At 76.4% G+C, this 43,943-nt stretch carries 43 protein-coding genes and 4 tRNA genes; 22 read left to right on the top strand and 25 right to left on the bottom strand.

Annotation, left to right across the window (positions count from 1 at the left end):
- Nucleotides 1-132 (top strand): integrase core domain-containing protein (locus ACI8AC_RS19410; protein ID WP_456899472.1); only part of this gene is annotated, 132 nt, incomplete at its 5' end.
- A 91-nt stretch (nt 133-223) separates the two neighbouring features.
- Here ACI8AC_RS19410 and ACI8AC_RS19405 read toward each other — a convergent pair.
- Nucleotides 224-931, bottom strand: a complete 708-nt coding sequence (locus tag ACI8AC_RS19405) for a hemerythrin domain-containing protein (RefSeq protein ID WP_456899471.1) — start codon at nt 929-931, stop codon at nt 224-226.
- Between the two features lie 67 nt (nt 932-998).
- Nucleotides 999-1,901 (bottom strand): ABC transporter substrate-binding protein, encoded by a 903-nt coding sequence (locus ACI8AC_RS19400; RefSeq protein ID WP_456899470.1) that lies wholly within the window; start codon nt 1,899-1,901, stop codon nt 999-1,001.
- Nucleotides 1,902-1,998: 97 nt separating this feature from the next.
- On the opposite strand from ACI8AC_RS19400, the gene ACI8AC_RS19395 reads away from it, so the two are divergent.
- The 5 genes from ACI8AC_RS19395 to phaZ all read left to right on the top strand — a co-directional run bounded on the left by ACI8AC_RS19395 (nt 1,999) and on the right by phaZ (nt 8,077).
- Entirely contained in the window at nt 1,999-3,711 is a 1,713-nt protein-coding gene (locus ACI8AC_RS19395; RefSeq protein WP_456899469.1) for a phosphatase PAP2 family protein, read from the top strand.
- On the top strand, nt 3,708-4,310 hold the full coding sequence (locus ACI8AC_RS19390) for a hypothetical protein (protein WP_456899468.1): 603 nt from the start codon (nt 3,708-3,710) through the stop codon (nt 4,308-4,310). The genes ACI8AC_RS19395 and ACI8AC_RS19390 overlap by 4 nt, the downstream gene beginning before the upstream one ends.
- Complete coding sequence (locus ACI8AC_RS19385) at nt 4,307-5,404, top strand: lysylphosphatidylglycerol synthase domain-containing protein (RefSeq protein ID WP_456899467.1); 1,098 nt, start codon at nt 4,307-4,309, stop codon at nt 5,402-5,404. The genes ACI8AC_RS19390 and ACI8AC_RS19385 overlap by 4 nt, the downstream gene beginning before the upstream one ends.
- A 74-nt stretch (nt 5,405-5,478) precedes the next feature.
- Nucleotides 5,479-7,209, top strand: a complete 1,731-nt coding sequence (locus ACI8AC_RS19380; protein WP_456899466.1) for a PHA/PHB synthase family protein — start codon at nt 5,479-5,481, stop codon at nt 7,207-7,209.
- 16 nt (nt 7,210-7,225) lie between these two features.
- Nucleotides 7,226-8,077: a poly(3-hydroxyalkanoate) depolymerase gene (gene phaZ / locus ACI8AC_RS19375; RefSeq protein WP_456899465.1), complete on the top strand. Its 852-nt coding sequence runs from the start codon at nt 7,226-7,228 to the stop codon at nt 8,075-8,077.
- A gap of 36 nt (nt 8,078-8,113) precedes the next feature.
- Here phaZ and ACI8AC_RS19370 read toward each other — a convergent pair whose 3' ends face one another.
- From ACI8AC_RS19370 to map, 3 genes are all read right to left on the bottom strand, one after another.
- The gene (locus ACI8AC_RS19370; protein ID WP_456899464.1) at nt 8,114-9,010 is read right to left on the bottom strand and encodes a hypothetical protein; all 897 of its coding nucleotides are present in this window, start codon (nt 9,008-9,010) and stop codon (nt 8,114-8,116) included.
- Complete coding sequence (locus tag ACI8AC_RS19365; protein ID WP_456899463.1) at nt 9,000-9,263, bottom strand: hypothetical protein; 264 nt, start codon at nt 9,261-9,263, stop codon at nt 9,000-9,002. Before ACI8AC_RS19365 ends, ACI8AC_RS19370 begins: the two co-directional genes overlap by 11 nt.
- A gap of 385 nt (nt 9,264-9,648) precedes the next feature.
- A complete protein-coding gene (gene map / locus ACI8AC_RS19360; RefSeq protein WP_456899462.1) occupies nt 9,649-10,425 on the bottom strand; it encodes a type I methionyl aminopeptidase in 777 nt (258 codons plus the stop codon).
- Between the two features lie 66 nt (nt 10,426-10,491).
- Here map and ACI8AC_RS19355 point away from each other — a divergent pair, with 66 nt between their 5' ends.
- A complete protein-coding gene (locus ACI8AC_RS19355) occupies nt 10,492-10,782 on the top strand; it encodes a helix-turn-helix transcriptional regulator (RefSeq protein WP_456899461.1) in 291 nt (96 codons plus the stop codon).
- 118 nt (nt 10,783-10,900) lie between these two features.
- Here the strand turns inward: ACI8AC_RS19355 and ACI8AC_RS19350 are convergent.
- A tRNA-Lys gene (locus ACI8AC_RS19350) sits at nt 10,901-10,973 on the bottom strand.
- Nucleotides 10,974-11,132: 159 nt separating this feature from the next.
- Complete coding sequence (locus tag ACI8AC_RS19345) at nt 11,133-11,765, bottom strand: LysE/ArgO family amino acid transporter (RefSeq protein ID WP_456899460.1); 633 nt, start codon at nt 11,763-11,765, stop codon at nt 11,133-11,135.
- A 70-nt stretch (nt 11,766-11,835) separates the two neighbouring features.
- Here ACI8AC_RS19345 and ACI8AC_RS19340 point away from each other — a divergent pair, with 70 nt between their 5' ends.
- Nucleotides 11,836-12,726 carry a LysR family transcriptional regulator ArgP gene (locus ACI8AC_RS19340; RefSeq protein ID WP_456899459.1) on the top strand — a complete coding sequence of 297 codons (891 nt, stop codon included), beginning with the start codon at nt 11,836-11,838 and terminating at the stop codon, nt 12,724-12,726.
- Nucleotides 12,727-13,066: 340 nt separating this feature from the next.
- On the opposite strand, the gene ACI8AC_RS19335 is transcribed toward ACI8AC_RS19340, so the two are convergent.
- The 3 genes from ACI8AC_RS19335 to ACI8AC_RS19325 are packed head-to-tail and all read right to left on the bottom strand — an operon-like array spanning nt 13,067 to nt 15,316.
- Nucleotides 13,067-13,930 carry a hypothetical protein gene (locus ACI8AC_RS19335; protein ID WP_456899458.1) on the bottom strand — a complete coding sequence of 288 codons (864 nt, stop codon included), beginning with the start codon at nt 13,928-13,930 and terminating at the stop codon, nt 13,067-13,069.
- A 33-nt stretch (nt 13,931-13,963) separates the two neighbouring features.
- Nucleotides 13,964-14,842 (bottom strand): Rieske (2Fe-2S) protein, encoded by an 879-nt coding sequence (locus ACI8AC_RS19330; protein WP_456899457.1) that lies wholly within the window; start codon nt 14,840-14,842, stop codon nt 13,964-13,966.
- Nucleotides 14,843-14,851: 9 nt separating this feature from the next.
- Nucleotides 14,852-15,316 carry a VanZ family protein gene (locus ACI8AC_RS19325; RefSeq protein WP_456899456.1) on the bottom strand — a complete coding sequence of 155 codons (465 nt, stop codon included), beginning with the start codon at nt 15,314-15,316 and terminating at the stop codon, nt 14,852-14,854.
- A gap of 158 nt (nt 15,317-15,474) precedes the next feature.
- On the opposite strand from ACI8AC_RS19325, the gene ACI8AC_RS19320 reads away from it, so the two are divergent.
- The 4 genes from ACI8AC_RS19320 to ACI8AC_RS19305 all read left to right on the top strand — a co-directional run bounded on the left by ACI8AC_RS19320 (nt 15,475) and on the right by ACI8AC_RS19305 (nt 18,693).
- A complete protein-coding gene (locus tag ACI8AC_RS19320; protein ID WP_456899455.1) occupies nt 15,475-16,005 on the top strand; it encodes a GtrA family protein in 531 nt (176 codons plus the stop codon).
- Nucleotides 16,006-16,101: 96 nt separating this feature from the next.
- Nucleotides 16,102-16,704 carry an NAD(P)H:quinone oxidoreductase gene (wrbA, locus tag ACI8AC_RS19315; protein ID WP_456899454.1) on the top strand — a complete coding sequence of 201 codons (603 nt, stop codon included), beginning with the start codon at nt 16,102-16,104 and terminating at the stop codon, nt 16,702-16,704.
- Between the two features lie 102 nt (nt 16,705-16,806).
- Nucleotides 16,807-18,333, top strand: coding sequence for a metallophosphoesterase family protein (locus ACI8AC_RS19310; RefSeq protein WP_456899453.1), 1,527 nt, complete (start codon nt 16,807-16,809; stop codon nt 18,331-18,333).
- 24 nt (nt 18,334-18,357) lie between these two features.
- Complete coding sequence (locus tag ACI8AC_RS19305; RefSeq protein ID WP_456899452.1) at nt 18,358-18,693, top strand: hypothetical protein; 336 nt, start codon at nt 18,358-18,360, stop codon at nt 18,691-18,693.
- A 12-nt stretch (nt 18,694-18,705) separates the two neighbouring features.
- Here the strand turns inward: ACI8AC_RS19305 and ACI8AC_RS19300 are convergent, their stop codons facing one another.
- On the bottom strand, nt 18,706-19,341 hold the full coding sequence (locus ACI8AC_RS19300; RefSeq protein WP_456899451.1) for an AMIN-like domain-containing (lipo)protein: 636 nt from the start codon (nt 19,339-19,341) through the stop codon (nt 18,706-18,708).
- A gap of 197 nt (nt 19,342-19,538) precedes the next feature.
- Here ACI8AC_RS19300 and ACI8AC_RS19295 point away from each other — a divergent pair.
- The 4 genes from ACI8AC_RS19295 (at nt 19,539) to ACI8AC_RS19280 (ending at nt 20,134) form a co-directional block, all read left to right on the top strand.
- A tRNA-Glu gene (locus ACI8AC_RS19295) sits at nt 19,539-19,611 on the top strand.
- 23 nt (nt 19,612-19,634) lie between these two features.
- Nucleotides 19,635-19,708, top strand: a tRNA-Asp gene (locus ACI8AC_RS19290).
- 24 nt (nt 19,709-19,732) lie between these two features.
- A tRNA-Phe gene (locus ACI8AC_RS19285) sits at nt 19,733-19,806 on the top strand.
- Nucleotides 19,807-19,978: 172 nt separating this feature from the next.
- Nucleotides 19,979-20,134 carry a hypothetical protein gene (locus ACI8AC_RS19280; protein ID WP_456899450.1) on the top strand — a complete coding sequence of 52 codons (156 nt, stop codon included), beginning with the start codon at nt 19,979-19,981 and terminating at the stop codon, nt 20,132-20,134.
- An 89-nt stretch (nt 20,135-20,223) separates the two neighbouring features.
- Here ACI8AC_RS19280 and ACI8AC_RS19275 read toward each other — a convergent pair whose 3' ends face one another.
- The 3 genes from ACI8AC_RS19275 to ACI8AC_RS19265 all read right to left on the bottom strand — a co-directional run bounded on the left by ACI8AC_RS19275 (nt 20,224) and on the right by ACI8AC_RS19265 (nt 23,926).
- Entirely contained in the window at nt 20,224-21,219 is a 996-nt protein-coding gene (locus ACI8AC_RS19275) for a hypothetical protein (RefSeq protein WP_456899449.1), read from the bottom strand.
- 125 nt (nt 21,220-21,344) lie between these two features.
- Nucleotides 21,345-23,057: an FAD-dependent oxidoreductase gene (locus tag ACI8AC_RS19270; RefSeq protein ID WP_456899448.1), complete on the bottom strand. Its 1,713-nt coding sequence runs from the start codon at nt 23,055-23,057 to the stop codon at nt 21,345-21,347.
- Entirely contained in the window at nt 23,054-23,926 is an 873-nt protein-coding gene (locus ACI8AC_RS19265; RefSeq protein ID WP_456899447.1) for a hypothetical protein, read from the bottom strand. Before ACI8AC_RS19265 ends, ACI8AC_RS19270 begins: the two co-directional genes overlap by 4 nt.
- 192 nt (nt 23,927-24,118) lie before the next feature.
- Between ACI8AC_RS19265 and ACI8AC_RS19260 the strand changes: the two genes are divergently transcribed.
- From ACI8AC_RS19260 to ACI8AC_RS19250, 3 genes are all read left to right on the top strand, one after another.
- Nucleotides 24,119-26,698, top strand: a complete 2,580-nt coding sequence (locus ACI8AC_RS19260) for an ATP-binding protein (RefSeq protein ID WP_456899446.1) — start codon at nt 24,119-24,121, stop codon at nt 26,696-26,698.
- Between the two features lie 141 nt (nt 26,699-26,839).
- Complete coding sequence (locus tag ACI8AC_RS19255; protein WP_456899445.1) at nt 26,840-27,040, top strand: hypothetical protein; 201 nt, start codon at nt 26,840-26,842, stop codon at nt 27,038-27,040.
- A 169-nt stretch (nt 27,041-27,209) separates the two neighbouring features.
- Nucleotides 27,210-29,327: a transglycosylase domain-containing protein gene (locus tag ACI8AC_RS19250; protein WP_456899444.1), complete on the top strand. Its 2,118-nt coding sequence runs from the start codon at nt 27,210-27,212 to the stop codon at nt 29,325-29,327.
- 6 nt (nt 29,328-29,333) lie between these two features.
- Here the strand turns inward: ACI8AC_RS19250 and ACI8AC_RS19245 are convergent, their stop codons facing one another.
- The 3 genes from ACI8AC_RS19245 to ACI8AC_RS19235 are packed head-to-tail and all read right to left on the bottom strand — an operon-like array spanning nt 29,334 to nt 33,138.
- A complete protein-coding gene (locus tag ACI8AC_RS19245; protein WP_456899443.1) occupies nt 29,334-30,947 on the bottom strand; it encodes a GMC family oxidoreductase in 1,614 nt (537 codons plus the stop codon).
- An 11-nt stretch (nt 30,948-30,958) separates the two neighbouring features.
- Nucleotides 30,959-32,272, bottom strand: coding sequence for a class I adenylate-forming enzyme family protein (locus tag ACI8AC_RS19240; protein WP_456899442.1), 1,314 nt, complete (start codon nt 32,270-32,272; stop codon nt 30,959-30,961).
- Nucleotides 32,269-33,138: an MBL fold metallo-hydrolase gene (locus ACI8AC_RS19235; protein ID WP_456899441.1), complete on the bottom strand. Its 870-nt coding sequence runs from the start codon at nt 33,136-33,138 to the stop codon at nt 32,269-32,271. The genes ACI8AC_RS19240 and ACI8AC_RS19235 overlap by 4 nt, the downstream gene beginning before the upstream one ends.
- Nucleotides 33,139-33,196: 58 nt before the next feature.
- Here ACI8AC_RS19235 and ACI8AC_RS19230 point away from each other — a divergent pair, with 58 nt between their 5' ends.
- A complete protein-coding gene (locus tag ACI8AC_RS19230) occupies nt 33,197-33,721 on the top strand; it encodes a hypothetical protein (protein WP_456899440.1) in 525 nt (174 codons plus the stop codon).
- A 69-nt stretch (nt 33,722-33,790) separates the two neighbouring features.
- On the opposite strand, the gene ACI8AC_RS19225 is transcribed toward ACI8AC_RS19230, so the two are convergent.
- The 4 genes from ACI8AC_RS19225 to ACI8AC_RS19210 all read right to left on the bottom strand — a co-directional run bounded on the left by ACI8AC_RS19225 (nt 33,791) and on the right by ACI8AC_RS19210 (nt 38,106).
- Entirely contained in the window at nt 33,791-35,128 is a 1,338-nt protein-coding gene (locus ACI8AC_RS19225) for a M23 family metallopeptidase (protein ID WP_456899439.1), read from the bottom strand.
- 106 nt (nt 35,129-35,234) lie between these two features.
- Complete coding sequence (locus tag ACI8AC_RS19220) at nt 35,235-36,068, bottom strand: ATP-binding cassette domain-containing protein (RefSeq protein WP_456899438.1); 834 nt, start codon at nt 36,066-36,068, stop codon at nt 35,235-35,237.
- A complete protein-coding gene (locus ACI8AC_RS19215) occupies nt 36,065-37,006 on the bottom strand; it encodes an ABC transporter permease (protein WP_456899437.1) in 942 nt (313 codons plus the stop codon). Before ACI8AC_RS19215 ends, ACI8AC_RS19220 begins: the two co-directional genes overlap by 4 nt.
- Nucleotides 37,007-37,110: 104 nt before the next feature.
- The gene (locus ACI8AC_RS19210) at nt 37,111-38,106 is read right to left on the bottom strand and encodes a sugar ABC transporter substrate-binding protein (RefSeq protein WP_456899436.1); all 996 of its coding nucleotides are present in this window, start codon (nt 38,104-38,106) and stop codon (nt 37,111-37,113) included.
- A 127-nt stretch (nt 38,107-38,233) separates the two neighbouring features.
- Between ACI8AC_RS19210 and ACI8AC_RS19205 the strand changes: the two genes are divergently transcribed.
- Together ACI8AC_RS19205 and ACI8AC_RS19200 are read left to right on the top strand one after the other, a co-directional pair.
- Entirely contained in the window at nt 38,234-39,298 is a 1,065-nt protein-coding gene (locus ACI8AC_RS19205) for a Glu/Leu/Phe/Val family dehydrogenase (RefSeq protein ID WP_456899435.1), read from the top strand.
- Nucleotides 39,299-39,484: 186 nt separating this feature from the next.
- On the top strand, nt 39,485-39,709 hold the full coding sequence (locus ACI8AC_RS19200) for a DUF3073 domain-containing protein (RefSeq protein ID WP_456899434.1): 225 nt from the start codon (nt 39,485-39,487) through the stop codon (nt 39,707-39,709).
- Nucleotides 39,710-39,899: 190 nt separating this feature from the next.
- Here the strand turns inward: ACI8AC_RS19200 and purM are convergent, their stop codons facing one another.
- The 4 genes from purM to ACI8AC_RS19180 form a co-directional block, all read right to left on the bottom strand.
- Nucleotides 39,900-40,994: a phosphoribosylformylglycinamidine cyclo-ligase gene (gene purM / locus ACI8AC_RS19195; protein WP_456899433.1), complete on the bottom strand. Its 1,095-nt coding sequence runs from the start codon at nt 40,992-40,994 to the stop codon at nt 39,900-39,902.
- Nucleotides 40,995-41,017: 23 nt separating this feature from the next.
- Nucleotides 41,018-42,556, bottom strand: coding sequence for an amidophosphoribosyltransferase (gene purF / locus ACI8AC_RS19190; RefSeq protein WP_456899432.1), 1,539 nt, complete (start codon nt 42,554-42,556; stop codon nt 41,018-41,020).
- Nucleotides 42,557-42,674: 118 nt separating this feature from the next.
- The gene (locus ACI8AC_RS19185) at nt 42,675-43,283 is read right to left on the bottom strand and encodes an MBL fold metallo-hydrolase (RefSeq protein ID WP_456899431.1); all 609 of its coding nucleotides are present in this window, start codon (nt 43,281-43,283) and stop codon (nt 42,675-42,677) included.
- The coding region (locus ACI8AC_RS19180) for a zinc-binding dehydrogenase (RefSeq protein WP_456899430.1) at nt 43,280-43,943 on the bottom strand (664 nt) is incomplete at its 5' end. The genes ACI8AC_RS19185 and ACI8AC_RS19180, both read right to left, overlap by 4 nt.

The following is a 43,943-nucleotide window of genomic DNA, read 5'->3' as shown; positions in this document are numbered from 1 at the left end:
CTCAGCGAGTCAGCCCGCCGGAAAGCCCTGCCGGCCTGGCTGCACGAGTACAACCATCACCGGCCCCACACCGCGATCGGCAACCGCCCGCCCATCACCCGCTTGACCAACCTGTCCGAGCAGTACACCTAGGAGGACCCCCTGCCCCGTCGAGATCCCGTGATCTCGCACGTCCGAGGCCTCTCCGGCGTGCGAGATCGCGGGATCTCGGCGTTCGCGCCCGTCAGCGGGACGTCGGCGGCCGGTCACCGCGGCGGGCGGCCGGGACCCGCTCCACGAGGCCGGCCGCTCCCGCCAACCCGCGGCTGAGCAGGCCCGCCGCGGGCGCCAGAGCCGCCGGGGCCCGGCGGGCCCCCGCGTCGACGACGTCCCGGGTGCGGTCGAGCACCGACAGCGGCAGCCCCGACAGCACGTTGCCGGGGGGACGGCGGGAGACCGTGGGGTGCGGGCGCGTCGGCGACACCCGGCGGGCGAGGTCCCACCGGCGGCCCAGCCGGCGCAGGGCCGCGGGGTCGAGGCGCTCCTGCAGGCGCGGGAGGAGCACGTCCTCCTCGTCGCGGACGTCCTCGCGCAGCACGGTCACCAGCCGGGCGAGCCGCTCGGCCCGGCGGGGGCCGTCGTGCGGGAGGCCCTCCAGCTCGCTGACCAGCTCGTTGACCTCCTGGTGCTCCCGCTCGACCCGCAGCGTGAGGTCGTCCCCGTCGGGCAGCACCCGCCGGATGACCGGCCAGAGCACGGTCTCCTCGGCGAAGGCGTGGCTGAAGACCAGCCGGTCGATGCGGGTCAGCACCTCCTCCTGCTCCCGCCCGGTGGTGCCGTCGAGCCGGTGCAGGAGCCGGTCGAGCTCCTCGTGGTCGCGGCGCTGGCGGGCCAGGACGCTGCCCGGCCCCCCGAGCTCCTCGACGGTCTGGTCGGCGATGGTCCGTGGCACGGGCTGCTCCCGGGGGTCGGTGCGGACGGTTCCGTACCGGTGCCCGGTGCGGCACCCGGGCATGCGCTCAGCGGCCCTCCCACCACAGCGCCGCCGCCTCGGCGGGGGTCCGGCCGTCGAGGACCAGCCGGTTGAGCCGCACCAGGTCGGCGCTGGTCAGCCGGGCGCTCACGGCGTCCAGCGCCGCCCGCAGCTCCTCGCCGCCCCGCTCCAGCACCTCCGTGCGCACGATGGGGACCACGTTCTCGGGCGGCTGCAGCCCGCGGTCGTCGTCGAGCAGCACCAGCGGGGCGTCGGCCAGCCGCCCGTCGGTCGTCTCCAGCAGGCCCACGTCGATCTCCTCGGACAGCAGCGCCTCGACCGTGGCGGCGCGCGAGGGCATCGCCAGGACCTCGCCGAACTCCAGGCCGTAGACGTCCCGGAGGCCGGGCAGGCAGTACGGCCGCTCCGGGCACTCCGGGGGGCCGCCGAAGACCAGCCCGCCCGCGACGAGCGCGAGGTCGGACAGCCGCCGCACCCCGGTCTGCTCGGAGAACGCGGCGCGGACGGCGAAGCCGTTCTGGTCCTCGGCCGCCGCGGCCGCCAGCACGGTCGCACCGCGCTGCGCCAGGACCCGGCCGAGCTCCGCGTGCAGGTCCTCCGGCGCGCGCTGCCCGACCGGCTGCCCCGGCTCGGTGAACTCCAGGGCGGTGCCGAGGTAGTCCACGACGAGGTCCACCACGCCCTGCTCGAGCGCGGGCAGCACCACCTCGCGGGTGCCGATGCCGTGCTGCACCGCCACCGGCTGCCCGGCCCGCCGGACCGCCTCGGCGTAGACCTCGGCGAGGACCTGGTTCTCGGCGAAGTCGTACGAGGCGATCCGGACGGCCTCCGGCGCGGGCCGGCCCGGCTCCGGGGCTCCGCCCCCGCAGCCGGCGAGCAGCACGGCCAGCAGCAGGAGGACGGCGGTCACCGCCCCGGGACGCCGCATCGCAGGACTCCTCCCGGCGGGTGACGACAGACATTAGCCCCGGACGGCGCGCATTCCGATGGACCCGGCGACGGGAGGGGGTGGAGCATCGTCCGACATGGCGCCGCTGCCGCGAGCTGCCCCCGAGGCGGGTCCCGCCCGGCGGACCGAGCCGCCGGCGATCCAGCGCGTGCGCCGGCGGCGCCGGCCCTCCGGGGAGCCCCCGCCGCTGCCGCGGAGCCTCAACGCGTCGGGGCGGTGGTGGCTGGGCCTGTCCGCCGGCGTGGCGCTGGCCTGGACCGCCGTGCTGGCCACGGGCACCGTCCCGCTGGTCGACCTGGCCGACACGCGGGTGCTGCAGGCGATCGCCCGGCTGCGCTCCCCCGCCCTGACCGACGTCGCCGAGGTCGCCGGCCTGCTCGCCACCTCCCGGGCGCTGCACGTCCTGTGGCTGGTCAACCTGGTCGTCCTGGTCGCCTGGCGGCGCTGGCACCACCTGTTCGTCTGGGTCGGCGTCGGCCTGGTGGTGCCCAACGTCGGCGCGCTGATGACCACCCTGCTCCAGCGGCCCCGGCCCGTGGAGGTCGAGCTGCTCGGGGAGTGGTCCGGCTACTCGATGCCGTCCCTGCCGGTCACCGTGCTGGCCGCGTTCCTGGTGAGCACGGTGTACGCGCTGGTCCCGGCGGGCCGGCCGCGGACGGTGGCGAAGTGGGTCGTGGTGGCCCTGCTGGCGGTCACCGTCGCCTCCCGGCTGTACCTGGCACAGGACCACCCGAGCGACGTCCTGGCGGCGGTGGTCCTCGGCGTGGCGGTGCCGCTGGCCGCCTTCCGGCTCCTGACGCCCAACGACGTCCACCCGGTGCGCTACCGCCGCGGGCGGCCGGCGCACCTGGACGTGAGCGGCGCCCGCGGCGAGGCGATCGTGCGTGCCCTGCAGGACCAGCTGGGCCTGCTCGCCACCGCGTGCGCCCCCTTCAACCTGGCCGGGTCCGGCGGCTCGACCCCGCTGCGGATCACCGTCAAGGCCGATCCGGCCGGGCCGGAGGAGGAGAGCTACGTCTTCGCCAAGCTCTACGCCGCGACGCACCTGCGCTCGGACCGCTGGTTCAAGCTCGGCCGCACCCTGCTCTACGGCCGGCTCGAGGACGAGAAGCCCTTCCACAGCGTGCGCCGGCTGGTGCAGTACGAGGACTACGTGCTGCGCCTGCTGTCCGACGCCGGGCTGCCGGTCCCGCAGCCGATGGGCATCGTGGAGATCACCCCGGAGCGCGAGTACCTGCTGGTCACCGAGTTCCTCGCCGGGGCGCGGGAGATCGGCGACCCCGGCGTCGTCGTCGACGACGGGGTGATCGACCAGGGCCTGGCCGTGGTGCGGCGGATGTGGGACATCGGCGTGGCGCACCGGGACCTCAAGCCGGCCAACGTCCTGGTGCGGGACGGGACGCTGTACCTCATCGACTCGGCGTTCGCCGAGGTCCGGCCCAGCCCGTGGCGCCAGGCGGTCGACCTGGCCAACATGATGCTGACCCTCGCGCTGCGGACCGACCCCGCCCGCGTCCTCGCCCGGGCCCGGCGGGTGTTCTCCGACGAGGAGATCGCCGAGGCCTTCGCGGCCACCCGGGGTCTCACGATGCCCACCCAGCTGCGCCGCATGGTGCGCGCGCAGGGCCGGGACCTGCACGCCGAGTTCCTGCGGCTGCTGCCCTACCGCCTGCCGCCGGTGCGCATCCAGCGGTGGAGCTGGCGGCGGGTCGGGCTCTCGCTCGCCGCGCTGCTCGGCGTGGCGGCGGCGCTGCTCGTCGGCGTGGACGTCCTGGACTCCCCGCTGTGAGCGCGGCCCGGGCGGCCGGGCGGGCGGCGGCGCCCGCGGTGCTCTCCCTGCTCCTCGCCGGGTGCGTCGCCCCGGGCGTCCCCGCGGGCCAGGTCCCGGCGTGCGCGATCGGCGACCAGGGGGCCGCGGCCAGCGGGGTGGTCCTCATGGCGCAGGCGGTGCCGACGGCGTCCTGGGTGCCCTGCGTGGAGGGCCTGCCCCTGGGGTGGCACGTCGCCGGCCTGGACGTGCGCTCCGGCTCGGGCCGGTTCTGGCTGGACTCCGACCGCGACGGCGTGCACGCCATCGAGGTCCGGCTCAGCGGCCGCTGCGACACCGACGACGCCACCGAGATCCGCAGCGACCGCCCGGGCATGCGCCGCTTCGAGCAGGTAACCCAGGTCAGCCCGCAGTACCACGGCCGCCGCTACTACACCTTCGGCGGCGGCTGCATCACCGTCGTCTTCCGGCTCGCCGGGGACAGCCGGGGGGAGCCCCTCGCGCTGGCCACCCAGGCGATCGGGGCCCTGCGGCGGGCGGACCTGGCCGAGCAGGTGCGCCAGGCCAGCGGTGGCCGGCTGGAGCTCGACCCGCCCGCCGAGGCCGAGGGCACGCCGTGACGGCCGCGGACCTGCCCGCCGTCCCTCCCCGGCCGCCACGGGGACGCTGGCGGCGCGCCCTCACCCCGGTGCTGTCCCTGGCGCTGGCCGCGGCGGTGCTGTTCTGGTTCCTCCCGCAGTTCACCAGCCTCTCGGCGGTGTGGGACTCGGTGCGCGCCCTGACCTGGGCCGAGGTCGGGCTCCTCGCCGCCGTCACGGTGTGGAACCTGGTCACCTACCAGTTCGTGGTGGTCGCGACGATGCCGGGGTTGAACCTGCGGCAGGCCACCGTCTCGACCCTCACGACCACGGCAGTCTCCAACACCGTCGTCGGCGGCGCGGCGATCGCCCTGGGGCTGACCTACGGGCTGAACTCCTCCTGGGGGTTCTCCCGCGGGCGGACGTCGGTGTCCCTGCTCGTCGCCGGGCTGTGGAACAACTTCGCCAAGCTGGCGCTCCCGGTGCTGGCGCTGAGCCTGCTGGCCTTCGGGTCCGAGCCGAGCCCGGGCCGGGTGGCGGCCGGGGTGGCCGGGCTGGCCGGCCTGGTCGCCGTCGTCGTGCTGCTGGGGCTGCTGCTGCACAGCCCCGTCGCCGCGGCCCGCATCGGCCGGGGCGCCGCCCGGGCGGTCACCGCGGTGCTGCGGCCGCTGGGCCGTCCCCCCGTCCAGGGGTGGGACCGGGCCACGACCCGGTTCCGCGAGCGGACCGCGCTGCTGCTGCACGCCCGCTGGCACCTGATCACCGCCGCCACCCTGGTCAGCCACCTGTCCCTGTTCCTGGTGCTGCTGACGGCGCTGCGCGTGGTCGGCGTCGACGCCGGGCAGGTCGGTGTCGTCGAGGCGCTGGCGGTGTTCGCCTTCGCGCGGCTGCTCACCGCCGTCCCGTTCACGCCCGGCGGGCTCGGCGTGGTCGAGGTCGCCCTGATCGCCGGCCTGGCCGCCGCCGGCGGCGACCGCGCGCTCGTCGCGGCCGCCGTCCTCCTCTTCCGCGCGCTGACCTACGTGCTCCCCATCCCGCTCGGGCTGGGCACCTACCTGTTCTGGCGCACCAACCGGTCCTGGCGGCGGCCGCCGAACACCGCTCCGCGCACGCCGCTGGTCCCCGAGTCGGTCTGAGCGGGCGGCGCACCCGGCACCGTGGTTGAGTGCAGGCGGTCACCCCGCGAGGCCCGAGCACCGAGGAGGCCGGCATGACCGACACCGCCGCGGCACCCACCCGCAAGCGCCAGACGACCGACGGGCCCACCCCCGAGGCCGGCGAGGCCGTGATGGGCCTGGACATGCTGCTGGTCGACGGCGCCCGCGGGCCGCTGCGCCGGTTGGTCCCCCCGGCGGGGACCGCGCTCCGCCTCGCGCGGGCGCTGGCCGGCCGGCCCGACGAGGTGGCCCGGAAGGCCGCCGGCCTGGTGGGCGAGCTCGGCCGGATCACGCTCGGCCGCTCGGACATCGCGCCGCACCCGAAGGACCGGCGCTTCGCCGACCCGGCGTGGACGGGCAACCCGCTCATGCGCCGGGCGATGCAGGCCCACATCGCCGGTGCCCGCACCGCCGTCGGGCTGGTCGACGCCGCCGACCTCGACTGGCAGGACGACGAGCGCATCCGGTTCAGCCTGACCAACCTCGTCGACGCCCTGGCGCCGAGCAACACGCCGCTGAACCCGCTGCTGTGGAAGGCGGTCATCGACACCGGCGGGCGCAACGCCGTCACGGGCCTGCGGCGGCTGGTCTCCGACCTCGCCTCCCCGCCGCGGGTGCCCTCCATGGTGGAGCCCGACGCCTTCACCGTCGGCGAGGACCTCGCGGTGACGCCGGGGGCCGTCGTGCTGCGGACGCCGGTCTTCGAGCTGATCCAGTACCGGCCCACGACCGAGCGGGTGCGCGAGGTGCCGCTGGTGATCGTCCCGCCGACGATCAACAAGTACTACATCACCGACCTCGCGCCGGGCCGCAGCATCGTGGAGCACTACGTCGGCGCCGGGCACCAGGTCTTCATGATGTCCTGGCGCAACCCCGACGCCCGGCACGCCGACTGGGGGCTGGACACCTACGGCCAGGCCGTCCTCGACGCCATGGACGCCGCCACCGCCGTCACCGGCGGCGAGAAGGTGGCGCTCCAGGGGTTCTGCTCCGGCGGCATCATCGCCGCGATGGTGCTGGCCCACCTGGCCGCGACCGGCCGGCAGGACCGCGTCGCCGCGGCCAGCCTCGCCGTCACCGTGCTGGACTGGGAACGGGCCGGCACGATCGGCGCGCTCATGGACCCGGAGGCGGTCCAGGACGCCGTCGAGAAGTCGAGGCGCAAGGGCTACCTGGACGGCGCGATGCTCGCCGAGGTGTTCGCCTGGCTGCGCCCCAACGACCTGGTGTGGAACTACTGGGTCAACAACTACCTGCAGGGCAAGCCCCCGGCCGCCTTCGACATCCTCTACTGGAACGCCGACACCACCCGGATGTCCGCGGCGCTGCACCGCGACTTCATCGAGCTGGCGCTGGGCAACTCCCTCACCGAACCGGGGCGGGCGACGATGCTCGGCTCGCCGGTGGACCTGTCGAAGGTGGACGTCGACACCTACGTGACCGCGGGCATCGCCGACCACCTCTGCCCGTGGCAGTCCTGCTACCGCAGCACCCAGCTGCTGGGCGGGCGCAGCCGGTTCGTGCTCTCCACCAACGGGCACATCGCCTCGCTGGTCAACCCGCCCGGCAACCCGAAGTCGACCTTCCAGGTGGCGCCGGAGACGCCGGCCGACCCCGAGGCCTGGCTGGCCGCCGCGGAGAAGGTCACCGGCTCGTGGTGGCCGGACTTCACCGCCTGGCTGGCCGAGCGCTCCGGCGACGAGGTGCCCGCCCCGGAGGCGCTGGGCACCGCGGACCTCCCGCCGCTGGGCGACGCACCGGGGACCTATGTCTTCGACCGGTGAACCGCGGGGGACGGGGGTGTCCTCGACCGGCGAACCGCGGGGAACGGGTGCCACCGAGACCGTCCGCACCCTCACCGTCGGCGGCCGCATGCTGCGCGTGGCCCTGCGCCCGGGCGACGGGGCCACCCCGCCCCTGCTGCTGTGCAACGGCATCGGCGCGAGCCTGGAGGTGCTGCAGCCCTTCGTCGACGCGCTGTCCCCGGGGCGGACCGTCGTCCGCTTCGACGTCCCCGGCGTGGGCGGCTCCCCACCACCGGTTGTCCCCTACACGCTGGCGACGCTGAGCCCGGTGGTCGCCGGGCTGCTCAACCGGCTCGGCCACCCCGGGCCGGTCGACGTCCTGGGGCTCTCCTGGGGCGGCGCGCTGGCCCAGCACCTCGCCGTCCAGCACCGGCGACGGGTCCGGCGCCTGGTGCTGGCCGCGACGGGGACGGGCAGCCTCATGGTCCCGGCCTCGCCGCGGGTCCTGAGCCACATGCTCACCCCGCGGCGGCACCGCGACCCCGCCTACGCCCAGGCCGTGGCCGGGACCATCTACGGCGGCACGGTGCGCAGCGATCCCGCGCGGGCGGCCCGCGTGCTGCACTCGGCCTCCCGGGTCGGGCCGCAGCGCGGGTACTACTACCAGCTGGCCGCGAGCGCCGGCTGGAGCAGCCTGCCGTTCCTGCGGCTGCTGCGGCAGCCCACGCTGGTGCTGGCCGGGGACGACGACCCCATCATCCCGGCGGTCAACGCGCGGCTCATGGCCCGGCTGATCCCCGACGCCCGGCTGCACCTGTACGCCGGCGGGCACTTGGCCCTCGTCACCGAGGCCGACCACCTCGCGCCGGTCGTGGAGCGCTTCCTCGACGGCCCCGCCCGGCCGTAGCACCCCGCCCACCGCGGCGGCCGCCCTCCCCGTGGGTCAGGGGCGGGCGGCGGTGACGAGGGAGCACCCGGTCGGGCCGTGCGGCTGCACGGTGCAGCCCATCTGCACCAGGACCTCGGCGAGGGCGGCGTTCATCGTCCGCTGCAGCGCCGTGTCCAGGGCCTCGCCGCGGGCCCGGTGCACGCTCATCCGCTCGTGCCGGTGCCAGCTGACGAGCACTCCCCCGCGGTCGGCCCGCGGGGTCAGGCACACCCCGCCCTCGGAGCCGGCGCCGGCGCAGTCGTGCACCGGGAGGCCGGCCTCGACGAGGGCCGCGGCCACGTCGACCACCAGCGTGCCGAGCGCGTCGTCGTCGGTGACCAGGTCGTCCCACTCCTCGCCCAGCCGCACCAGGTGCTTGCCGAGCTCCTGCGTCCAGACCCGCTCGTGGGGCTGGGACCGCCGGTCCAGGCCGCCGTCCTCGCGGAGGACCCCGTGGTCGGCCCGCACCGAGTCGGCGAGCTGCCGGGACAGCGCGACCCAGTCGGCGTCGAGCTGGTCGCTGAACGGGCCCGCCACGACCTCCCCGCCGGGCAGGTCGGCGGCCTGGTCGACCAGCCACCACGCCGGTGCGGTCCGGCGACCGCGCTCGCCGGCCGGGTGCGTGGCCACCCGCACCGGGGCGGTCTGCGCCGGGCCGGCCTGCACCGGGCCGGCCTGCACCGGGCCGGCCTGCACCGGGCGACCGCCGTCCACGGCAGGCGCCGCCTGAGCGGCCGCGGCCCGGGGCGCCGCGGCCGCGGCGACCGGCGCGGCCTGCTGCCGCCGCTCCTGGGCCCGGTTGCGCTCGAACTCGTAGCGCGCCGTCGAGCTCGTGCCCAGCGCCACGACCACCGCGCCGAGCGCGAGGAAACCGAGCACCGCCACCGCCAGCCAGATCAGGTCACCATGCACGCCAGGCACCCCCCGGACCTGCTCCCCAGGCCGCGGCGCGGCGCGTCCAGCAGCGCGCCAGCAGGCGCAGCCGGGCGACCTCGCCCGGGATGCGGGACAGCACCTCGCGGAGGGACGGGTGCGGCCGGCCCGACGGGACGGCGTCGTCCTGGTCGCACAGGTCGAGCAGAGTGGCCAACCCCACCTCCTCCACGCGCAGGGCGGGGATGAGGAAGCGGCCGGGTGGGGCGGGTGGTGCGGGAAGTGCGGTCACCTAGGTACTCCTCGACGGTCCGTCGCGGCCGGGGAAGTGCCGCGGACGGGGTCGAAGTTAGGGGCCGGGCCGGTTCCGCGGACCCGCCCGGACCCCTCCCCGGCGGGCCCGTTCCCGAACCGTTGTCCGGGGGCCCGCGGCGGGCCGGTGACCCCTCCCCACCTGCGGTTCCTTGTCGACTTGCGCCCTGGGTCCGAGCGTGGGGACCGGTGACCGTCGTGCCGGTCACACCGGGGCCGGCCCGGCGACCGGCGTGTCCCGCGGCACCGCCGGCGCCGGTCGGCACGGGCTCCGAGGGCCCCGCCCTGCATCGGCACCCGGACGGCCGCGCCGCACCACCGGGGGAGCGCCGTCCCCGCCCGCGGCGGCGCCGTCGCGCTCCCGGTCAGGCCTGCTGCGGCGCGGTCAGGACCTCGGCCCCGTCGTCGGTGATGGCGATCGTGTGCTCGCTGTGCGCCGTCCGGCAGCCCGTCGCGCTCCGGAGCGTCCAGCCGTCGGCGTCGGTGACGAGGTCGGCGGTGTCCGCCATGACCCACGGCTCCAGGGCCAGCAGCAGCCCGGGGCGCAGCCGGTACCCGCGACCGGGCCGGCCCCGGTTCGGGACGTGCGGGTCCTGGTGCATCGTCGACCCGACGCCGTGACCGCCGAACTCGGTGTTGATCGGGTACCCGGCCTCGCCGAGGACCGACCCGATGGCGTGGGAGAGGTCACCGATGCGGGCCCCCGGCCCGGCCGCCGCGATCCCGGCGGCCAGCGCGCGCTCGGTCGCCTCGATCAGCGCGACGCTCCCGGGCGGGCGGGAGTCACCCACGAGGAAGCTGACGGCGGAGTCGGCGACGACCCCGTCCAGGGAGACGGCGAGGTCGAGGGTCAGCAGGTCACCGTCGGCGAGGGTGCGGTCGTGCGGCAGGCCGTGCAGCACGGCGTCGTTGACCGACGTGCAGATGTGGCGGCCGAACGGGCCGCGCCCGAAGGACGGCGCGTAGTCGACGTAGCAGGACTGCGCCCCGGCCTCGGTGATCATGGCCCGGGTCCACCTGTCGACGTCCAGGAGGTTCGTGCCCACCTCGCAGCGGCTCCGCAGCGTCTGCAGGATGCCGGCGACCAGCGCGCCCGCCGCCCTCGCGCGCGGCAGCTGGGTGCGGTCCAGGATCTCGATCACGCGGCGCCCCCGCTCGTGCGTCCGATAACTATCCCGGCCATGTTATCCCGGTATTAGTATCGGACCGTGGTCAGGCTGCCGCTCACCCCCGCAGAGGTCGAACGGGGGCAGCGCCTCGGCGCCCTGCTGCGGCGCGCCAGGGGGGAGCGGCCGCTGCTCGACACCGCGCTGGCCGCGGGCGTCTCACCGGAGACCCTCCGGAAGATCGAGTCCGGCCGCGTGGCCACCCCCGCCTTCCCCACCGTCGCGGCGGTCGCCGACGTCCTCGGCCTCTCCCTCGACGAGGTGTGGTCGGAGATCAACCGGCGGGAGGCCGGGTCCCGGCCGGCGAGCGCGGGCGGGCAGCTGGCCTCGTAGGCCCCGCGACCTCCCTGACGCCGGACGCTGTGCGCCGACGCCGGGCTTCTGCCGCGTCGAACCCGGCCTCGGCGCTCGGCGTCGCCTCGCGGACGAGCCCCTCGGGAACCCGTCGCGGTGGGCCCCGTGGGGATCGAACCCACAACCCGCGGATTAAAAGTCCGCTGCTCTGCCAGTTGAGCTAGAGGCCCGGTGGGCACCGAGGTGCCTCCGGGCGACCCACGGCACGGACCGTGGGGATCCCCGAGGGCAGCGGCAGCCCGGTGGAAGGCTACCGCCGGGGACCCGACCCGCCGCCCGGCGCGGGTCCGTCCGGAGCGGCGTGCGCGGCACCGGTGCCGTCGCCGCGCTCAGGCGCCGCCGAGCCCGCGGACGGCGAGGGAGACGGCGAGCGCGGCCATCACGACCGCGATGCCGCCGTCGAGCACCCGCCACGCCGACGGGCGGGCGAACACCGGCCGGAGCAGGCGGGCGCCGTAGCCGAGGCCTGCGAACCACAGCACGCTGCCCAGACCCGCGCCGGCGGCGAACTGCCAGCGGTGCTCGCCGTAGGTGGAGGCCATGGAGCCCAGCAGCACGACCGTGTCGAGGTACACGTGCGGGTTGAGCCAGGTCAGCGCCAGGCAGGTGCCGACGGTGGCCACGAGGCCGGCGCGGGCCCCGGCGGAGTCGGGCAGGAGCGCGCCGGGCCGCAGCGCCCGCCGCGCGGCCAGGACGCCGTAGCCGAGCAGGAAGGCCGCCCCGGCGAGGCACACCACGGGGATCAGCCACGGCAGCCGCGACAGGGCCGCGCCGGCGCCGAGCACCCCGGCCATGATCAGCGCGAGGTCGGAGAGGGCGCACACCGCCACCACCGCGGCCACGTGCTCCAGGTGCAGCCCCTGCCGCAGCACGAAGGCGTTCTGCGCGCCGATGGCGACGATCAGCCCCAGGCCCAGCGCGAGGCCCGAGGCGAGCGCCAGCAGCGCGGGGGTCGTGAGCACGGGCACGACGGTAGGAAGCCGCGGCCCGACGGTCCAGCTCAAGATCCTGCAGCATCTTTAGCATCACTTCATGGACCTGGACCTCGGCCAGCTGCGGGCGCTGGACGCCACCGTGCGCGGGGGCACGCTCGAGGCAGCCGCGCGGGCGCTGCACGTCACCCCGTCGGCGATCAGCCAGCGGCTTCGGGCGCTGGAGGTCGCGACCGGCCGGATCCTGCTGGTGCGGACCAAGCCGGTGCAGGTCACGGAGTCCGGGCAGGCGGTGCTGCGCCTGGCCCGGCAGGTCGACCTGCTCACCGCCGACGTCGTGCGCGAGCTCGGTGGCGCCTCGTCGTCCGAGGGGCTCCCCGCGCTGCCGATCGCGCTGAACGCCGACTCGATGGCCACCTGGGCGCTGCCGGCGCTCGCGCCGCTGGCCGGCGAGGTCTGCTTCGACCTGCACCGGGAGGACCAGGAGCGCACCAGCACCCTGCTCCGCGCCGGCACGGTGATGGCGGCGGTGACCGCGGAGGCCGAGCCGGTGCCCGGGTGCACCTCGACCCGGCTGGGCGGGATGCGCTACCGGCCGATGGCCGCACCGGCCTTCGCCCGCCGCTGGTTCCCCGAAGGCCCCACCGCCGAGGCGCTCGCCCGGGCCCCCGTCGTCGTCTTCGACCGCGCCGACGACCTGCAGCACCGCTGGCTGCACGCGCAGGCCGGCCCCGGGGTCGCCCCGCCGGTGCACCACGTGCCCGCCGCGGCCGACCTCGTCGCCGCCGTCACCCTGGGGCTCGGCTGGGGCATGGTGCCCGACCAGCAGGCGCGAGGGCTCGCGGCGGAGCTGGAGGTCCTCGACCCGGCCGCCGCGGTGCACGTCGTCCTGCACTGGCAGCAGTGGCGGCTGCGCTCGGCCACCCTCGACCGCGTCCGCGAGGCCCTGCTCGCGGCCGCCGCCCGCGAGCTGGACCGGCCCGGCCGCTGACGGCGCCGACCGGGCCGGGGTGGTCGGAGCACTCGGGGTCAGAGCACGTCGAGGAGGAACAGCAGGAGCAGGGTCAGCAGCGCCGAGACCAGCAGTGACCCGAGGCAGCCCAGGCGGCTGGAGAAAAGGAAGAACACCCCGGGGTGGTGCCCGGTCCGGCGGGCACCAACCCCGCTGACGCCCGGTGACGGGGCTCACCCCCGCTCACCCGGACAGGGGATCCCGGAAAGCACGCAGGACTCCGTAGCGTGATCACGTCCGGTTCGCGGCCCCCGCGACCGGCCCCGCACTCCGGTCCGGCCGTCCTGATTCCCCCCGGGACGGCCGGACCGGGTCCACCTCAGCAGACCCGCTGCACCAGCGCCCAGAAGGCGTCCTGCTGCGACCGGTCCACGGGCAGCGGCACCGGGACGGCGTCCTCCCCCTCCACCACCACGCGCAGCGGGAACAGGAACGGCTGCTTGGTCTCGGCGAGGACGTGCGGCTCGCAGGTGGCCAGGGTGAACGACACCCCGGTCGCGGCCCGCTCCTCCCCCTCGGCCAGCCGCAGCGGCAGCCCGTCGGCGGCCACGTCGAGCAGCACGCTCCGGGTCAGCCGGTCGGCGGTCACCGCCCGGTCGTCGTCCCCGGCCCGGGTCAGGACGACGCGCCCGGTCACCACCTCCCCGTCGTCCCGGAGGTCCTCCAGGGTCACCGTCGCCACCGCCAGCACGCCGGCGACGGCGCACATCTCGGCGTGCACCTCGTCGAGGTCGTCGCCGGCCAGCGGGACCCGGACCTCCTCGACGGCGCCGTCCGGCCGCACCACGGTCAGCCGGGCGGCCAGCGGCTGCGGCGCGATCGTGCAGACCGGCTCGCCGTGGGGCGTGGGCAGGCTGATCCGCTGCCCGGGCTCGAAGGCGGCGGTGACCTCCCGCGGCGGCAGCGGGGTGAAGCCGGGGGAGTCGATGGCCACGGCGGTCACCGTGAACGGCATGTCCCCGGTGTCGGTGACCTTGACCTGCACCTGCCCGCCGACCGCCTCGTCCGTGCGCAGCCGCACCACCTCACCGGCGATGCCGGGGACGGCGGGCAGCGCGGGCGCGGCGGAGGACGGCGGACCGGCGGACGCACCGGCGGACGACGCGCCAGGGGCCGACGACGCCGACCCGGAGGCGCAGGCCGCGCACAGCGCCGTCGCCAGGACCGGGGCCGCCCACCGCACGGGCGGAGCGTAGGTCCCGCGCGGCCCCGGTGGTCAGCGCTCGCGTCCGGGGAGCCGGGCCATCACCCGCCCGGCCTCCATGCGGGTCTCCAGCTTCTCCTGCGGGTTGGCCGCCGGGCCGCGGCGCGGGGAGCCGTCCTCGAGGTCGAAGGCCGACCCGTGCCAGGGGCAGACCAGGCAGGAGTGCCCGCGCACGTCCTCGACGGTGCCCTCGTAGAGCGGCCCGGACAGGTGCGAGCAGGCACCCACGAAGGCGTCCACCCGCCCGCCGCGCCGCACGGCGACCAGCGGGACGGCGACGCTCCCGCCGCGCCCGGTGCGCAGGGCGGGACGCCCCTCGGGCAGGTCGTCGAGCGGGCCGAGGTCCAGCCAGTCGCTCGACAGCGCGCGGGCGGCCGTGGCCGCGTGCGAGGCCCCGGACGACTGCGCGTAGGACATGTGCCCGCCGATCGCCGCGGAGGCCGTGGCCACCCCGAGGCCGGTGTAGGACAGCGCGCGCCCGAGCCCGCCCCGGCCCCGGCGCCGCGCGGCCAGCGACCCCACGTAGAGGCCGAGCGCCACGGTGTTGGTCAGCGCGTGCAGCGCCCCGAGCCGGCGCACCCCCGAGCCCTGCTCCGACCAGTCGGCGGCACCGGTGAGGGCCGCCGGGATCGACGCCGCCACACCCGTGCCGATGAGCAGGGTCGCCGCCGGGCGCATCGGCGGGATGGCGTCGAGCAGGCCGGCCGACACCCAGCTGCCCACGGGGACCTGGACGACCACCGGGTGCACCGGGTGGCCCAGCCACGTCCCGTGCAGCAGGTCCTTGAGGCCCTGCGGGAGCGCGGCCTGCACGGCCTTGCGCGCCGGCTCGATGGCCTTGTCGAAGGTCGGCACGTCTGCGACCCGGTCGAGGATCCCCATGAGGCTCATGGGCGGCCTCTACCCGCGGGCGCCCGCCTCGAAGCCGGTGCGCCGGTACCGCTCGGCGCACGCGGCGAGCGCGGCCACGACGAGCCCGGTGGCGACCGCCCCGGTGGCGTTGAGGGCGGCGTCCAGCGGGGAGACCACCCGGCCGAGCGGCAGCAGGAGCTGCAGCAGCTCCACGGCGGCGCCCGTGGCGACGGCGGCGGGGACGAGGAGGGCGGAGTGCCGCAGCGCCGGCCAGCGCAGGACGGCGGCCGTCGCGAGCGGGGCGAGCAGCAGCAGGTTGCCGAGCAGCTGGAGGCGGACCGCGTCGGAACCCAGGCCGCCGAGGTACCACCGGAGCTCGACGAGCGGGGCGCCCCAGGCCCAGCCCTCCCCACCGGCCGGGGTCAGGGTCAGCAGGGCCACCAGCAGCGCCGCACCGGCCACGACGAGGCCGGGGAGCCGGACGGAGGAGGCGGGGGGACCGTCACGCTGCATGACCCCAGCGTCACCGCCACGCCTGTGAGCCGGCTGGCCGTCCGCGGGGAGTTCGCCGTGTGGGTCACGACACGGAGAAATCGTCGTCCACCGGGGAATAACTGCTGGCATCCAGCCGATGCCCAGGAGGAACCTGCACAACGGACGGCGTGGCCGTCATGACCCCGAGAGACCAGGAGACCCCGGTGACCTGCCCGTCGCTGCTCTGCCGCCGCCAGGTGGTCGGTGAGCTCGTCGAGGGCCGGGCGACCGGGCCGGCCGAGTGGGTCGTGGAGCAGGTGCGCGGGGGCGGCACGCTCGGGCAGTTCCTCCGCTTCGTGCTGGTCGGCGGGTCCACCACGGTCGTGTACGCGGCGCTGTTCGTCGCGCTCGGCTGGCTGGGCTACCTGCCGGCGCACGTGTCCGCCACCGTGGTCTCGACGATCCTGGCCAACGAGCTGCACCGCAGGCTGACCTTCCGGGCCGACGAGCGGGTGCACTGGTTCACCGCGCAGTGGGAGGCCGGCGGGGTCACCGTGGTCGGCCTGATGGCCACCAGCGCCGCGCTCGGCTGGCTGGACTCGCACGCGGGCGAGGCCTCCGTGGTCACGCAGGTCACCCTGGTCGTCTGCGTGACGGCGGCCATCGGGCTCATGCGGTTCGTCGCGCTGCGCTGGCTGTTCCGGGCTCCCGCGCCCGACGCCGCCTGACCCGCTCCCCACCGGCCCGTGTTTGGCCGTTCCGGGTCGCGGGCATCGCCATGCCTGCAGTCGTTGAACGCGCAACCACATCTGCAGGGGAGCACCGTGCCGAACATCGCCGTCATCTACTACTCGTCCACCGGGAACGTCCACCAGCTCGCCGCGGCGGTCGCCGACGGGGCCCGCGAGGCGGGCGCCGAGGTCCGGCTGCGCCGGGTCCCCGAGCTCGCACCCGAGGAGGCCATCGACTCCAACCCGCTGTGGCGGGCGCACGTCGACGCGACCGCCGGCGAGGTCGAGGAGGCCGCGCCGGCCGATCTGGAGTGGGCCGACGGGTACGCCCTCGGGACGCCGACCCGCTTCGGCACCCCGGCCGCCCAGATGAAGCAGTTCGTCGACACGCTCGGCGGGCTGTGGTTCGAGGGCAAGCTCGCGAACAAGGGCGCCACCGCCTTCACCAGCGCCCAGAACGTCCACGGCGGCACCGAGTCGACGATCCTGACCCTCTTCAACGTCTTCTCCCACTTCGGCGCCGTCATCGTGCCGCCCGGCTACACCGACCCGCTGCTGTTCGAGGCCGGCGGGAACCCCTACGGCACGTCGAACGCCTCCGGCGGCAAGTCGGCCACCGCGACCGAGGCCGAGCTGGCGGCCGCCCGGTACCAGGGCCGGCGGCTGGCCGAGGTCACCGCGAAGCTCGTCGCCTGATCGGGGCGCCCGTCGCCCGATCGGGTGCCGCCGCGGAGGTGCTGCGACGCGCCTTCCGCGGCGGCACCCGGAGAGCGCGCCGGCGCTGCGTAGCCTGTGCCGGTGGACGAGCAGCCGGAGCCCGAGCGCGGGCAGCGCGCGGGTCGCGGGCTGCGGCGCCTGGGCGTCTGGGCCGGCCGGATCGGCCTCGCGGCCGGGGGCGCGCTGATCGGCATCGCCCTGCTCGGCCGGGTGGACGCGCCCATCGGCCCCTTCGACGCCACGCTCGCCTTCCGGCCCCTCGGCGGCGGCGCCGACCTCGACATCCCCCCGCTGGGGGCGCTCGAGGTGGACGCCTACGACGGGCCGCTGCGGCTGGAGATCCAGCTCAACCGGGTCGACGAGCTGCGCGCCACCGCCCTGGCCACCGACCCCAGCGAGCTCGACGACGTCGTCGACCAGGTCAGCGCCGACCTGCGGGACGCGGTGGAGCGGGTCGCCGTCCTCACCGCCCTCGCGGCGCTCACCGGCGCCACCGTGACCTCGCTGGTCGTCCTGCGGCGCCGGCGCGAGACGGTCATCGCCCTGGGCCTGTCGACCCTGCTCGTCGGCGGCACCGCCGGCCTGGCCGGGGCCACCTGGCGGCCGGAGGCGCTGTCCCAGCCGACCTACACCGGGCTGCTGGTCAACGCCACCAGCCTCATCGGCACCGCGCAGGACATCGTGGCCCGGTTCGACGCCTACCGGGCCTCGCTCGAGGACATCGTCACCAACGTCAGCACGCTCTACTCGACCCTGTCGGCGCTGCCCGCACCCGGCGCACCCGACGACGCGGTCGCCCTGCTGCACGTCTCCGACCTGCACCTCAACCCCGCCGGCTTCGACCTCATGGCGCAGGTGGCCGAGCAGTTCCGCGTCGACGGTGTCCTCGACACCGGGGACATCACCGACTGGGGCAGCCCACCGGAGAACCAGCTCGTCGCCCGGGTGGGCCTGCTCGGCGTCCCCTACGTCTACATCCGGGGCAACCACGACTCGGCGGTGACCGCCGCGCTGGTCGCGACCCAGGACAACGCGACCGTGCTCGACACCTCCGCGGTGACCGTGGCCGGCATCGAGGTCGTCGGCACCCCGGACCCCCGCTTCACCCCCGACCCGGGCAGCGCCGTCGACGGGGACAGCCTGGAGCGGACCGGTGCGGACCTCGCCGAGCTCGTCGAGGGCCTCGACCGGCCCCCGGCGATCGCGATGGTCCACGACCCGGCGCAGGCGGGGCCGCTCGACGGCGTCGTCCCCCTGGTGCTGGCCGGGCACACCCACGAGCGCGCGGTCACCGAGCTCGACGAGGGGACGCTGCTCATGGTCCAGGGCTCGACCGGCGGCGCCGGCCTGCGGGCGCTGCAGGGGGAGTACCCCGAGCCGCTGACCTGCACGGTGCTCTACCTCGACCCGGACACCGGCGCGCTGACCGCCTACGACGACATCACGCTCGGCGGCCTCGGCGAGACGGAGGTCACCATCGAGCGGACGGTGGTCCCGCCGCCCGACGCCGGCGGCGCCGCACCCGAGGACGGCGGCGTCCCGGTCGAGGAGGGCGCCGGGACCGCCGGGGAGGACGTGCCGCTGGTCGGCGGCTCCCCGGAGGGCTGACCGGGCACCCCTAGGCTCGCGTCCATGCCGCCGACCGCTGCCCGTGCCACCCGTCTCGCCGCCGGTTCCCTGCTCGGCGGCCTGGCCCTGGCCTCGCTGGGCGCCTGCACCTTCAGCTCGAGCAACTTCTCGTGCAGCGCCAGCTCCTGCACCGTGACCCTGACCGGCGACGGCTCGGACGTCGAGATCCTCGGCACGACGCTGGGCTTCGAGGGCGTCCAGGGCGACCGCGCCAGCCTCACCGTGGGGAACGCGTCCGTCTCGTGCGCGCAGGGGGAGACCGTCTCCGCGGGGCCCCTGTCGCTGGAGTGCACCTCCGTGGGGGAGGACTCGGTGGAGCTGACCGCCTCGCTCAGCTGAGCCGCGGGCCGGTCAGCTGGGGTCGGCCAGCTCCACGACGACGCGCGTCGGCCCCTCCAGGGCGTGGACCCGGAAGGGCACCTGCGCGCTCGCGCCGACGAAGGCCACCGACGTCCCCTCGAAGGTCGCGTCCCAGGCGACCTCGGTCACCACGGTCGTGCCCGAGCCCGGCAGCGGGTCGGGTCCGGCCCACTCCTCGACGCCGGTGTCGTAGGGGTAGCCGACGCCCGTGAGCGTCACCTGGAGCACGGCGTCCCCGGCGACCTCCACCGGCTCGCCGCTGCCCTGGGAGGCGGCCTGGTCGACCCAGCGGACGTCCCAGCCGGGGGTCCCGGTCCCCCCCACCTCGAGCACGACGCGGTCGTAGCCCTCCTGCCGGCCGGTCCGGATGTCCGTGACGGTCACCAGCGCGTCACCGGACGCCTCGGCCGTGTCGGGCGACGTGTCGGCCGGGAAGGACGGGACGTCGGTCGGCCCGCCGTCCCCCGCGGGCGCGGCGGCACCTCCGGTCGTCGGGCCCCCGGCGGGCGCGGAGGACGACGACGGGGACCCACCGGAGGCGGTGTCGGTGCCGCCCTCCGCGCACCCGGTGACGAGGATCGCTGCGAGCAGGAGCGAGGGGCAGACGAGCGCGAGACGACGGTCCACGGCTCCGAGGGTGGCAGCCGCGGGGACCCGCCGGGCAGCACCGGGGACGGCGTGTCGGTCACCTCGGCCACTGGTCGGCCGCCCGGCGTCACCGCCCTCGGGGCGGCCGCCGGGAGGCCGTCGGACACCGGCGCCGACCCCCCGTCCGCCCCCCTCGGCGGACCATGTATCGTTCTCGCTGCCCCCGGCGAACACGAGCCCCCATCGTCTAGCGGTCCAGGACGCCGCCCTTTCAAGGCGGTAGCACGGGTTCGAACCCCGTTGGGGGCACGCACCACCAGCAGTACCAGCAAGGCCCTGTAGCGCAGTTGGTTAGCGCGCCGCCCTGTCACGGCGGAGGTCGCGGGTTCGAGTCCCGTCAGGGTCGCTCCCCGGTGCCGAGCACCGGGAGGGGCAGGTAGCTCAGTCGGTACGAGCGCTCGCCTGAAAAGCGAGAGGTCGGCGGTTCGACCCCGCCCCTGCCCACACCACCTCCTCACGCCGGTGCGCCGGCTGGCGGCCCCCCGCATGCCCCGCGCGACGGCCGGGTAGGCGCTGGGCAACCGGATTCAGGGACGCCCCAGACGTCACGGGCCCGGCGGCCCAGCCGCCCTCCCGGACCCGTGGGCCCTGGGCCACCGCGCAGCAGGAGGACGCCATGAGCCACCCCGAACGCCGTCCCGATCCCGAGGACCGCGACTCCACCCCGAAGCAGCGGGGCAACCGGGGCCGGGCCGTCGTGGGGCTGACGCTCCTCGGCGTGATCGCCGGCATCATCATCGTGATGCTCACGATCTGGGCCATCGCCTTCTAGAAGGACCCCCGTGCCCCCCGCCCCTCGCTCCGCTCGGGGCGGGACCCTGCACGGGGGCCGCGCGGCCCCCGGGGCCGGGACGTGCCGGGTCAGGCCCCCACCCGGTCGGCGGCGAGCTGGGCGTAGACCTGCCGGTGCACGGCCCGCACCGCGGCCTGCTGCTCGGCCCGCCAGGCGCGGTCGGCCGGCCGCGGTGCCGGCCGGGTGAGCGCGGCGGCGACGGCGCCGTCGAGCGACACCGGGTCGAAGCCGCCGTCCTCGTCGTTGCCGTAGACCACCACGTCGCCCCACTGGTCGGCGAACCAGCCGCAACTGGGGGCGACGACCCGGGTGCCGACGTCCCGGCAGACCTCCAGGTCCATCGAGTGGGTGCCGCAGCGCTCGGGCAGCACCGCCACGTGCAGCTCCTGCAGCTGCGCCGCCCACCGGCCGGGCTCGCGGGGCACGTACTCCAGCGTCCCGGCGGCGGCCGGCACCGGCGGCGCCGCGTACCCGTCCTCGTCGAGGAACACCCGCAGCCGCCCGCCCCCGTTGACCGCGCCGGAGAGCGCCGCGCGCACCAGCCCCGAGGGGTCCGGGACGGCCGGCCGCGGCCCGCCGAGGGCCATCCCGACGAGGCCGCGCTCGGCCCCGAGGCCCGGCTCGGGCACCGCCACCGAGGGGTGGGCCACGACGATCGCCGTGCGCCCGAACCGGTCGGCGATCTCCTCGGCGGCCCCGGGGGTCAGCGTGAGCACCACCTCCGCCGTGTCGAGCAGCGCCATGAGGTGGGCGTCGTGCCGCCGCGGCGCGTCCTGCCGCGGGTCGCGCAGCTGGTGCACCGTCGTCACCAGCGGGACGCCGGTCCTGCGGAGCGCCTCGGTCCAGCTGACCACCTCGTCCTCGGGCAGGTGACCGTACCCGCCGTGCACGTGCAGCACGTCGACCGACGGGGCGTTGCTGGTCAGGTAGCCGGGGTCCAGCCACGGGCTGGGCGCGTGCCCCGGGCCGACCCGCACGACGTCCTCGGGCAGCACCGCGTCCACGTAGGGGTCGGTGTGCGGGATCGTCACCACGCGGACCGGGCGGTCCTCCTCGTCGCTCACGCGCTCGTGTCCTCCTGCGGCCGCGCACTGCGACGGCAGGGGCGGTTCTCCTCGGCGGTTCGGTCGGGCAGACCGTCCTACCCGGTGGCGCACGATCGAACCAGCGTCCCCCTCACCCGATCGGGTCAGCCCCCGGCGGGCTGCGCGGCCGCGGTCGCCGCCGCGGTCCGCGCCGCCAGGTGGGCGTGCACCAGCGTGACGGCCAGCGCTCCCTCCCCCACCGAGGAGGCGACCCGCTTGACCGACCCCGCGCGCACGTCACCGGCTGCGAAAACCCCCGGCACGCTGGTCTCCAGCAGGGCCGGCGGCCGCTCCAGCGGCCAGGTCGGCGCGACGCCGGGGGCCAGCAGCGCCTGCCCGGTCAGCAGGAAGCCCCACCGGTCGCGGGCCAGCGTGCCGGCCAGCCAGTCGGTGCGCGGCTCGCTGCCGATGAGCAGGAAGAGGACGCCGGTCTCGCGGGTCTCCGCACCGGTGTCGAGGTCCTGGATGACGATGTGCTCGAGGAACTCGGTGCCCGCGCCGCCGACGACCTGCGCCCGCGGCCGGATCGCCACGTTGGGCAGCGCCTCCAGCTCCCGGATCAGGTAGTCGCTCATGGTGTCGACGAGGGAGGGTCGCCGCACCAGCACGGTCACCTGCTCGGCGTACCGGGACAGGTGCACCGCCGCCTGGCCCGCGGAGTTGCCGCCGCCCACGACGAAGACGTGCCGGCCGCGCATCGCCGGGGCCTCGCTGACCGCCGCGCCGTAGAACACGCCCCGGCCGACCAGCGCCTCCAGCTCCGGGACGCCGAGCCGCCGCCAGCTCGCCCCGAGGGCGAGGATGACCGTCCGGGCGCGCACCGACGTCCCGTCGGACAGGTCGAGCACGTGCAGGCCGTCCTCCGGGCGCAGCCGCTGGGCCCACCGCATGAAGTGGAAGGTGCTGCCGAAGGCCCAGGCCTGCTGGTAGGAGCTGAACGTCAGCCGGTTCCCGCTGATCCCGGTCGGGAAGCCGGGGTAGTTGCGGATCTTCGAGCTCGTCCCCGCCTGCCCGCCGACGGCCTCGGCCTCCAGCACGAGCGTGGAGAGGCCCTCGGACGCCGCGTACACGCTGGCCCCGAGCCCCGCCGGCCCCGCCCCCACCACGACGACGTCGTACACGACGTCGGGGTCCAGGGGTGTGAACAGCCCCAGCGCCTCGGCGATCTCCACGTCGGTCGGGTCCTGCAGCACCGGGCGCTCGGGCTTGAACCCCACGACGAGGACCGGGAACCGGGGGGCGTCGAGCTCCAGCCCCTGCAGCAGGGAGCGCCCCTCCTCGGAGTCGGCCTCGTAGAAGCCCAGGGGGACGCCGTTGCGGTTGAACTGGTCGCGCAGGTACTGGGTCCGCGGGGACCACCGGTGCCCGATCATCCGGAAGGCCTCGAAGCCCCCGCCGCGCCGCGACGCCCACTCTTCGAGGTGCTCGGCGACCTGCCGGTGGAACGCCTCGTCCAGGGGCCCCTCCGGCCCGATCAGCCAGCGGTCCAGCTCGCCCAGGGTCAGCGCCTCGAAGATCGGCCGCGTGGTCTCCCAGGCGCCCCACCGCACCAGCGCGACGGCCACGGCCTCCGGGTGGGCGGCGTGCAGCCGGCGGAGCACCCCGAGCCCCTCCTGGGGGTCGTCGTCCGCCAGGCCGCCGTACAGCACGGCCACCGGCGGCCCGCCGGAGTCCTCGAGGGCGGCGGGCACCCCCTCGGCCGACGCGCAGGAGACGATCGCGTAGTCGGCGGAGTAGCGGCGCTCCAGCTCCCGCGTGGTGGTCGCCCGCAGGACGTCGTCACCGGTCACCACCACCAGCGCGGCGTGGGCGCTCACGTCCGCTCCCGCGCCGGCACGGGGGCCAGCCGCCAGCCGGCGGCCCCGGTGAGGACGACGGCGACGACCATGGCCACCAGCACCCAGGCCGAGGGCTCCTCCCACTGAACGGTGCCGGCGAAGCGGGCCAGCGAGATCGCGACCAGCACCCCGAAGACCGTGTAGGCGATCGCCGCCGTCCGCAGCCGCTCCAGGTCGCCGCCGACCGCGGCCAGCGCCGTCGCCAGGCCGAAGGCGACCAGCCAGGCCGCGACGACCCGCGCGGTGAGCGGCGTGAGCTCCCAGGGCCACCAGGCGGCCGTCGTCGCCGGCGCCACGAACAGCGCCGCGCCCACCACGACCAGCACCGCCGACTCGACGGCCAGCGCCACGCGCAGCCACCGCGGCACCGGTGCGCGGTCGGGCGGGTCGATCCCCGGCGCCCGCTCCTGCGGTAGCAGCAGGGCCAGCATCGCCACGGGGACGACGACGTAGACGGCCAGCCAGAACCAGGCGGCGGCCTCGGCCAGCGCGCCGCGGTCGGCGAACTCCTCGGCCATGTGGAAGCGGTCGAGGTGCAGCAGGGTCGCCACCAGCGTGAGGACGACGAAGGCCAGGATCGTCAGCAGCGGGACCCGCGTGCGCGCCCACACCCCGTCGCGCAGCGACAGCACCACCAGGACGCACCCGGCGCCGTAGCCGGACCCGAGGAAGGCCGCGGTGAGCGGCGGCTGGATCGTCCAGGCGAAGGTCTCGTCGGTCTGCTCGGCGAGGACGAACAGCGATCCCACCGCCAGCGCGGTGAGCACGCTGAAGGCGAGGAGCAGGACCCGCATACCGGGTAGCAGCCGCCGGGCGGGTGCGCTGGTGCGGGTGGTGGGGGAGTCCATCGGACCTCCCGGGCATCGGCCCCCGTGCACGGTCTCGGACGGTGATCCGATGCAAGCACCCCGGGCACCGCGCTGTCACGGGGTTTGCGCACCTCCGGGCGCTGCCTAGACTCCCGGCCACGCCGTGCTGTGGCGTGCCGTGCCACGTCGTGCCGGGCCGGGCCGCGCGCGGTGCCGGGGCGGGAGGTGGCCGTGGCCGATCCGCGGACCGACGGTGTCCCGCGCCCGATCGCCACGCCGGACCAGCGGCTGCGGGTCTTCGTGTCCTCCACGATCGAGGAGCTGGCCGCCGAGCGCCGGGCCGTGCGCGACGCGGTGACCCGCATGCGGCTGACGCCGGTGCTCTTCGAGCTCGGCGCCCGGCCGCACCCGCCGCGTGACCTCTACCGCGCCTACCTGGCCCAGAGCGACGTGTTCGTCGGGGTCTACGGCGAGCGCTACGGGTGGATCGCCCCGGGCATGGACGTCTCCGGCCTCGAGGACGAGTACGACCTGTCCGCCGGCATGCCGCGGCTGCTGTACGTGCGCCGCACCGCACCCGGGCGCGAGCCCCGGCTCGCCGACCTGATCACCCGGATGCAGGCCGAGAGCGGCGCGTCCACCACGCCGTACGACGACCCGGCCGAGCTGGCCGACCTGGTGGCCGACGACCTCGCCGTCCTGCTCACCGAGCGGTTCACGGCCCCGGCACCGGCCGCCCCGGGCCTGGCCGCCGGCTGGCTGCCCACGCCGGCCACCCCGCTGGTCGACCGGCGCGCCGAGCTGGAGCTGGTGACCGGCCGGCTGCGCGACCCCGCCGTCCGCCTGGTCACCATCACCGGGCCCGGCGGCACGGGGAAGACCCGGCTGGCGCTCGCGGTGGCGGAGCGGCTGGTGGCCGAGCAGGACGCCGTGTGGTGGGTCGACCTCTCCCCCGTCCGGGACCCCGGCGAGGTCCCCGGCACGGTCGCGGCGGCCCTGGGCGTGGTGCCCGAGGGCCGTCGCCCGCTGCTGGACCTGGTCGCCGAGCGGCTGGCCGGCCTGCGGGCGCTGCTCGTGGTGGACAACGCCGAGCAGGTGCTGGGCGCCGCGCCGGCCGCGGCCGCCCTGCTCGCCCGCTGCCCCGGCACGCGGCTGCTGGTCACGAGCCGTGCGGTGCTCGGCCTGCGCGGGGAGCACGACGTGCCGCTGGGCCCGCTCGCGGTGCCCGAGGAGGGCGAGACCCGGCCGGACGTGCTCGCCGCGACCCCGGCCGTGGAGCTGTTCGTGGCCCGCGCCGGCCGGGCCGACCCGGCGTTCGCCGTCACCGAGACCACCGGCCCCGCGGTCGCCGAGGTCGTGCGCCGCCTCGACGGGCTGCCGCTGGCCGTGGAGCTCGCCGCGGCGCGGGTGCGCACCCTGCCGCCGTCGGTCCTGCTGCGCCGGCTGGGCCGGGCGCTGGACCTGCGCGGTGCCGACGTCGACGCCCCCGGCCGGCAGCGCACCCTGCGCGACACCATCGCCTGGAGCCACGACCTGCTCAGCGAGGCCGAACGGGCCCTGTTCGCCCGGCTGTCGGTCTGCGTCGGGGGGTGCACCCTCGACACCGCCGAGGCGATCGGCGCGGTGGACGACGACCTCGACGTCCTCGAGGCCCTCTCCGCGCTGGTCGGGCACAGCCTGGTGACCTCCACGGACACCGGGGCCGGGGAGCCGCGCTTCCGCATGCTCACCCTCGTCCGCGCCTACGCCGCCGAGCGCCTCGACGAGCGCGGCGAGACGGAGGCCGTCCGCGAGCGGTTGGCCGAGCACCTGGCCGGGGTGAGCGCGGAGGCCGGTGCCGGGCTGTCCGGCCCCGAGCACCGCCGCTGGCAGGCCCGGCTGCGGGACGAGGTGGCCGACCTGCAGGCGGCGCTGCTGTGGTCGGTGGAGCACGACCGGGCCGAGCTCGCCGTCCGGCTGGCCGGGCCGCTGGCCCGCTGGTGGTGGGCCCGCGGGCTGCTGGGGGCCATGGCGGAGATGGCCGAGCGCACCGCGGCGCTGCCGTCGGCCGGGCGGCTCCCGCCGGAGCTCGCCGGCCAGCTGCTGTGGGCCCGGGGCGCCACCCGGGTCGCCCTCGGACGCACCGCCGAGGCCCGGCCGCTGCTGGAGCGGCTGGTCGCCCTTGCCCGGGAGCGGGACGACCCCTGGCTGCTCGGCCACGGGCTCAACGGGCTGGCCATGACCCTGCCCCCGGGGGACGCCGGGCTCGCCCCGGCGCTGGACGACGCGGTGGCCGCCCTGCGGCGCAGCGGCGACACCTGGTCGGTCGCCTTCGCCCTGCTGTTCCGGGGGGCGGTGGCCGTGCTGGCCGGCCGGCCGGACGAGGCGGCCGCCACCCACCGGGAGGCCCTGGCGCTGGCCCGGGCGCTCGGCGACGACACCCTCACCGCGACCCTCGACGACCAGCTCGCGCTGGACGCCCTGCTGACCGGGGACCTCCCCGGGGCCCGGGAGCGGCTCGCCGAGGCCGCGGCGCTGCACCGGCGGATCCGCGACCTCGAGGGGCTGGCGTACTGCCTCGACGGCCTGGCCGGCCTGGCGCTGGCCTCGGGCGACCCGGCCCGCGCCGCCCGGCTGGCCGGTGCCGCCGAGGCGGCCCGGGCGCAGCTGGACGTCGCCGTGTGGCCACCCCTGCAGCCGCTGGCCGACCGGCTCGCCGAGGGCATCCGGGCCGCCCTCGGGCCCGACGCCGAGCAGCGGGAGCGCGCCGCCGGGGCGGCCGCCGGGCCCTGGGCGGCGCTCGACGAGGCGCTGACCACCCTGACCGGGTGACCCGCGGTCCGGCGCCCGACGCGGGGTGCCCCGCGCGGCCCTGTCAACTGGCAGGACCTGCGCAAGCGGGCGGCCAGGTTCGGCCGGATCTGCCCGGACCTGCCCGGTGACACGGACTGGTCCGGTGCTTACTGTCAGTGCATGCTCACGACGCTCCTGGTGATCGGCGGTGTCCTCGTCGGGCTCGTCGTGCTGCTCGCGCTCATCGTCGCCCTGAGCGCCCGCCCGGCCCCCCCGCGCGGCTCGGGCAGCGCCGCGGGGTGGGTGGCCGCCACCGGCCGGCCGCACCCCGACGCCTGGTCGGAGCCGGTGCCGACCACGGAGCTGCCCGCCTCCCGCTGACCCCCGGTCCCGGCGTCCCGGCGGCTGCGTGCTCGCGCCGCCGGGACGACCCGTCCCGCGCCGCAGCGGCGACCGCACGCATCCGACTGTCCCGATCCCGCGTCATCCGGGATGATCGGGGCGCGCCGGGGCGCTCAGACCGGGACGCGCGGCGCAGGCGAGGTCGAACATGTCACGTTCGCACGGGGGACGCCGCTCGGACCCGCGGGTGCGCGCCGCGGGCGGCCTGGTCCTGGCCCTGTCCACGGCTGGCGCGCTCGTCGCGGGGCTGCTGGTGCCCTGGGTCGTCGTGCCGGCCCTGGTCGCCGACAGCTCCGCCGGGCTGCTCGCGCCGCTGCCGGTGGAGCTCACCGACGCCACACCACCGGGCAACACCGTGGTGCTGGCCGCCGACGGCTCGGTGATCACCTACTTCTACCGGGACAACCGGACGCCGGTGTCCGCCGAGCGGATCGCCGACGTCATGGAGGAGGCGATCGTCGCCATCGAGGACGAACGCTTCTACTCGCACAACGGCCTGGACGTCGAGGGCACCGTGCGGGCGCTGGTGCGCAACCTCGCCTCCGGCGGGGTGCGCGAGGGCGGCTCGACGCTCACCCAGCAGCTGGTGAAGCAGACCCTCCTGCAGACGGCCACCACGCCCGAGGAGCGGCAGGCCGCGACGGAGCAGAGCGTCACCCGCAAGCTCAAGGAGGCGCGGCTGGCCCTGGCGCTGGAGGACACCTACGACAAGCAGGAGATCCTCACCCGCTACCTGAACATCGTGTACTTCGGCGAGGGCGCCTACGGCGTGCAGGCCGCGGCCCGGACCTACTTCTCCGTCGACGCCGCGGACCTCACCCTGCCGCAGGCGGCGATGCTGGCCGGCCTGGTGCAGACGCCGGCCAGCGACAACCCGCTGGCGGCCCCGGACCAGGCCCGGGAACGCCGCGACCAGGTGCTCACCCGGATGCACCAGCTGGGCGTCATCACCGACCAGCAGCTCGCCGAGGCCACCGCCGGCCCGGTCGAGACCGTCCCGGAGCCGCGGCCCCCCAACGGGTGCGCGGGCGCCCTGATCGGCGGCTTCTTCTGCGACTTCCTGCAGCGCCACCTGGTCGAGACGCTGGGCATCACGCAGACCGCGCTGGAGGAGGGCGGGCTGACCATCCGGACCACGCTGCGCCCGGACCTGCAGCGCTCCGCCGACGCCGCCGTCCTGGCCAACCAGCCGATGGGCGACCCGGTGGCGGCGATGTTCACGGCGGTCGAGCCGGGCACCGGCAACGTGCTGGCCATGAGCGCCAACCGGGTGTTCGGCTACGACCGGGAGGACCCGGCGCAGTCGTCGGTCAACCTCAACGTGGCCGCCAGCAAGGGCGCCGGCTCGACGTACAAGGTCTTCGTCGCGACCGCCGCCCTCGAGCGGGGCATCCCGCCGTGGCACGTCATCACGAGCGGGAACACCTACACCTCGCGGGTGTACCGCAACGGGCTCGACCCGTACACGGTGCACAACTTCGGCACCAGCATCCCGCCGACGCTCTCGATGGCCGAGGCCCTGCAGCGGTCGTCCAACACCTACTTCGTCGCCCTGGAGGACCAGCTGGGCAGCATCGAGGGCCCGGTGCGGGCGGCGCAGCGGATGGGCCTGTTCTCCCTGGACCCGGTGGCCGACCAGGTCGTCGCCGAGAACCGCGGTTCGTTCACCCTCGGCCCGGAGGCGACCAGCCCGCTGGCGCTGGCCAGCGCCTACTCCACCCTCGCCGCCAACGGGACCCGCTGCGCCCCGGTGCCGGTCGTGGAGGTCCTCGACCGCGACGGGCAGCCGCTCACCCGCGAGGACGGCACCCCGGTCGGCACCGGCGCCTCCTGCACGCCGGAGGCGGTGTCGCCGGCGGTGGCCACCACCCTCAACCAGATCCTGGTCGGCGGCTCGTCGCTGCCCTGGGGCACCGGGGTGCGCGCCGCCATCCCCGGCCACCAGATCGCCACCAAGACCGGCACCGCGCAGGACCGCTTCTCGGTGGCCTTCGTCGGCTACACCCCGCAGTACGCGGCCAGCGTCATGCTCTTCAACCCGACGGCGAACGTGGACGTCGGCGGGTTCGGCGGCGGCCGGGGCGGTCAGATCTTCAAGGACGCGATGACGCCGATCCTCGCCGCCCAGCCGCCCGCGTTCTTCCCGCCGCCGGGCATCCCGCTGGACCCGCCGGTCCCCCAGGTCGCCCCGGCGCCGCAGCGGGAGACCGCGGGCCCCACCGACACCACGCCCTTCCGCGGCGGCGGGGGCCGGGGGCCGCGCTGACCGGCCTCACCCGCCGGTCATCAGCTCGGCGGCACGCTCGCCGATCGCCACCGCGGTGGCCGCCGGCCCTCGCGAGGTCACCCGCGGCATGACGGAGGTGTCGACCACCCGCAGGCCCTCGACGCCGCGGACCCGCAGGTCCTGGTCGACCACGGCCCCGGGGTCGCCGTCCGGGCCCATCCGCGCGCTGCCGGCCAGGTGCACGGCCGTGGCCAGGTGCTGCCGCACCCACCGGTCGAGCTCCCGGTCGTCGGCCAGGACGGCGTCGGGCAGGCCCGTGCGCCGCTCCACCAGGGGCGCGAGGGACGCCGTCCGGAGCAGCTCGGCCGCCAGCCGCACCCCCTCGCGCATCCGGCGCCGGTCGGCCGGCTCGGTGAGGTAGCGGTACTCGACCCGGGGCAGCTCCCCCGGGTCGGCGGTGGCCAGCCGCAGCAGCCCCCGGCTGTCCTCCCGCTGCAGGGCCACCCCGACGAACAGGTCGTCGCGGCGCCGGGCGGTGTCGAGCAGCCGGGCCGGCGACGTCCCCCGCAGCGCCCGCAGCGTGGCCGCCGGCCGGCGGAACGCCCCGGCCACCCCGGCGGCCGCGCGGTGGACCATCACCCGGCTGAAGGGCTTGAGCCACGGCAGCAGCTCCAGGTCACCCGGCACCGCCGAGCCCTCGGCCGTGGTGTTGAGCGCCCCCCACAGCGGCAGCAGGTCGCGCGGCATGGGCAGCCGGCGGGCCGGCCGCCAGGTGACGTAGACGTCCGGGTGGTCGGTCAGGTCGCGCCCCACCCCGGGGACGTCGGCCACCACCGCGATCCCCAGGGCCCGCAGCTCGTCGGCCGGGCCGATGCCGGAGAGCAGCAGCAGGTGCGGGGAGCCGACCGCACCCGCGCTGAGCACCACCTCGGCGGCGCGCACCGGGCCGGCGTCGGTCTGCACGCCGACCGCCCGGCCGCCCTCCACGAGCACCCGGCGCACCGCGGTACCGCCGCGGACGGTGAGGCCCGGGTGCCCGCGCCGCGGCGCGAGGTGGGTCAGCGCCGTGCTCATCCGGACACCGTCGCTGACGTTCATCGGCAGCGGCCCCCAGCCGGGCGGGCCGTCGGCGTTCTTGTCCGGCTCCGCGGGGAAGCCGAGCTCGGCGGTCGCCGCGCCGAAGGCGTCGGCCAGGGGGTGACCGGGGCGGGGCCGGGTCACCGGCACCGGGCCGGAGGCGCCGTGGCCGGGCGCGTCCCCGTACTCCCGGTCGGCCTCCAGCCGGACGAAGGCCGGCAGCAGGCGGTCGGCGGCCCACAGGTCGTTGCCGTCGGCGGCCCAGGAGTCGAAGTCGGCGCGGGTGCCCCGCACGAAGTAGCAGCCGTTGAGCGCGCTGGACCCGCCGACCACCCGGCCCCGGGGCACCGGGAAGGCCAGGTCGTCGGTGAGCCGGCCGGTGAGCTCCCAGTTGGCCGGGTGCCCCGGCACGGCCGCGCCCATCCGCGCGGCATCGGCGAGCACCTCGGGCGGGCCGCCGGGGTGGTCCGCGCCGGCCTCCAGCACCAGCACCCGGCGGCCGGCGTCGGCCAGCCGGGCGGCCAGCGGGAGGCCCGACGTCCCCCCGCCGACGACGACGACGTCCCACTCCCGCTCAGCCACGCCACTCCCCCTCAACCACGCCCGACGAGCCCCAGGAGCCCGGGCAGGTCCAGCCGGCGGACCTTGCCGGTCGAGGTGCGCGGCAGCTCGGCGACCGGGTGCAGGGTCTTGGGCCGCTTGGCCGGGGCCAGCCGCTCGCGCGCCCACGCGGCCAGCTCGGCGGGGTCCGCGGCCCCCACGTAGACGGCCACCACGCGCTGCCCCCAGTCGGGGTCGGGGACGCCGACCACCGCGCTCTCCACCACCGCGGGGTGCGCGTCGAGCACCGCCTCGACCTCGGCCGGGTAGACGTTCACCCCGCCGGAGATCACCAGGTCCTCGCGGCGGCCGTCGAGCCACACCACGCCGTCGTCGTCCACCCGGCCCAGGTCGCCGACGGTGACCCGGTCCCCCCGCCAGGCCGCGGCCGTCTTCTCCGGGGCCCGCCAGTACTCGAACCGCGCCCAGCGGGGCACCGCGCACCACAGCTGCCCGCGGACGTCGGCCTCCAGCCGCCGACCGGGGCGGGCACGCCCCACGCTGCCGGGGTGCGCCAGCCAGTCCTCGGGCGAGCAGACGGTGAACTGCGCCTCGGTGGAGCCGTAGAACTCCCACACGCTGCCCGCGGGCAGTGCGGCCAGCACCGCGCGCTTGAGCGGCTCGGGGCACGGGGCGCCGGCGTGCACCAGCCGCCGGAAGGAGGACCAGTCGACGTCGTCGCGGCCGACCAGCCGCTGCAGGTGGGTGGGCACGCAGAACGTCGTGGTCGGGCGCCCGGTGGTGATCGCCCGCGCCGCGCGGGCGGCGTCGAACGGGCCGGGCAGGAGCACCTCGCCACCGGCCAGCAGGGTGTGCACGGCGAAGCGCAGCGGCGCGGAGTGGTGCAGCGGGGAGAGCACCAGGTGCCGGTCGCCGGGGCCGAACCCCCACAGCTCGATCTCCTCGGCGGCCAGCGCCCGGGCGTCGTCCTCGGCCAGCACGCCGGACCAGACGCCCTTGCGGCGGCCCGTGGTCCCGGAGGTGTAGTGCATCGGCCGGGCCAGGGGCACGGCGGCGAGGTCGGCCTGCGCGCTCCCGGCCAGCAGCCGCTCCGGCTCGGCGCCGACGTCGAGGGCCGGGTCGGCGTCCTCGGCCAGCGCGGCGCGCTCCGCCGCGGGCAGCGCCGGGTCGAGGACCACGGGGACGACGCCGGTCCGCAGCGCCCCGAGGACGACGGCCAGCAGCGCCGGCGAGGCCGGGGCGGAGACCAGCAGCCGGTCCCCCGGGCGCAGGCCGGCGGCCGCCAGCGCTGCCGCGGCCCGCCGCTGGCCGCGCTCGCTCTCGGCCGGCCGCACCACCGTCCTCATGCCCGCCGCACCGCCGCGTCCAGGTCGCCCTCGACCCGGCCCTCGGCCAGGAGCTTGGCCAGGGTGGCGCGGGTCGACTGCGCCGCCGCCGGCCACACGGCCCGCGGGACGTCGGCGTAGACGGCCGCGACCAGCTCGTCGACGGTCCGCGGCCCGGGCGCCAGGGCCTCCAGCAGCTGCTGCTCGCGCATCGCCCGGTGCGCCCGGTAGTAGTCGAGGACCGCGCCCGGGTCCTCGGTCAGCTCCGGGCCGTGGCCGCAGTACAGCGCGCTCGGGCCGAGGTCGTGCACCCGGCGCAGCGAATCCAGGTAGGCCAGCACGTCGCCCTCGGGGTGGGTGACCACCGAGGTGCCGCGGCCCAGCACGTGGTCCCCGGCCAGCACCGCGCCGGACTCGAGCCGGAACGACAGGTGGTCGGCGCAGTGACCGGGGGTGGGGACCACGCCGATCGCCGTCCCCGCGAGGTCCAGCCGCTCCCCCGGCTCCAGCACCCGGCCGCCCGGGCCGGCCACCCGCGGGTCGGCCGCGGCCACGCGGGCGCCGAACCGGGCCCCCCACGGCAGCGCCGCCTCGGCGTGGTCGCCGTGGTGGTGCGTGACCAGGACGGCGACGCAGCGGGCGTCGCGGGCGGCGAGCGCGGCCTCGACCGCGGCCAGGTGCGCCGGGTCGTCGGGGCCGGGGTCGACGAGGACCGCCCGGCCGCTGCCCGGGGCGCCGACGACGTAGGTGTTGGTCCCGTCGAGGGTCATCGGGCCCGGGTTGGGGGCCAGCACGCGGGTGACGAGCGGCTCGAGGTCCGCCGTGCGGGGCATGGCCCCGGGTGCGGGGAGGTCCCAGGTGACGCGCGGGTCGGTCGGGGTCTGCACCCCGGCGACGGTAGCCGCGCCCGCCCGCCGACCCGCGGCGACCGGCTAGCGTGCCCGCATGAGATCTCCTGCGACCCTGCTCCGCGCCGCCGTGGCCGGAGCCGCGGCCGTCGTCCTGCTCACCGCCTGCGGCGGCTCCTCCGACGAGGAGACCGCCGCGACCGCGACCGCGACGTCGTCGGCGACCTCGTCCTCGGCCGCCCCCTCCACCTCGGAGGGCCCGGCCACCTCCCCCGACCCGGCCGCCGCCGGGTTCTGCACCGAGGTCCAGACCGTCTTCGCCGACCTCACGACGGCCTTCCAGACCGCCACCCCCGAGCAGCTGCCCACCCTGCTCGACGACGTCATCGGCGCGTTCGACACCGTCGAGGCCCCCCCGGCGATCGAGGCCGACTGGAACGCCCTCGGCGACGCGCTGCGCCAGCTGCAGTCCTCGGTGGCCGGGCTGGACCTCTCCACGCCCGAGGGCCAGCAGGCCTACACCGAGGCCGAGGCCCGGCTGAGCACGCAGGTCGTCGAGGCCCAGACCAACGTCACCGAGTACGTGCTGGCCAACTGCCAGACCGCCGCACCGACCAGCTGACCGGCTCCCCGCGCCGGACGCGCGACGGGCCCGCTCCCCGAGGGGGAGCGGGCCCGTCGTCGTGGGGGATCAGCAGCCGCCGATGCCGGCCCCGCGCGCGGCCATCCACGGCGCCGGGTCGACCGACCCGCTGTACATCGCGCCGTTCGGGTGGACCTCGAAGTGCAGGTGCGGACCGGTGGACTGCCCGCGGTTGCCGACCTCGGCGATCTGCTCGCCGGCCAGCACCCGCTCACCGGCGGAGACGAAGTAGCGGTTCACGTGGCCGTAGACGGTGACCGCGCCGTCGTCGCCGAGGATGTAGACGGCGTAGCCGAAGCCGGTCGCGGTGCCGGCCCGCCGGACCACCCCGGAGTGCGCGGCGTAGACCGGGGTGCCGATCGGGGCGGCGATGTCCACCCCGGCGTGCAGCGCGCCCCACCGGTAGCCGAAGCAGCTGGACGTGCGCCCCGAGGTCGGCCGGACGTAGGCGCCGGAGGCCGCACCGGACGACGCCGAGCCGGACGACGCGGAGGCGGTCGACCCCGAGCCGGACGCCCGGGCGCGGGCGGCGGCCGCCGCCGCGGCGGCCTCCTCGGCGGCCCGGGCGGCTGCGGCGGCCGCGGCCGCCTCCTCCGCCGCCTTCTGCGCCTGCCACTGCGCGTAGGCGTCCCGCGCGCCCTGGAGCTCGAGGAGCCGGACCTGCGCGTCCTGCAGCTGCTGGTCCAGCGCCGCCTTCTGCGCGGCGACCTGCTCGTAGGCGGCCTGCTGGCCGGCCAGCCGGCTGTCGGCCACGGCCTTGGCCTCGGCGGCGGCCTGCTCGGCCTCGGCCATCCGGTCGCGGGCCGCCCGAGCCGCGGAGTCGGCGTTGGCCTGCTGCACGCGGGCGATCTCGAGCTGGCCGAGGACGTCGAGCTGGTTGGCCGAGACGTAGTCGATCATCGCGGCCCGCTGGATGAGCTCGCCGGGGCCCTCGGCGTCGAGCAGCACCGAGGCGGTGCTGAGGACGCTGCCGTTCATGTAGCTGTCCCGCGAGAACCCCGCGATCCGGGAGAGCGCCGCATCCACGGCGGCGGCCGCCTCCTGGAGCGCGCTCGCCGTCCGCTCGGCCTCGGCCTGGGCCTGCAGGAGCGCCTCCTCCGCGGCGAGGTAGGCCGCGCCGGCGGCCTCGGCCTGCACGCCGAGGCGCTCGAGCTCGGACTCGGCCGCGGCGACCTCCGCGGCGATCCGGCCGACCTCGGCCGCGGCGGCGTCCTGCGCCGACTGCGCCGCGCCGATCTCGCCGTCGGTGGGGTTGGGCGGCGGCGCCGGTGCCGCGCCGGCCGGGCCGGCGGCGACCAGCAGGAGGGCCCCGGCCACGAGCCCGGCCAGCAGGCCCCGGGCGGCCCGGGTCCGCCCGGCGGACCGGTGGCGTCGGCGCTGCAGCATCTCGCTCGCTCCCTGGGGAAGAGGGGCGTGGCGCCCGCCGGCGTCCGGCACGGGCTCCACGACTGTCCCCTTAGTGGTCGTCACCCGCCCGGGGGACCTTGAGGGCTCAGCCCCCCTTTTCCGCCGGACCCGGGGCCCGCAGCTCCTCGGCCAGCTCGTCGAGCTCCCTCCCGCCGGCCATCAGCCGGGTGACCTCCTCGATGCTGACCTCGCCCTTCGCGAAGTCCCCGAGGCTGCGGCCGCGGCCGAGCAGGAGGAACCGGTCCCCCACGGGGTAGGCGTGGTGCGGGTTGTGCGTGATGAACACCACACCGACGCCGCGGTCCCGGGCGCCGGCGATGTGCCGCAGGACGACGCCGGCCTGCCGCACCCCGAGCGCCGAGGTCGGCTCGTCGAGGATCAGCACCCGGGCGCCGCGGTGCTCGGCCCGCGCGATCGCCACCGACTGCCGCTCGCCGCCGGAGAGGGTGCCCACCGGCTGGTCGGGGTCGCGGATGTCGATGCCCATCGCCGCCATCTCGCGCCGGGCGAGCTCCTTGGCCCGGGCGGCGTCGAACCGGCGGAACGGGCCCCAGCCGCGGGTCGGCTCGTTGCCCAGCGTGAAGTTCCGCCAGATCGACATGAGCGGGATCATCGCCAGGTCCTGGTAGACGGTGGCGATCCCGGCGTCCAGCGCCTCGCGGGGGGCGCCGAAAGCCACCGGCCGGCCCTCCAGCAGCAGCTCGCCGCGGTCCTGCCGGTGCACCCCGGCGAGGATCTTGATCAGCGTGGACTTGCCGGCGCCGTTGTCGCCGAGCACGCAGGTGACCTCCCCGGCGCGCACGGTGGTGCTCACCCCGTCGAGGGCGATGACGGTGCCGAAGGTCTTGCCGACGTCGCGCAGCTCCAGCAGCGGCGGCTCCCCGCCGCCCCCGGCCCGGTCCGGCCCGGCCGCGGTCACCGCCGGCTCGCCTCGGCGTAGCGGCGGACCGCCCGGTTGGCCAGCACGGCGAGCAGCAGCATCAGCCCCAGGAAGAAGTAGAACCAGTCGGCGTCCCAGCGCAGGTACACGATGCCCAGCTGGGTCATGCCGAAGACCAGCGCGCCGAGCGCCGCGCCCACGGCCGAGCCGAAGCCGCCGGTGAGCAGGCAGCCGCCGATGACCGCGGCCACGATGTAGATCAGCTCCTGGCCGATGCCGGTGTTGGCCTGCACCGAGGTCAGCCGCACCGCCAGCGTGGTGCCGACGAACCACGCCGCCCCCGCCGTCGTCATGAACAGCGCGATGGTGGTGCGCCGCGCGGGGACGCCGACGTTGCGGGCCGCGACCGGGTCACCGCCGGTGGCGAACACCCAGTTGCCGAAGCGGGTGCGCAGCAGCACCCAGGAGGCCAGCGCGGTGAGGATCACCCACCACAGGATCGCGACCCGGAACTCCACGCCGGCGATCTCCAGCCGGGAGGCGAAGACCCACTCCGCGCTGCCGTACCCCGCGGCCGCGCCGATGCCCGAGGCGGTCACCGTGCCGGTGAACAGCTTGGTCAGGCCCAGGTTGAGACCCTGCAGCATGAGGAAGGAGCCCAGCGTGATGATGAAGCTGGGCAGCCCGGTGCGGGTGACCAGCCAGCCGTTGAGGAAGCCGATCGCCAGGGCGACGACCAGCGCGACGGCGATGGCCACCCAGATGTTCTGGTCCAGCCGGGTGGCCACGACGCCGACCGTCAGCGCGGTCGTGCCGGTCATGACCCCGGCGGAGAGGTCGAAGTGGCCGCCGATCATCAGCAGGGCGACCGCGACCGCCATGATGCCCAGCGTCGAGGCGGGGTCCAGCCAGTTGGCCACGCCCCGCAGCGAGCGGAACTGCTCGGACTGCACCGCGAAGAAGGTGAAGACCGCCACCGCGCCGACCAGGGCGCCGAGCTCGGGCTTGACGAGCAGCCTGCGCAGCGGGCCGACGGCGGCGACCCGCTCGTCGGCCCGCGGCGGGCTCTGCGTGGCGCTGCTCAGCGGGTACCGGCCGCGGCCAGGTCGGCGATCTCGTCGACGTTCGAGGAGTCGACGATCCCCGGGCCGGTGAGCACCGGCTGCCCGCCGCCGACGGTGTTCAGGTTCTCGGCGTAGAGCTTGAGCATCACCACGGGCAGGTAGCCCTGCTCGTACTGCTGCTGGTCGACGGCGAAGGAGATGTCGCCCTCCTGGATGCCGGCGATCACGTCCTGGTTCAGGTCGAAGGTGGCGACGGCGGCGTCCGACCCGGCGTCGGCCGCGGCCTCGACCGCCACCGCCGCGACGGCCGAGTTGAGCGTGAGGACGGCGTCGACCGAGGGATCGCCCTGCAGCTGCGAGGTGATCGTCGACTGCGCGCCCTGCAGGTCGTTGATGTCCACCTGCACGGTCGTCAGCGGCCGGCCGAGGCCCTCGGCGGCGCCCGAGCAGCGCTGCTCCAGCCCGATGTTGCCCGGCTCGTGGACCACGCACAGCACGTTCTGCGCCCCGTCGGCGGCCAGCCGCTCGCCGGCGCCGCGGCCGGCGACCCGCTCGTCCTGCCCGACGTGCCCGATCGCGCCGAACTCGTCCGCGCGCTCGGCGCCGGAGTTGATCGTCACGACCGGGATGCCGGCCGCGACCGCCGCCTCGACCGAGTCCTGCAGGGCGTCGGGGTTGGCCATCGACACCACGAGGCCGTCGACCCCCTGGTTCACCGCGGCGTCGATGAGCTGCGACTGCCGCTGCGGGTCGCCGTCGCTCTGGTAGTCGACCGCCACCCCGAGGTCCTCCCCGGCGGCCTCGGCCCCGTTCTGGACGACGTCCCAGAACGCGTCCCCGGCCGAGCCGTGGGTCACCACGGCGAAGGAGAGGTCGCCGCCGTCCCCGGCCCCTCCCCCGCCGCCGCCCGACCCTCCGGCGTCGCCGCCGCCCCCGCCGGTCGTGCAGGCGGCCAGGGTCAGGGGTGCGGCCACGGCGAGGGCCAGGAGTCGGTGTCGCTTCGGGGCAGCCATGGTCGAGAGATCCTCCGCGGGACGGGGTGTGCCGACCCAGGATCATGCCCGCCCGCCCCGACCGCGCGGCGGCGGACCCGCTCGGGACCCGCCCGCCGGGCGGCCGCGGGGCATCTACGCTCCCGGGGTGGACGTTCTCGCCTCCGGGCACGAACAGGTCGTCTTCTGCTCCGACCCGGGTTCCGGCCTGCGGGCGGTCATCGCGATCTACTCCACGGCCCTCGGGCCGGCGCTGGGCGGGACCCGCTTCTACCCGTACGCGAGCGAGGAGGCCGCGGTCGCCGACGCGCTCGCGCTGTCGAAGGCCATGGCCTACAAGAACAGCCTGGCCGGGCTGGACCTCGGCGGCGGCAAGGCGGTCATCATCGGCGACCCGGCCACCGGCAAGACCGAGGCGCTGCTGCGCGCCTACGGCCGGTTCGTCGAGTCCCTGGGCGGCCGCTACCTCACCGCCTGCGACGTGGGCACCTCCAACGCCGACCTCGACGTGGTCGCCCGCGAGACGCGGTTCGCGCACGGCCGGTCGGAGGCCTACGGCGGGTGCGGCGACTCCTCGGTGCTCACCGCCTACGGCGTCTTCCAAGGCATGCGGGCCGCCGCTCAGCACCGCTGGGGCAAGCCCTCGCTGGCCGGGCGCACCGTCGCCGTGGCCGGCGTCGGCAAGGTCGGCAGCTGGCTGGTCGACCGGCTCGTGGACGACGGCGCGGACGTCGTCGTCACCGACGTGGACGCCGACGCGGTCGAGCGGGTGCTGGCCCGCCACCCGGCCGTGGACGCCGTCGGCGACACGGCCACGCTGGTGCGCACCCCGGCCGACGTCTACGCCCCCTGTGCGCTGGGCGGGGCGCTGGACGAGGAGACGGTGGCGGTGCTGGAGGCCGAGGTGATCTGCGGCGGGGCCAACAACCAGCTGGCCTCCGACGCCATCGCCGGGCGGCTGATGGACCGCGGGATCCTCTACGCACCGGACTACCTGGTCAACGCCGGCGGGGTCATCCAGGTCGAGGACGAGCGGCACGGCTTCTCCTTCGCCCGCGCCGAGGCCAAGGCCGCCGGCATCTTCGACGTGGCGCTGCGGGTGTTCCGCACCGCCGAGGAGCAGGGCGTCTCCCCGGCCGTGGCCGCCGACCGGATGGCCGAGGAGCGGATGCGCTCCGTCGGCCGGCTGGCCACCATCCGGCTGCCGCGCTGACGCCCGTCCCCCTGCTGGGGCGACCCGGGTCTCCCCCCGCGCGGGGGACAGCGGGGGGAGACCCGTGCCCGTCGCCGATCGGTGTCGTAAGCTCGGTGGAGACAGAGTCACTCAGTCGGGGTCGCCACGCGGGCCGTCCAGCCCGCACGCTGGGCTCCCGTACTCCGTAACGAGGGGGTCGAGCCGATGGGGCGCGGCCGAGCGAAGGCCAAGCAGACACGCGTGGCCCGTGAGCTCAAGTACAGCTCACCGAACACCGACCTCTCCGCGCTGCAGCGCGAGCTGGCCGGTTCACCGTCGTCGTCGTACACCGCCCCGCACCGGGCGACCGACGACGACGAGGACGACGACGAGTTCGTCGACCGCTGGGCGGACGACGACGCGGACGACGACTGGGCTGCCAGCCGTTGACCCGCGCCTGACCCGCACGGTCTGACACGACGGACACCGCGGCTCCCCCGGGAGCCGCGGTGTCCGCGTGCTGCCGCCCGCCGGCCCGCCCGGAGGCTCCCGCCGAGCTCACGAGGCCGAGGCCTCCGTGCAGGGACCCGCCGCGGGCTTGCGAGTGGTGGGGGCAGGGAGGTCCTCCAGGGGTCCTCTCTCAGCGGTATCGGCCGACCAGCCGGGCCGCGGTGTCCCCCGAGCGCTCCCCGACGGTGCCCGCCACCCAGGCCGGCACCCCGCGCCCGCCGAGCGCGGCGACGACGTCGTCGGCGACCCCGGGGGCGACCGCGGCGACCATGCCGACGCCGCAGTTGAACGCCCGCTCGGACTCCGCGCGCGGCACGCCGTGCTCCTCCATCAGCGCGACTGCGGCCGGCAGCGCCCAGGTGCCGCGGTCGAGCACCGCCTCCAGACCGTCGGGCACCACCCGGGCGGTGTTCCCGGCCAGCCCGCCGCCGGTGATGTGCGCCAGCGCGTGCACCCCGTCGACGCCGAAGCGCTCGACCAGGGCCAGGCAGTCGCGGGCGTAGATGCGGGTGGGCTCGAGCAGCTCCTCGCCCAGCGGGCGGTCCAGCCCGGCGGGGACCGCCGCGAGGTCCAGGCCCGCGCCGGCCACGACCCGGCGCACCAGCGAGTAGCCGTTGGAGTGGAAGCCCGACGAGGCCATCGCCACGACCGCGTCCCCGGCGCGGACCCGCTCCGGGCCGAGCACCGCGTCGGCCTCGACGACGCCCACGGCGGTGGCGGCGAGGTCGTAGTCGTCCGGGCCCATCAGGTCACCGTGCTCGGCGGTCTCCCCGCCGACCAGGGCCGCCCCGGCCTGCGTGCAGCCCGCGGCGATGCCGGTGACGATCGCGGCGATCCGCTCGGGCACCACGCGGCCGCAGGCCACGTAGTCCTGCAGGAACAGCGGCTCGGCGCCGCAGGCCACCAGGTCGTCGACGACCATCGCCACCAGGTCGATGCCGACGGTGTCGTGCCGGTCCAGCGCCCGCGCGAGGGCGATCTTCGTCCCGACCCCGTCGGTGGAGGAGGCCAGCAGCGGCCGGCGGTACCGGGTCGTGTCGAGGGCGAACAGCCCGGCGAAGCCGCCCAGCCCGCCCACGACCTCCGGGCGGTTGGTCCGGGCCACCGCCGTCCGCATGAGCTCGACCGCGCGCTCCCCTGCGTCGATGTCGACGCCGGAGGCCGCGTACGTGTACCGCCCTGCGCCCGCGCCGCTCACGGACGGCTCGGCCCCCACGCCGCTCACGGACGGCTCTTCCCCCACGCCGCTCAGGGACGGCGGAGGGCGTCGTCCGCCCCGCCCGGGACGGTGGCGCTGCCGGCCTGCCGGCCGGTCCAGCCGGTCACGGCGCGGCGCTCGATGCCCTCCAGCACGTGCTTGCCCAGCACCTCGCTCTCCCCGAGCGGGATGGGGTACTGGCCGGTGAAGCAGGCGGTGCACAGCCGGGTGACCGGCTGCTCGGTGGCCGCGATCAGGCCCTGCTCGGAGACGTAGGCCAGCGAGTCGGCGTTGATCGAGGCGCGGATGCCGTCGATGTCCAGGCCGTTGGCGATCAGCTCGGCCCGGCTGGCGAAGTCGATGCCGTAGAAGCACGGCCACTTGACCGGGGGCGAGGAGATGCGGACGTGCACCTCGACCGCCCCGGCCTCGCGCAGCATGCGGATCAGCGCCCGCTGGGTGTTGCCGCGCACGATGGAGTCGTCGACCACCACGAGGCGCTTGCCGCGGATGACGTCGCGCAGCGGGTTGAGCTTCAGCCGGATGCCCAGCTGCCGGATCGTCTGGCTGGGCTGGATGAAGGTGCGCCCGACGTAGGAGTTCTTGACCAGCCCCAGGCCGTAGGGGATCCCGGACGCCTCGGCGTACCCGACCGCGGCCGGCGTGCCCGACTCGGGGACCGGGATGACGAGGTCGGCCTCGGCGGGGTGCTCCCGGGCCAGCCGCCGGCCGATCTCGACGCGGGCGGCGTGCACCCCCCGGCCCCCGATCGTGGTGTCGGGGCGGGCCAGGTACACGTACTCGAAGACGCAGCCCTTGGGCTGGGCCGCCGCGAAGTGCTGGCTGCGCAGCCCGTCCTCGTCGATGGCCAGCAGCTCGCCGGGCTCGACCTCGCGGACCACGGAGGCGCCGACGATGTCCAGGGCCGCGGTCTCGCTGGCCACCACCCAGCCCCGCTCCAGCCGGCCGAGCACCAGCGGCCGCACGCCCTGCGGGTCCCGGGCGGCGTACAGCGTGGTCTCGTCCATGAAGACGAAGCTGAAGGCGCCCCGCAACTGGGGCAGGACCTCCATCGCGGCGGCCTCGACCGAGAGGTCCGGCCGCGCAGCGATCAGCGCGGTGACCAGGTCCGAGTCGGTGGTGGAGGTGAAGGCCCCGGGCACGCCGGCGTCGGCGGCCCGGCTCGCCAGCTCGGCGGTGTTGACCAGGTTGCCGTTGTGGCACAGCGCCAGGCCGGTGCCGGCGTCCGTCGTCCGGAAGGTGGGCTGGGCGTTCTCCCAGGTCGAGGACCCGGTCGTCGAGTAGCGGGTGTGCCCGACCGCCAGGTGCCCGTGCAGGCTGCTCAGCGTCGACTCGTCGAAGACCTGGCTCACCAGCCCGAGGTCCTTGTAGACGACGACCGAGGCGCCGTCGGAGACGGCGATGCCCGCGGCCTCCTGGCCGCGGTGCTGCAGGGCGTAGAGACCGAAGTAGGTCAGCTTGGCGACCTCCTCCCCCGGTGCCCAGACACCGAAGACGCCGCAGGCGTCCTGGGGTCCGGGGGACTGGGGGTCGAGGTCGTGCGTCAGCCGTCCGTCACCGCGTGGCACCCGTCGAGGGTACCGGGGCCGGACGCCGCGGCCGGGGCGGGCGAGGTGATCCGCGCCGCCCGCCCCGGCCCCGACCCCAGGAGATCGACCCCAGGAGATCGACCCCAGGAGATCGACCTCAGGAGATGTTGTCCACCTCGGCGGCCACGGTGGTGTCCTCGCCGTGCCCGGTGCGGACGACGGTGTCCCCGGGGAGGGTCATCAGCCGGGTCCGGATGGAGTCCAGGATGGTGGGCTTGTCGCTGTAGGAGCGGCCGGTGGCCCCGGGCCCGCCGCAGAACAGCGTGTCGCCGGTGAACACCGTGCCCAGGTCGGGGGCCAGCAGGCAGGTGCTGCCCGGGGAGTGGCCCGGGGTGGCCAGCGCGGTCAGCGTCGTCCCGGCCACCTCGAAGGCCTGGCCCTCGGTCAGCTCCTCGTCCGGGGCGGTGTCGGGGTGGACGACGTCCCACAGCATCCGGTCGGCGGGGTTGAACCAGATCGGCGCGCCGGTGGCCGCCCGCAGGTCGACCGCGGCGGTGATGTGGTCGTTGTGCCCGTGGGTGAGCACGATCGCGGTCACCCTCCGGCCGCCGACGGCCTCGAGGATCGGCTCGGCGCGGTGCGGGGCGTCGATGACGAGCACCTCGTCGTCGTCGCCGACCAGCCAGACGTTGTTGTCGACGTCGAAGTCCTGCCCGTCGAGGCTGAAGACGCCGCTGACGACCGTCTTCTCGATCCGCGCCGTCACTTGTCGACCACCACGACACTGCGCAGCACGTCGCCGTGGTGCATCTTCGTGAAGGCCTCCTCGACGTCGTCGAGGCCGATGGTCTCGGTGACGAAGTCCTCCAGCGGGAAGCGGCCCTGCAGGTAGAGGTCGACCAGCATCGGGAAGTCCCGGGCCGGCAGGCAGTCGCCGTACCAGGAGGACCTGACCGCCCCGCCGCGGCCGAAGACCTCGATCAGCGGCAGGGTGATCTGCATGTCGGGGGTGGGCACGCCGACCAGGACCACCCGGCCGGCCAGGTCGCGGGCGTAGAAGGCCTGCTCGAACACCGCCGGGTGGCCGACCGCGTCGATGGTCACGTCGGCGCCGAAGCCGCCGGTGGCGGCCTTGACCGCCGCGACCGCGTCGGTCTGCTTGGAGTTGACGGTGTGGGTGGCGCCGAACTTCTTCGCCCACTCCAGCTTCCGGTCGTCGATGTCGACGGCGACGATGGTGCTGGCGCCGGCCAGCCTGGCGCCGGCGATGGCGGCGTCGCCGACGCCGCCGCAGCCGAACACCGCCACGCTCTCCCCGCGGCGCACGCCGCCGGTGTTGATCGCCGCGCCGACGCCGGCCATCACGCCGCAGCCGAGCAGCCCGGCGGCGGGAGCCGGGGCGGCGGGGTCGACCTTGGTGCACTGG

The sequence above is a fragment of the Geodermatophilus sp. SYSU D00758 genome (assembly GCF_054049955.1).
Note: the sequence above shows the minus strand (reverse complement) of the source record. Positions and strands in the feature narration are given on the sequence as shown.

What these genes read in the sequence shown, in the direction of transcription:
- ACI8AC_RS19250 (WP_456899444.1), top strand. Translation starts at nt 27,210, where the DNA reads ATGTCACGTTCGCACGGGGGACGCCGCTCGGACCCGCGGGTGCGCGCC.
- ACI8AC_RS19265 (WP_456899447.1), bottom strand. Translation starts at nt 23,926, where the DNA reads ATGGACTCCCCCACCACCCGCACCAGCGCACCCGCCCGGCGGCTGCTA.
- ACI8AC_RS19210 (WP_456899436.1), bottom strand. Translation starts at nt 38,106, where the DNA reads ATGGCTGCCCCGAAGCGACACCGACTCCTGGCCCTCGCCGTGGCCGCA.
- ACI8AC_RS19395 (WP_456899469.1), top strand. Translation starts at nt 1,999, where the DNA reads ATGGCGCCGCTGCCGCGAGCTGCCCCCGAGGCGGGTCCCGCCCGGCGG.
- ACI8AC_RS19305 (WP_456899452.1), top strand. Translation starts at nt 18,358, where the DNA reads ATGCCGCCGACCGCTGCCCGTGCCACCCGTCTCGCCGCCGGTTCCCTG.
- ACI8AC_RS19340 (WP_456899459.1), top strand. Translation starts at nt 11,836, where the DNA reads ATGGACCTGGACCTCGGCCAGCTGCGGGCGCTGGACGCCACCGTGCGC.
- ACI8AC_RS19330 (WP_456899457.1), bottom strand. Translation starts at nt 14,842, where the DNA reads ATGAGCCTCATGGGGATCCTCGACCGGGTCGCAGACGTGCCGACCTTC.
- ACI8AC_RS19280 (WP_456899450.1), top strand. Translation starts at nt 19,979, where the DNA reads ATGAGCCACCCCGAACGCCGTCCCGATCCCGAGGACCGCGACTCCACC.
- ACI8AC_RS19320 (WP_456899455.1), top strand. Translation starts at nt 15,475, where the DNA reads ATGACCCCGAGAGACCAGGAGACCCCGGTGACCTGCCCGTCGCTGCTC.
- ACI8AC_RS19240 (WP_456899442.1), bottom strand. Translation starts at nt 32,272, where the DNA reads ATGAGGACGGTGGTGCGGCCGGCCGAGAGCGAGCGCGGCCAGCGGCGG.
- ACI8AC_RS19200 (WP_456899434.1), top strand. Translation starts at nt 39,485, where the DNA reads ATGGGGCGCGGCCGAGCGAAGGCCAAGCAGACACGCGTGGCCCGTGAG.
- ACI8AC_RS19230 (WP_456899440.1), top strand. Translation starts at nt 33,197, where the DNA reads ATGAGATCTCCTGCGACCCTGCTCCGCGCCGCCGTGGCCGGAGCCGCG.
- ACI8AC_RS19255 (WP_456899445.1), top strand. Translation starts at nt 26,840, where the DNA reads ATGCTCACGACGCTCCTGGTGATCGGCGGTGTCCTCGTCGGGCTCGTC.
- ACI8AC_RS19225 (WP_456899439.1), bottom strand. Translation starts at nt 35,128, where the DNA reads ATGCTGCAGCGCCGACGCCACCGGTCCGCCGGGCGGACCCGGGCCGCC.
- ACI8AC_RS19400 (WP_456899470.1), bottom strand. Translation starts at nt 1,901, where the DNA reads ATGCGGCGTCCCGGGGCGGTGACCGCCGTCCTCCTGCTGCTGGCCGTG.
- ACI8AC_RS19325 (WP_456899456.1), bottom strand. Translation starts at nt 15,316, where the DNA reads ATGCAGCGTGACGGTCCCCCCGCCTCCTCCGTCCGGCTCCCCGGCCTC.
- ACI8AC_RS19380 (WP_456899466.1), top strand. Translation starts at nt 5,479, where the DNA reads ATGACCGACACCGCCGCGGCACCCACCCGCAAGCGCCAGACGACCGAC.